The organism is Azotobacter beijerinckii (assembly GCF_900110885.1).
Taxonomy (GTDB): Bacteria; Pseudomonadota; Gammaproteobacteria; order Pseudomonadales; family Pseudomonadaceae; genus Azotobacter; species Azotobacter beijerinckii.
Genome location: NZ_FOFJ01000015.1, coordinates 1 through 54,136, shown reverse-complemented (window position 1 = coordinate 54,136; position 54,136 = coordinate 1). Strand labels below are relative to the sequence as shown.

Sequence of the window (54,136 nt, the reverse complement as noted above, 5' to 3'; positions counted from 1 at the left end):
CACTCCCGTCGCAGAAAACATAATAATATCTAAATAAATCATTTACTTAATACAAATGCCTTCTCGCTGATTCCAATATTACGGGTTGACTTCAACGCCACACACCGAAGTGATAGTATGTCTTACCTCATAATGAGGAATGGCTCCGAGTCCGTTTTCCAACCCGTGAATGAAGGCCCCAAGATGATAAAAAGAATAATGCTGTTGGTCGCTACCTTCTGTTCGGTGGCACTTGTAATCCCCGCCAGTGCCGCCGACGAAATCGCCGCCATCGACGCGGCAGCGGAGCAGTTGCGCGTGGTGATGGTCGACCCGGACAAAGAGCGGCTGGAGGCGCTGATCGCTCCGCAGCTGAGCTATGGCCACTCCAGCGGCAAGGTCGATACCAAGGAAAGCCTGATCGATAACCTGATGACCGGCGCTTCCAACTTCTCGTCCATCGCCATCAGCGACCAGAGCGTGCAGGTGGTGGGCGACGACATCGCCATCGTTCGCCATACGTTCGTGGCCGACACGCACGGCAAGGGCAAGGACCCGGCCAGGGTCAACCTGAAAGTCCTGCAGATCTGGAAGAAAAAGGGCAGCGAATGGCAATTGCTGGCCCGTCAGGCAGTGGCCGCCAGCGCTTAACACGTCAATGGGGGCCCCCCTGGAAAGCCGATCCGGGGGTTCTCCTTGGGCCTGCCATCGCCCAGGCCTTCACGCTCGCGCAGCGGAACGCCCGCATGTCGGCCTGGCTGGCCCCGCCCCAGGGCCGACGCGGGTCCTACGCCGGCTTTTGAGTCTCCACAACCGCGTCGATGCTCCCATCTTCGAGTATGTACCAGTCCTCTCCGAGCATCTCGGCCGGGTGCATCGTCCGGTCGGCGCCATTTCCGCAGGCCAGGGAAGTCGCCGGACAGTACCGGTCGCATCCCCAGCAGATTCGCTCGGGATGCTTGGGGTTCAAGGGAAATTTCTTGGCCATTCTCGCCGCCTGGTGGTGTGAGTCGAAAGTTTGCAAGCTGCTTCGATGGGCAATCTAACGTTTTTCCCCAAGAATTTCGCGACGAGCTGGCGAGTCGCCCCGCTATCGGGCGGTAACCGGCAGGGCAGGACGAAGCGTGCCCGCGGATGAAAAGCGCCGGTACCTGGGGTATACCTGCAGATTCCCGCAGAACCCGAGGAGCCCGCCCATGCAGGTCGAAGACGCCATCCGTTCGCGCAAGTCGGTACGCCGTTTCCGTCCCGATCCCGTTCCCCGCGCCCAGGTCGAGCGCATCCTGGCGCTGGCGGCGCAGGCGCCGAGCGGCGCCAACACCCAGCCGTGGAGGGTCCGCGCGGTGGCCGGCCCGGTCCGGGACGCGCTGTGCCGGGCGGTGGTCGCAGCGGCCGAGCACGAGCCGCAGCGACACCACGCCGAGTACGGCTACTACCCCGAGCAGTGGTTCGAACCCTATCTGGAGCGCCGGCGGACCATGGGTTTCGGCCTCTACGACACGCTTGGCATCGCGCGTGGCGACCGGGCGGCGCGGGAGCGGCAGGCGCTGCGCAACTTCCAGTTCTTCGATGCGCCGGTCGGCCTGCTGATCGCCCTGGACCGGCGGATGAACACCGGCAGCTTCCTCGACCTGGGCATGTTCATCCAGAACCTGATGCTCGCGGCCCGCGGCGAAGGGCTGCACAGCTGTCCCCAGGGGGTCTTCGCCGACTACCACCAGGTGGTGCGCGAGCAGGGGCTGCTCGATGCCGGGGAGATCCTGGTGTGCGCCGTGGCCCTCGGCTTCGAGGCGCCCGAGGCGCCGGAAAACGGCCTGGTCACCGAGCGGGTGCCGGTGGCGGAGTTCGCCGCCTTCCACGGCTTCGAGGAGCCGGCCGGCGGCTGAGGGCCGCCGGCACGGTACGTCCCGAAGGCGCCCCGGGCGGGCGCCTCCCGGCTCACTCGCGGTAGTCGTCCACCGGTACGCAGGCGCAGAACAGGTTGCGGTCGCCGTAGACGTTGTCCACCCGGTTCACCGTCGGCCAGTACTTGTGGGCGCGGGTGTGGGCGCTCGGCGTCACCGCCTCGTCGCGAGCGTAGGCGCGCTGCCAGTCGCCGAGCACGTCGGCCAGGGTGTGCGGGGCGTGCTTGAGCGGGTTGTCCTCGGCCGGCCATTCGCCGGCCTGGACCTTGGCGATCTCCGCACGGATGCTCAGCATGGCCTCGACGAAGCGATCCAGCTCGTGCAGGGACTCGCTTTCGGTGGGCTCGATCATCAGCGTGCCGGGCACCGGGAAGGACATGGTCGGGGCGTGGAAGCCGTAGTCCATCAGGCGCTTGGCGACGTCCTCCTCGCTGATCCCGGTTTCCGCCTTGAGCGGGCGCAGGTCGAGGATGCACTCGTGGGCGACCCGGCCGTTGCGGCCGCTGTAGAGCACCGGGAAGGCGCCGCCCAGGCGGTGGGCCAGGTAGTTGGCGTTGAGGATCGCCACCTCGGTGGCATCCTTGAGCTGCGGCCCCATCATGGCGATGTACATCCAACTGATCGGCAGGATGCTCGCGCTGCCCCAGGGCGCCGCGCTGACCGCGCCGTTGCCCGGGTTGGGGCCGTCCAGCGGCACCACCGAGTGGTTGGCGACGAAGGGCGCGAGGTGCGCCTTGACGCCGATCGGCCCCATGCCCGGGCCGCCGCCGCCGTGGGGAATGCAGAAGGTCTTGTGCAGGTTCATGTGCGAGACGTCGGCGCCGATGTCCGCCGGACGCGCCAGGCCGACCTGGGCGTTGAGGTTGGCGCCGTCCATGTAGACCTGGCCGCCGTGAGCGTGGATCACCTCGCAGATCTCCCGCACGCCTTCCTCGTAGACGCCGTGGGTCGAGGGATAGGTGAGCATCAGGCAGGACAGCGCGTCGCCGGCCGCCTCGGCCTTGCGCTGGAGGTCGGCAAGATCGACGTTGCCGGACTTGTCGCAGTCGACGATGCGCACCTGCATGCCGACCATCTGCGCCGAGGCCGGGTTGGTGCCGTGGGCCGAGGACGGGATCAGGCAGACGTTGCGCCGGCCCTCACCGCGGCTCAGGTGGTAGCTGCGGATCGCCAGCAGGCCGGCGTACTCGCCCTGGGCGCCGGAGTTGGGCTGCATGCAGATGGCGTCGAAGCCGGTGATCGCGCACAGCCAGGCTTCCAGCTCGTCGATCATCCGGCGGTAGCCCTCGGCCTGCTCGCGCGGCACGAAGGGGTGCAGGTTGGCGAACTCCGGCCAGGTGATGGGCATCATCTGGCTGGTGGCGTTGAGCTTCATGGTGCAGGAGCCGAGCGGGATCATCGCCTGGTTGAGCGCCAGGTCCTTGTTCTCCAGCTGCTTGAGGTAGCGCAGCATCTCGGTTTCGCTGTGGTGGCTGTTGAACACCGGGTGCTGCAGGTAGGCCGAGCTGCGCTGCAGGGCGGCGGGGATGCCCGAGACGGCGGCCTCGTCCAGCGCGGCGAGGTCGAGGCCGTGGTCGGCACCGAGAAAGATCGCCAGCAGCCGCTCGACGGTTTCCGCGCTGCAGGTCTCGTCCAGGCTGACACCGAGCCGGCCGCGACCGAGGATGCGCAGGTTGATCCGCGCCTCCTGGGCGCTCTCGATGATCGCCGTCTGGGCGCCACCGACCTCCAGGGTCAGGGTGTCGAAGAAGTGCTCGTTGAGGCGCTGGATGCCCTTCTGCGCCAGGCCTTCGGCAAGGATCGCGGTCAGCCGGTGGACGCGCCGGGCGATGCGCTTGAGGCCTTCGGGCCCGTGGTAGACGGCGTAGAAGCCGGCGATGTTGGCCAGCAGCACCTGCGAGGTGCAGATGTTCGAGTTGGCCTTCTCGCGGCGGATGTGCTGCTCGCGGGTCTGCAGGGCCATGCGCAGCGCGGTGTTGCCGCGGGCGTCCTTGGACACGCCGATGATCCGTCCGGGCATGGCGCGCTTGTACTCGTCGCGGGTGGCGAAGTAGGCCGCGTGCGGGCCACCGTAGCCCATCGGCACGCCGAAGCGCTGCGCCGAGCCGAGCACCACGTCGGCGCCCAGTTCCCCCGGCGGGGTCAGCACCAGCAGGGCGAGCAGGTCGGCGGCGACGCAGGCGAGCGCCTGCTGGGCGTGCAGCTGCTCGATCGGCTGGCGCAGGTCGCGGATCTCGCCGTGGGTGTCGGGGTACTGCAGGAGGGCGCCGAACACCTCGTGGGCGGCGAGGTTCTCCACGGCATCCACCACCACCTCGAAACCGAAGCCCTCGGCGCGGGTGCGCACCACCGAGAGGGTCTGCGGGTGGCAGTTCTCGTCGACGAAGAAGCGGTTGCTCTTGCTCTTCGCCACGCGGCGGGCCATGGCCATGGCCTCGGCGGCGGCGGTGCCCTCGTCGAGCAGCGAGGCGCTGGCCAGGTCGAGACCGGTGAGGTCGATGGTCAGCTGCTGGAAGTTCAGCAGCGCCTCCAGGCGGCCCTGGGCGATTTCCGGCTGGTAGGGGGTGTAGGCGGTGTACCAGCCGGGATTTTCCAGCACGTTGCGCAGGACCACCGGCGGCGTGACGGTGCCGTGGTAGCCCATGCCGATCAGGCTGGTCCACAGTTCGTTGCGTTCGGCATGGCCCTTGAGCCTGGCCAGGGCGGCCTGCTCGTCCAGCGCCGCCGGCAGCTCCAGGGCGCGGTTCAGGCGGATCGCCGGCGGTACCGTCTGCTCGATCAACTGGTCGCGGCTGGCGAGGCCGAGGCTGGCGAGCATGGTCCGTTGTTCGGCCTCGTCAGGGCCGAGGTGGCGCCGCAGGAAGGCGTCGGGTTGCTGGAGGTGGGCGAGACTGGGGGTCTGGGACATGGCGGTTCTCGGGTAAAAAGACGAAGCCCCGACCAGGGCGAGGCTTCAGGCGTAGAAAGGTTTCCGGCGCCAAGCGCCGGGAGCCCCGACGATCAGGCGTCGGCGGCGCAGGCGGCGGCGTAGCCGGCCGCGTCGAGCAGTTTGTCCAGATCGCCGGCGTTGCTGGGCTTGAGCTTGAAGAACCAGCTGCCGTAGGGATCGCTATTGACCAGCTCGGGGCTGTCGGTCAGTTCTTCGTTGACCGCGATCACCTCGCCGGCGATCGGCGCATAGATGTCCGAGGCGGCCTTCACCGATTCCACCACCCCGGCTTCCTGCTCGGCGGCCAGTTGCTTGCCGATCTCCGGCAGCTCGACGAACACCACGTCGCCCAGGGCGATCTGGGCGTGGTCGGAAATGCCCACGGTGACGGTGCCGTCCGCTTCCAGTCGGGCCCATTCGTGGCTGGCGGCGTAGCGCAGATCGGCGGGAATGTTGCTCATGTCGTGTCCTCGAGTTGGGGGCGAAAGGGCTCGCCCGAAAAATCTAGATCAAAGCCTTGCCGTGGCGGACGAAGTTCGGCCGGACGACGCGGACAGGAAGCCAGCGGCCGCGGATTTCCACCTCGGCGCGCTCGCCGGTGGCCGCCGGCACCCGGGCCAGGGCGATGGACTTGCCGAGCGTCGGCGAGAAGCTGCCGCTGGTGATTTGGCCCTCGCCGATCCCCTCCACCCGCACCACCTGGTGGGCGCGCAGCACGCCGCGCTCCTCCAGCAACAATCCCACCAGTTTAGGCTGGCCACCGGCGCAGCGCTGCGCCTCCACCGCGGCGCGGCCGATGAAGTCGCGCCCGACGGGGTCCCAGGCGATGGTCCAGCCCATGTTCGCGGCCAGCGGCGAGACGCTCTCGTCCATGTCCTGGCCGTAGAGGTTCAGCCCCGCCTCCAGGCGCAGGGTGTCGCGGGCGCCGAGGCCGATGGGCGCGATGCCGGCGCCGACCAGTTCGCTGAAGAAGTCCGGGGCCTGCGCGGCGGGCAGCATGATCTCCAGGCCATCCTCGCCGGTGTAGCCGGTGCGGGCGACGAACCAGTCGCCCTCGGCCATCCCCTCGAACGGCCGGAGTTCGTGGATCAGCGCGGCGCGCGCGCTGGAGACCAGCTCGCCGGTGCGCGCCCGCGCGTGCGGCCCCTGGATAGCGAGCATCGCCAGGTCGCCGCGCTCGCGCAGCTCGACCGCGCAGCCGGCGGCCTGCTCCTGCATCCACGCCAGGTCGCGGGCGCGGGTGCCGGCGTTGAGCACCAGGCGGTAGCCGAAGCCAGTGAGGTAGACGATGAGGTCGTCGATCACCCCGCCGCGCTCGTTGAGCATCGCGCTGTAGAGGGCTTTGCCGGGGGTCTCCAGGTGCGCCACGTCGTTGGCCAGTAGGCGCTGCAGCCAGGCCAGGGCCTGCGGGCCGTGGACGTCCACCACGGTCATGTGGGAAACGTCGAAGACCCCGCAGTCGCGGCGAACCTGGTGATGCTCCTCGACTTGCGAGCCGTAATGCAGAGGCATGTCCCAGCCGCCGAAATCGACGATCTTGGCCCCCAGGGCAAGGTGCTGCCCATGGAGCGGTGTGCGCTGTCCCATCAGTGTTGCTCTCCTTCGGTGCCTGGCGCGATGCGGGTAGGGCGTGAACGCAAAAGGCCTGCGAAGCAGGCCTTTCAACGGTTACAGGGCCTGGAGCGGGCCACGGATGGCGCGCATTGTAGCCGCAAGGGCGAACCAGGTCACGGTGGCGGAAGGTGGGGGGGTCGGACGGCCTGCCCTTCAGCCGGGCTGGCGCGCCGAACGACGGATCAGGCCGATCACCGGCAGCAGCCCGACCAGCACCAGGGTCAGCGCCGGCAGCGCGGCACGGGCCCACTCCCCCTCGCTGGTCATCTCGAAGATGCGCACCGCCAGGGTGTCCCAGCCGAACGGACGCATCAGCAGGGTCGCCGGCATTTCCTTGAGCACGTCGACGAACACCAGCAGGGCGGCGCTCAGGGTGCCGGGCAGCAGCAGCGGCAGGTAGAGCCGCGAGAACAGCTGCGGCCCGCCGACCCCCAGGCTGCGCGCGGCCTCCGGCAGCGACGGGCGGATCCGCGCCAGGCTGCTTTCCAGGGGGCCGAAGGCCACCGCCAGAAAGCGTACCAGGTAGGCCAGCAGCAGGGCCGTCAGGCTGCCCAGCAGCAGCGGCTTGCCGGCCCCGCCGAGCCAGGCGGACAGCGGAATCACCAGCTCCCGGTCGAGATAGCTGAAGGCGAACATGAGGGACACCGCCAGCACCGAGCCCGGCAGGGCATAGCCGAGGTTGGCCAGGCCGACCGCCGCGCCCATCGTCCGGTCCGGCACCAGGCGCCGGGCGAAGGCCAGCAGCATGGCGCAAGCAACGGTGAGCAACGCGGCGCAACCGCCCAGCCAGAGGGTATGCAGGATCAGCCCGGTGTAGCGCTCGTCGAGGTCGAAACGGCCGCGCTGCCAGAACCACGCCAGCAGCTGCGCGAGCGGCACGACGAAGGCGCAGAGAAACACCAGTCCGCACCAGACGCTGGCCGCCGCCGCCTTGGCGCCGCGCAGCCGGTACAGCGCCCGGCCGCGCGGGCGCTCGGTGCTCGGCCGCGGCACGCCGCGGGCGCGACGCTCGCCGTAGACCACCAGCATCACCGCCAAGAGCAGCAGGCTGGCCAGCTGGGTGGCGGACGACAGGCTGTAGAAGCCGTACCAGGTCTTGTAGATGGCGGTGGTGAAGGTGTCGTAGTTGAACACCGAGACGGCGCCGAAGTCGGCCAGGGTCTCCATCGTCGCCAGCGCCAGGCCGGCGCCGATCGCCGGCCGCGCCATCGGCAGCGCGACGCGCCAGAAGGCCTGCCAGGGCGACTGGCCGAGGGCCCGCGCGGCCTCCATCAGACCCTTGCCCTGGGCCAGGAAGGCGCTGCGTGCGAGCAGGTAGACGTAGGGGTAGAAGACCAGCACCAGGACCAGGATCACCCCGCCGGTGGAGCGCACCCGCGGCAGGCGCAGGCCGCTGCCGAACCATTCGCGCAAGAGGCTCTGCACCGGCCCGGCGAAGTCCAGCAGGCCGACGAAGACGAAGGCCAGCACATAGGCGGGAATCGCGAAGGGCAGCATCAGCGCCCAGTCCAGCCAGCGCCGGCCGGGAAACTCGCAGAGGCTGGTCAGCCAGGCCAGGCTCACCCCGAGCAGGGTGACGCCAGTGCCGACGCCGAGCAGCAGGGTCAGGGTGTTGCCGAGCAGGCGCGGCATCTGGGTATCCCACAGATGCTTCCAGATTTCGCCGTCCACGCTGTGCCAGGAGAGCGCCAGCACGCCGAGGGGCAGCAGCACCAGAGCGGCGATGGCGAAGACGACGGGATACCAGCGGCGCTGGAGGGAATGGGACACGACGGCTCCCCGCAACACGGAAAATAAGACGGGCCGCCGGCGGAGCGCTCCGCCTGCGGCCCGGAGTCGGCAGCCTCGGAGCGCTCCGGTCAGTTCCAGCCGGCGCGGTCCATCAGGCGGATCGCCTCGGCCTGGCGCTTGCCGGCGACCTCGACCGGCACGCTGTCGGCCTTGAAGCTGCCCCATGCGGCGACTTCCGCGGACGGTGCCACCTGCGGGTTGGCGGGGTATTCCTGGTTGAGGTCGGCCAGCAGGCGCTGGGCCTTCTCGCCGGTCATCCATTCCAGGAGCCTCTGCGCGGCCTGCGAATGCGGGGCGTACTTGGTCACCCCGGCGCCGGAGAGGTTGACGTGCACGCCGCGATCGGCCTGGTTCGGCCAGAAGGGCTTCACCTTCAAACCCGGGTTCTGCTTGTGCAGGCGGCCGTAGTAGTAGGTGTTGGCGATGCCCACGTCGCACTGGCCGGCGTCGATGGCCTGTAGCAGGGCGGTGTCGTCGGCGAACACGTCGGTGGCCAGGTTGTTCACCCAGCCCTTGACGATCTGCTCGGCCTGCTTCTCGCCGTGGACCTCGATCAGGGTGGCGGTCAGCGACTGGTTGTAGACCTTCTTGCTGGTGCGCAGGCACAGCCGGCCTTCCCAGTGCTCGTCGGCCAGGGCCTCGTAGGTGGAGAGTTCTTCCGGCTTGACCCGCTCGGTGGAGTAGAAGATGGTCCGCGCGCGCAGCGACAGGCCGTTCCAGGCGCCGCCGGCGGAGCGGTATTGCGGCGGGATGTTGGCCTTGATCGTCGCGGAGTCCAGCGGGCGCAGCACGCCCTCCTGCTCGGCCTGCCAGAGGTTGCCGGCGTCCACGGTGATCAGCAGGTCGGCCGGGGTGTTCTTCCCTTCGGCCTTGAGGCGGGCCAGCAGCGGGGCTTCCTTGTCGGTGATGAACTTCACCTTGACCCCGGTTTCGGCGGTATAGGCATCGAAGACCGGCTTGATCAGCTCGTCGATCCGCGCCGAATAGACCACGACCTCGTCATCGGCGGCCGGTGCGGCGCCGGAGAACGCGCCCAGGACCAGAACGGCGAGAATGCGCTTGCTTGCCTGCATGGAACCCACCTCGTTCGGATTTGTCCTCGCGAATAGTAGTAACTAGCATTTAGCTTCACAACTCGCCAGATGTCGCGCGGTATGTCGCGGACAGGGTGGGCTCGGGTCTCAGGTCCGCGCCAGTTCGGGTAGGTCGCCGCTCAGCCCGAGGGCTTGGCGGACGAACAGCGCCTTGCCCGCGGGCAACTCGTCCATCCACTTCAGGCCGGCGTTGCGCAGCCAGCGCAGCGGCAGCGGATCGGCCTGGAACAGCCGCTCGAAGCCCTCCATCGCCGCCATCATCGCCAGATTGTGGGGCATCCGCCGGCGCTCGAAACGGCTCAGCACGCGCAGCTCGGCCAGCCGCTCGCCGCGCGCGTGGGCATGCCGCAGCACCTCGGCCAGGGTGGCGGCATCGAGAAAGCCGAGGTTGACGCCCTGTCCCGCCAGCGGATGGATGACGTGGGCGGCATCGCCGATCAGCGCCAGGCCGGGCTCGACGTAGCGCCGGGCATGGCGCTGGCGCAGCGGGATGCACAGCCGCGGGTCGACCTCCAGCACCGCGCCGAGCCGCCACTCGAAGGCCGCGCCCAAGGCCTTGGCGAAGTCCGCGTCGTCCAGCTTCATCAGCCGCTCGGCCTGCTCCGGGGTGGTCGACCAGACGATCGAGCACCAGTGGCGGTCGCCGTCCCGCTCCAGCGGCAGGAAGGCCAGCGGGCCGTCGTCGGTGAAGCGCTGCCAGGCGGTGCGGCGGTGCGCTTCGGCGCAGCGCACGCTGGTGACAATGGCGTGGTGCAGGTAGTCCCACTCGCGGGTGGCGCAGCCGGCCAAGTGGCGGATCGTCGAGTTGGCGCCGTCGGCGGCGACCAGCAGCGGCGCGCGCAGCTGGCGGCCGTCGCCGAGGCTGACCAGCCAGCCGTCGCCGGAGCGGCGCAGGCCGTCCAGGCGCACCGCCGGCAGCAGCCCGATCCCGCTGCCGGCCAGGCGTTCGAGCAGGGCGTCCTGCACCACGCGGTTCTCGACGATATGACCGAGCACCTCGGCATGCACGCTGGCCGCGGCAAAGTGGATCTGCCCGGTACCGGAGCCGTCCCACACGCGCATCTCGCCGTAGGGGCCGGCGCGCCGGGCGCGGATGCCCTCCCAGGCGCCGAGGCGCTCGAGAATCCGCTGGCTGGCGGCGGACAGCGCGCTGACCCGCGGCTCGAAGGGGGCGTCAGGGCGCCAGGGCGCCACCTCGAGCGGCCCGCGGTCGAGCAGGAGGATGTCCAGGCCGCTGTCCTGCAGGGCCAGCGCCAGGGCGCTGCCGACCATTCCGGCGCCGACGATGATCAGATCCGCGTGCATGCTTTCCTCAATTGGCAAGGGGCGTCCAACCCGGCCCGCCGTTCTTCGATGATCCCGGCCGGCCTCAGGCCTGCGCACGGGTGCCGAGCCCCATGGCCTGGCGGGCGAACCAGCGCTTGGCCGGCGGCAGCAGGTCGAGGCCGAGCAGGCCGAGACTGCGCCCGTCGGCGAGCAGCGGCGTGGCCGTGGCGAACAACCGGGTGACCCGGTCGGAGAAGCCCACGGTCAGTTGCTGGTCGAGCCGCTGGCGGGCCTGGTAACGCAGCAGGGTGGCGAAGTCGCCGGGCTCGGCCGGACTCTCCAGCAGCTCCTCGGCCAGGCACAGGGTGTCGCGCAGGGACAGGTTGTAGCCCTGGCCGGCGATCGGGTGCAGGCTGTGGGCGGCATTGCCGAGCAGGACCAGATGGGGCCGCACCTGCTCCTCGGCCTCGACCAGCGTCAGCGCGTAGGGATGGCGGGCGCCCAGTTGGCGGAAGGCGCCGAGCCGGTAGCCGAACTGCCGCTGCAGCTCGTCGAGGAACGACCGCTCGTCGAGCGCCAGGAGCCTCCCGGCATCGCCCGCCGGGCGGGTCCAGACCAGCGCGCAGCGGTTCTCCGCCAGCGGCAGCAGGGCCAGCGGGCCGTCCTGGGTGAAACGCTCGAAGGCCCGGCCGCGGTGCGGCTCGCTGGGCGTGAGGTTGGCGATCAGGGCGGTCTGCCCGTAGGGCTGGCGGTGGACATGGATGCCGAGCTGCTCGCGCAGGTCGGAGCGGCCGCCGTCGGCGAGCACCGCCAGGGCACAGTCGAGGTGGCTGTCGTCGTCCAGCTGCAGCCGGTAGCCGTCGGCCAGCGGGGTCATCCGCTGCACCTCGGCCGGGCAGCGCCAGACGACCACCTCGGGGTCCAGCGCCTGCCACAGGCACTCGCCGAGCCAGGCGTTCTCCACCACGTAGCCGAGCGCCGGCACACCCTCCTCCTCCGCCTGCAGACACGCGCTGCCGAAGCGGCCCCGCTCGGAGACCTGGATCTGCAGGATCGGTTCGGCCCGGCGGGCGATCGCCGGCCACAAACCGAGGCGCTCGTAGATCCGCCGGGTGCCGAAGGACAGCGCCGAGGAGCGCGCGTCGTAGCTCGGCTGATAGCCCTCGCCGGGGGCGTGGGGCTCGATCAGCACGATCCGCCAGCCGCGCGCCTTGGCGCCCTCCTGCAGGGCCAGGGCCAGGCTGGCGCCGACCAGGCCGCCGCCGACGATCGCCAGTTCCACCCGCGCCATGCTCAGGCCACCCGCCCGCGCGCAGCGACCATCAGCGCCTCGATCTCGGCGACGCTCTTGGGCACGCCGCCGGTGAGGATCTCGTAGCCGCCTTCGGTGACCACCACGTCGTCCTCGATGCGCACGCCGATACCGCGCCAGCGGCTGTCGACCTTGTCGTTGTCCGGAGCGATGTAGATGCCCGGCTCGACGGTCATCGCCATGCCCGGCTCAAGCAGCCGCCACTGGCCGTCGACCTTGTAGTCGCCGACGTCGTGCACGTCCATGCCCAGCCAGTGGCCGGCACGGTGCATGTAGAAGGGCTTGTAGGCTTCCTGCTTGATCAGCTCGTCGACGTTGCCCCGCAGCAGGCCCAGCTCCACCAGCCCGGCAACGATCACCCGCACCGTGGCCTCGTGGGCCTCGTTCCAGTACCGGCCGGGGGCGATGTGGTTGAAGGCCTCCAGGTTGGCGGCCAGCACCAGCTCGTAGATGGCCTTCTGCTCGGGCGAGAAGCGGCCGTTGGCCGGGAAGGTACGGGTGATGTCGCTGGCGTAGCAGTCGATCTCGCAGCCGGCGTCGATCAGCACCAGGTCGCCGTCGCGCAGCGGCCGGTCGTTCTCCCGGTAGTGCAGGATGCAGGCGTTGCGCCCGCCGGCGACGATCGAGCCGTAGGCCGGCATCTTCGCCCCGCCCTTGCGAAACTCGTAGTCCAGCTCGGCCTCCAGGTGGTATTCGCACAGCCCCGGACGGCTGGCCTGCATGGCGCGCACGTGGGCGCGGGCGGAGATGGCCGCGGCCTCGCGCATCACCGCCACTTCGGCAGCGCTCTTGTACAGGCGCATCTCGTGCAGCAGGTGGTCGAGGGCGACGAACTCGCTCGGCGGCTGCGCGCCCTGGCGGGCCTTGGAACGGATGGTCTTGATCCACTCCATCAGCCGGTGGTCGAACGCCTCGTTGCTGCCGATCGCGTAGTAGACGCGGCCGCGCCCCTCGATCAGGCCCGGCAGGATGTCGTCGATGTCGGCGATGGGGAAGGCGTCGTCCGCGCCGTAGTCGCGCACCGCCCCCTCCTGGCCGGCGCGCAGGCCGTCCCAGAGTTCGCGCTCGGGGTCGCGCTCGCGGCAGAAGAGCACATATTCGCCATGTTCGCGGCCGGGAATCAGGGCGATCACCGCCTCCGGCTCGGGGAAGCCCGAGAGGTACTGGAAGTCGCTGTCCTGGCGGTACTGGTGCTCCACATCGCGATTGCGGATATACACCGGCGCCGCCGGCAGGATGGCGATGCTGTTGGGCTCCATCTGCGCCATCAGCGCCTTGCGCCGGCAGGCGTACTCCGACTTCGGGATGCAGGTCATGTACAACTCCTCAGTTGACTGGCAAAGGGCCTCGGCGCTTCTAGTGCACGGACGGCTTGGGCGCCGGCGCGACCGGCCGGGCGCATTCGGCGAACAGCAGGAGCGGCGCGACCCGGAGGTATTCCATGACCTCCATGTAATCGCCCTCGCCCTCCTCGGATTCCTCCAGCGAGTCCTGCACCTGGGCGATGGCGGCGAGATCCTGCAGCACCTCCACGGCCTCCGCGCTCAGCGGAGTGTCGCGGGCGGTCAGGCCGAAACCGCCGAGAAAGCCCTGGCACCAATGCCCCAAGGCGACGGCACGCTCGGCCAGCGGCGCCTCGTCGGAGGGCAGCAGCAGGACCACCGCGACCTCGCCGCCGGCCAGCTCGCCCTTGACCATCTCCTGCAGGCCGACCAGCGCCTGGCGCACGTTGTCCGGGATCTGGCTGCCGAGCAGGTCGGCGGCATCGGTCAGCCAGGCGTCGACCTCGAAACCGGCGCCGGCGCAGCTGCGACCGAGCAGCAGGCCGTGCAGCTCCGCCGGAGAGACATCCCGACCGGTCGTGGCCAGCAGGGCGGAGAAAGCCGCATAGGGGGATTTATCGGTGGACATATCGGACTCGGTTTCCCCGTTCGCCCGGCCTGGCCGCGCCTTGCGAAAGCGGCGGCGGCTATAGGCGCCACGGGGAGCAAATGACTAGAATGTGATCGCGTATCCTAGCACCGGCGGATGCGCCAAGACCATCGAAGCGCGCTGCCGCGGCCTCGAGTTCCGCTCATTCGCAGAAGAACGAAGGTGCTATGGAAGAAGACGACCTGCAAGCCCTCGCCCGCCAGCTGGAACTGCTGATCCAACGTCTCGAGCAGATCAAGGCCCACAACCGGTTCCTCCTGGCGAATGAAAAGGCCTGGCGAGAAGAACGCGCCCACCTCATCGAAAAGAACGAAATCGCCAGGCGCAAGGTCGAATCGATGATTTCACGTCTGAAAGCCCTGGAGCAGGACTCATGAGCCAGCCGCACACCATCTCCGTCCATATCCTCGACAAGGACTACTGCATCGCCTGCCCACCGGAAGAGCGGGCCAACCTGGAAAGCGCCGCCCGCTATCTCGATGGTAAAATGCGGGAAATACGCTCCAGCGGCAAGGTTATCGGCGCCGATCGCGTGGCGGTGATGGCCGCGCTCAACATCACCCACGACCTGCTGCACAAGCAGGAACGCCTGGACCTGCAGGCCAGCTCGACCCGCGAACAGGTCCGCACCCTGCTCGAGCGGGTCGACCGCGCCCTGACCAACAATCCGGATGAGCTGACGACCTGATCCCCTTTCGCTTCGGGTATACTGGCGACCACTCCCTGGTGTGTACGCCAGTCGGCCACGTCCCTCTCCCGATACGCAAAACTTCGGAGGCTGTACGTGTGACCCGTGTGCATGTCCGCCTGACGGAAAGCCTTAAAGTCATCGTCAGTCGCCACCTTGAACTTTCGGGTTCAAGGGGCAAGCCGGCAGCGGCACTTCGGGGAGCCCGCTTTCTGCGCTTGCCGCACCGCAGCGAATCCTTCAGGATCGCTGCCCATCCATTCCCGACACCCGCCCATTCGGCATGATCGAAACCGCCGGCCTTTCTCGCGCCCAACTGCGCCGCCTGCTTCGCCAACGGCGTCGCGCACTCGCCCCCCACCGCCAGCGCCAGGCCGCTCGCCGGCTCTATCGCCAGCTGGCACAGCATCCGCTGTTCCGCCGCTGCCGCCATGTCGCGCTGTACCTGCCCAACGACGGCGAGATCGATCCCGGACTACTGCTCGAAGCCGCGCAGCGGCGCGGCAAGGCGACCTACCTGCCGGTGCTCAACGCCTGGCCGGCGACCCGCATGGTATTCCAGCGCGTCCGTCCCGGGGAGGCACTGCGCCTGAACCGCTTCCGCATCCGCGAACCCCGCCCGAACCGGGCCCGGCAACGCAAGGTCTGGACACTGGATCTGCTGCTGATGCCACTGGTCGGCTTCGACCCCGAGGGCGGGCGGCTGGGCATGGGCGGCGGGTTCTACGACCGCAGCCTGGCCTATCGGAGCCGCCACGAATACTGCCGCAAACCCGTGCTGCTGGGCCTGGCCCACGAATGTCAGAAGGTCGATCGACTGGCGCTGGCCAGCTGGGACGTGCCGCTGGAGGCTACGGTGACGGACCGGGCCTGGTATGCGGCCGACAAGCGGAGGATGACGAGACGGGAGCAGGAGCACCGCAGTCCCTGCGGTGCCTGCGAATAACTCAAAGACTCCGGAACAGGCTCGGCGACGAAGCGCCCTGCTGTTGTTCCCAGTGACTTTGCGCGTAGCCTGTGGTGACCACTCCCAATCCGAAGAGAATGACAAGAACCCACAGCAGATCTGGCTTGCGCTTCATCGATTGCCTCCCCCTTCAAGGCACTTCACGATGACGAACGGCGATTGGCAGCGACCGCGAACGGCCACCCTCCCCCAAGAAGCGGCGGCATTCTCCGCCAACTCGATCAGTCAATCAAACCCCTGCCCGTCAATGAAATCGACGCTTCTTCCGACGTTCCGATGACCGGCATTTCGAGATACGTCCCATGCCGTACTGGCTGATGAAATCCGAACCCGACGTGTTGTCCGCGGCTACCCTACAGCGCCTCCACCAGGCGCGTTGGGATGGAGTGCGCAATTATCAGGCGCGCAACTCCCTGCGCAGCATGCAGGCCGACGAGCTGTTTTTCTTCTATCACTCCAGCTGCTCGCGACCGGGAATCGCCGGAATCGGCCGGATCGTCCGGACGGCCTACCCGGACCCCAGCGCCCTCGACCCGCGCAGCCCCTACTTCGATGCCCGGGCCAGCACAGTGAAGAACCCGTGGAGCGCGGTCGATGTGGAATTCGTCGAAGCCTTCGCCGGGATCATCGACCTGGTGTGCCTGCGCAGCGCCCCGGGACTGGCGAAACTGCCGCTGCTGCAGAAGGGCAGCCGGCTCTCGGTGATGCCGGTGGACGCCGGCGAGTGAGTCGCCATGCTCGCACTGCGCTGAGCGGGCGCGGCCGAAGGCGTCAGGTCCGGGGAGCATAGGCGAAGACGTCGGCGCGCATCTGCCGGGCCTCCATGCCGCCCTCGACCAGCGCGTCCAAGGTAGCGTAGACCATCCCCGGCGAACCGCTGGCGTAGACCTGCAGCGCCCGAAGATCGGCGAAGTCTTCGCGCACCGCCTCGTGCAGCAGGCCGCAGCGCCCCTCCCAGCCGCACAGGTCGCTGACCACCCGATGCAGGTGCAGGTTGGGCAGGTGCTGCCACTCCTCCCCGTAAGGCAGCCGGTAGAAGTCCTCCGGCCGCCGCGCCCCCCAGTAGAGGTGGATCGGCTTGGCGAAGCCGTTCGCCCGGCAATGCTCCACCAGGCTCTGCATCTGCGCCATGCCGGTACCGGCGGCGATCAGCACCAGCGGCCCGTCCGGCAGCTCGCCCAGATGCGCCTCGCCGAACGGCAGGCGCACGCGGGCGAAGCCCTGGCGGCGGATGAATGCCAACAGCTCCTTGGCCGACGCCTCGCGCGCCAGAACGTGCAGCTCCAGTTCGCGCCCCATGTCGGGCGCCGAAGCCAGGGAAAAGGAAGAGAAGCTGCCGTCCTCGCGCTGCAACTGCAGGTACTGCCCAGCATGGTAGCGCGGCGGCTTGCCCGCCGGGGCGCGCAGACGCACGCGGAGCACGTCGCCGCCGAGCGCTTCACAGTCGATCAACTGGCAGCTCAACTCGCGCACAGGCAGCTCGCCCGGCGCCAGCACGCCGTCCCAGTGCAGCACACAGTCCGCCAGCGGCTCGGCCTGACAGGCCAGCAACTCGCCGTGATCGAGTACCTCGTCGCCCTGGCGCACCCGCCCCTCGACCAGGCGTGCCGCGCAGGCATGGCAGTTGCCATTGCGACAGCCTTGCGGACACTCGTAGCCGAGACGGAGTGCGGCATCGAGGATGGATTCGCCGATGCCTACTTCGAGTTCGGCGCCGGAGGGTTGCAGGGTCACTTTCATAATGCTCCGCCCCCTGGAGGGGTAAATCATGGGAGCGACCTTTGCCGCGAAAGGACACGCGGCAAAGGTCGCTCAGCGCCGGCCAGCGACCATCAGTCGATGCCCAGCAACGGCCAGAGTTCGTCGACGCGCTGCTTCACTGCCGGGTCCTGGCGGATCGCCCGTCCCCACTCGCGGCTGGTTTCGCCCGGCCACTTGTGGGTGGCGTCCAGCCCCATCTTCGAGCCCAGACCGGAAACTGGCGAGGCGAAATCGAGATAGTCGATCGGCGTATTGTCGATCAGCACGGTGTCGCGCTTGGGGTCCATGCGCGTAGTGATGGCCCAGATCACGTCGTTCCAGTCGCGGGCATTGATGTCGTCGTCGGTGACGATGACGAACTTGGTATACATGAACTGGCGCAGGAATGACCAGACCCCCAGCATCACCCGCTTGGCATGGCCGGGATACTGCTTCTTGATGGTCACCACCGCCATACGGTAGGAACAGCCCTCCGGCGGCAGGTAGAAGTCGACGATCTCCGGAAACTGCTTCTGCAGGATCGGCACGAACACCTCGTTCAACGCCACGCCGAGCACTGCCGGCTCGTCCGGCGGCCGGCCGGTGTAGGTGCTGTGGTAGATGGCGTCGCGACGCTTGGTGATGCGCTCGATGGTGAACACCGGGAAGCGGTCGACCTCGTTGTAGTAACCGGTGTGGTCGCCGTAGGGCCCCTCGTCGGCCATCTCGCCGGGATGGATGTGGCCCTCGAGGACGATCTCGGCGCTGGCCGGCACCTGCAGGTCGCTGCCGACGGCCTTGACCAGTTCGGTGCGCCGGCCACGCAGCAGGCCGGCGAAGGCGTATTCGGAAAGGGTGTCCGGCACCGGGGTGACCGCACCGAGAATGGTCGCCGGGTCCGCCCCCAGCGCCACCGCCACCGGGTAGGGGCGATCCGGATGCTTCTGGCACCACTCGCGATAGTCCAGTGCGCCACCACGGTGGCTGAGCCAGCGCATGATCACCTTGTTGCGGCCGATCACCTGCTGGCGGTAGATACCGAGGTTCTGCCGCTCCTTGTTCGGCCCGCGGGTGATGGTCAGGCCCCAGGTGATCAGCGGTGCAGCGTCACCCGGCCAGCAGTGCTGCACGGGCAGCTTGCCGAGATCGACCTCCTCGCCCTCGAGGATCACCTCCTGGCAGGGCGCGTCCTTCAGCACCCTGGGCGCCATGCTGACCACCTTCCGAAACAGCGGCAGCTTGCTCCAAGCATCCTTGAGCCCCTTGGGCGGTTCCGGCTCCTTGAGGAAGGCCAGCAGCCTGCCGATCTCGCGCAGTTCGGAGACCTCCTCGGCGCCCATGCCCAACGCCACGCGCTGCGGCGTGCCGAACAGGTTGCCGAGCACCGGCATGTCGAAGCCCACCGGTTTCTCGAACAGCAACGCAGGGCCACCGCGGCGCAGGGTACGGTCGCAGATTTCGGTCATTTCCAGCACGGGCGAGACCGGCGTCTGGATACGCTTGAGCTCGCCGCGCGCCTCCAGGACGCGCAGGAACTCGCGGAGATCGGAATATTTCATGGGAACTGCAGGCCTCTCGCTGCAAGCCCCAAGCCAGAGCGTCACGGCGCCAACCTGCACCCCTTGCGGCCCGAGGCTTGCGGCTTGTCGCCGCGGATTATTTCCGCTTCATCGACTGGAAGAATTCCTCGTTGGTCTTGGTGTCCTTCAGACGGTCGAGGAGGAATTCGATGGCGGCGATCTCGTCCATGGGATGCAGGATCTTGCGCAGGATCCACATGCGCTGCAGCTCTTCCTCACCGGTCAGGAGCTCTTCGCGGCGAGTGCCGGAACGGTTGATGTTGATCGCCGGGAACACGCGTTTCTCGGCGACGCGCCGGTCCAGCTGCAGCTCCAGGTTGCCGGTGCCCTTGAACTCCTCGTAGATCACCTCGTCCATCTTCGAACCGGTTTCCACCAGTGCGGTGGCGAGGATGGTCAGGCTGCCGCCCTCCTCGATGTTGCGCGCGGCGCCGAAGAAGCGCTTGGGCTTTTCCAGGGCGTGGGCGTCGACACCGCCGGTGAGCACCTTGCCGGAGCTGGGGATGACCGTGTTGTAGGCACGCGCCAGGCGGGTGATGGAGTCGAGCAGGATGACCACATCCTTCTTGTGCTCGACCAGGCGCTTGGCCTTCTCGATGACCATCTCGGCGACCTGCACGTGACGGGTCGGCGGCTCGTCGAAGGTGGAGGCGACCACTTCGCCGCGCACGGTGCGCTGCATCTCGGTCACTTCTTCCGGACGCTCGTCGATCAGCAGGACGATCAGATGCACGTCCGGGTTGTTGCGCGTGATGTTGCTGGCGATGTTCTGCAGCATGATCGTCTTGCCAGCCTTCGGCGGTGCGACGATCAGACCGCGCTGGCCCTTGCCGATCGGCGCGCAGAGATCGATCACGCGGCCGGTAAGGTCTTCGGTGGAGCCGTTGCCGGCTTCCATGGTCAGACGGGCATTGGGGAACAGCGGGGTGAGGTTTTCGAAGAGAATCTTGTTCTTCGCGTTTTCCGGCCGGTCGAAGTTGATCGAGTCGACCTTGAGCAGCGCGAAGTAGCGCTCGCCCTCCTTCGGCGGACGGATCTTGCCGACGATGGTGTCGCCGGTGCGCAGGTTGAAGCGGCGGATCTGGCTCGGCGAGACGTAGATGTCGTCCGGACCGGCCAGGTAGGAGGAGTCCGCCGAGCGCAGGAATCCGAAGCCGTCCTGAAGGATCTCCAGCACGCCATCACCGGAGATTTCCTCGCCGCTTTTCGCATGCTTCTTCAGCAGGGAGAAGATCACATCCTGCTTGCGCGAACGGGCCATGTTCTCCAGGCCCATCTGTTCGGCCATTTCCAGCAGTTCGGTAATAGGCTTTTGCTTGAGTTCGGTCAGATTCATAGAGGCGATAAGAGGGCAGGAAAGCGTTGAGCTTGGGAAAGCCGCGCCGCAGGGAAGGCGATCGGATCGCTGTACTTATTCTAAGGGATGCGTCGGCGACGACTGACGGAGGACAGCGGTAAACTCGCTGCGAGAACCGAATCTAACACCCCGAAAAAGGTGAGTCCAGCCTCGCACGACAAAAACCGCCCCTCCGAACCGGGCAAAAAGGCCGCTTTCGACCTTCATCTATCCGTATGCAGGTTGCCGGGCTCGAGACCACGGGCCCCACCCGCCCCTGGCATGCACGCTTTCGGCCGGCCCGGAAGCGGGAGACGCGCCTGGAAGGCAGACTCAGATATTGCTGTCGAGAAAGGCCGCCAGTTGCGACTTGGAGAGAGCGCCGACCTTGGTCGCCTCGACGTTGCCGCCCTTGAACAGCATCAGGGTCGGAATGCCACGCACGCCGTATTTCGCCGGAGTTCCCTGGTTCTCGTCGATGTTCAGCTTGCAGACCTTCAGCCTGCCCTCGTAGTCCTTGGCGATTTCGCTGAGCACCGGGGCGATCATCTTGCAGGGTCCGCACCATTCGGCCCAGTAGTCGACGAGCACCGGACCCTCGGCCTGGAGCACATCCTGCTCGAAGCTGGCGTCGCTGACGTTGGTGATGAGTTCGCTCATGGAAAATCTCCGTGGTCGGAAGCACAAATTTCCGGACATGATAGCCCGCATTGGCCGGCACAGGAAAGCGAGCACGCCGCCCTGCCCGCCCCCATCCATCAGCGGGCGGAAAACGCCGACCGGGCGCAAGTCGCCGGCCCGTCGCCCCGAACCCTCCCGGGAGACATTCGGGCGCATCGTCCCCACCGACACCCAGCTCTATAATAGATTGTTTATCGTTCAACCCGCTTTGGACCCTTCATTCGGAAACTGGTACAACTGCTCTCCCGTGGCCGGACGGCGCGGTTCTGCCATCGAGACACTTGACATGCCCAAAACCCAAGCCGAGAGCTTCCCCCTGATTGCCGCCATCGACCTTGGCTCCAACAGTTTCCACATGGTGCTGGCCAAACCCGAGCGGACCGAAATCCGCCCCCTCGAGCGCCTGGGCGAGAAAGTCCAGCTGGGTGCAGGACTCGACGACCAGCACCAACTCAGCGAAGAGGCCATGCAACGCGGACTCGACTGCCTGCGCCGCTTCGCCCAACTGATCAACGGCCTGCCCAAGGGAGCGGTGCGCATCGTCGCCACCAACGCCCTGCGCGAAGCGCGCAACCGCAACGAGTTCATCCGCCGCGCCAACGAGATACTCGGCCACCCGGTGGAGGTGATCTCCGGCCGCGAAGAGGCGCGCCTGATCTACCTCGGCGTCTCCCACACCCTCCCCACCGCGGCCGGCAAGCGCCTGGTCGTGGATATCGGCGGCGGCAGCACGGAATTCATCATCGGCGAGAATTTCGAACCGCTGCTGCGCGAAAGCCTGCAGATGGGCAGCGTCAGCTACACCCGCAACCATTTCGCCGACGGCAAGATCACCCCGGCCCGCCACGCCCAGGCCTATACCGCGGCGCGCCTGGAGCTGATGTCCATCGAGAATGCCCTGCAGCGCCAGGGCTGGCGGGAGGCGGTGGGCTCCTCGGGAACCATCCGCGCGGTCGGCCAGGCGATCCAGAGCGGCGGCTACAGCAACGGCGAAGTGACCGCCGAAGGCATCGCCTGGCTGAAACGCAAGCTGTTCAAGCTCGGCGACGTCGACAAGCTGGACATGGACGGCATCAAACCGGATCGCCGAGCCATCTTCCCCGCCGGCCTGGCGGTCCTGGAGGCGGTGTTCGACGCCCTGCAGCTGCAGACGATGACCTACTCGGATGGCGCCCTGCGCGAAGGCGTGCTCTACGACCTGCTCGGCCGCCACCACCACGAGGACGTCCGCGAGCGTACCCTCGGCTCGCTGATGGCGCGTTATCACGTCGACGTGGAACAGGCCACGCGGGTCGAGGCCAAGGCGCTCTCGGCACTCGACCAGGTCGCTGCGGCCTGGGGGCTGGAGGACGAGAGCCATCGCGAACTGCTGGGCTGGGCGGCACGAGTGCACGAGATCGGCCTGGACATCGCCCATTACCACTACCACAAGCACGGCGCCTACCTGATCGAGCACTCCGATCTGGCCGGCTTCTCCCGCAAGGACCAGCAGATGCTCGCCCTGCTGGTCCGCGGCCATCGGCGTAACCTGCCGCGCGACAAGTTCAACGAATTCGGCAGCGACGATGGCAACAAGCTGGTGCGGCTGTGCATCCTGCTGCGCGTCGCGATCCTCTTCCACCACATCCGCGGCACCCAGGAGATGCCCAAGGTGCAGTTCCGCGCCGACGAGCGCGAACTGGAGTTGACCTTCCCTGAGGGCTGGCTGAACGCCAACCCGCTGACCCAAGCCGACTTCGAACAGGAAGCCGAGTGGCTGGCGCGGGTCGGCTACAGCATCCGGGTGCGCTGAAGCCCTGACGGCGGCGAGGCCGCCATCGGCGGTCTCGCCTTGCCCTCAACGCGTACCGAGCAAGGGGCTGCTCAGTTTCTCCAGCAGCATCGCCTGGGCATTGCGCGGATTCTGGTTGCCGCTCGGGCTGTTGCGCAGGTAGCTGCCGTCGGGCTGCAACTGCCAGCTCTGGGTGTTGTCGCCGAGGTAGGCCTCCAGCTCCTTCTTCACCCGCAGCATCAGCTTCTTGCCCTCCACCGGGAAGCAGGTTTCGATCCGCCGGTCGAGATTGCGCTCCATCCAGTCGGCACTGGACAGGTAGAGCTTCTCCTCGCCGTCGTTGAGGAAGTAGAACACCCGCGTGTGCTCGAGAAAGCGGCCGATGATCGAGCGCACCTGGATGTTGTGCGAGACCCCCAGGATCCCCGGACGCAGGCAGCACATGCCGCGCACGATCAGATCGACCCGCACCCCGGTCTGGCTGGCCTTGTACAGCGCACGGATCATCTTCGCGTCGGTCAGCGCGTTGACCTTAACGATGATGTGCGCCGGCTTGCCCTCACTGGCATGCTGGGTCTCGCGGGCGATCATGTCGAGCAGGGCCTTCTTCAGGGTGAAGGGCGCATGCAGCAGCTTCTTCATGCGCAGGGTCTTGCCCATGCCGATCAGTTGATTGAACAGCTTGGAGACATCCTCGCAGAGCGCCAGGTCGGCGGTCAGCAGGCTGTAGTCGGTGTACAGGCGGGCGTTGGCGGTGTGGTAGTTGCCGGTGCCGAGGTGCGCGTAGCGGCGCAGCTCGCCGTTCTCGCGGCGCAGAACCAGCATCATCTTGGCGTGGGTCTTGAATCCGACCACGCCGTAGATGACCACCGCACCGGCCTGCTGCAGGCGGCTGGCCAGTTGCAGGTTGGACTCCTCGTCGAAGCGCGCGCGCAGCTCGACCACCGCGGTGACCTCCTTGCCGTTGCGCGCCGCCTCCACCAGGGCATCGACGATCTCCGAATTGGCCCCGGAGCGGTACAGCGTCTGCTTGATCGCCAGCACGTGGGGGTCCTTGGCTGCCTGGCGCAGCAGGTCGACCACCGGCGTGAAGGACTCGAAGGGATGCAGCAGCAGCATGTCCTGCTTGCCGATCATGCTGAACATGTTCTCGCTGTTCTGCAGCGCCTTGGGAATCACCGGGGTGAAGGGCGCGTGCTGCAGCTCCGGGTGGCTGTCCAGCCCGGTGATGCTGAACAGGCGAGTCAGGTTGACCGGCCCGTCGACCCGGTACATCTCCGCCTCGGATAGGCCGAACTGCTTGAGCAGGTAGCCGGTCAGGTGCTGCGGGCAGGTGTCCACCACCTCCAACCGCACCGCGTCGCCGAAGCGTCGGGAATACAGCTCGCCGCGCAGCGCGCGGGCCAGGTCCTCGACATCCTCGTCCACCGACAGGTCGGCGTTGCGGGTCAGACGAAACTGGTAACAGCCCTTGACCTTCATGCCCTGGAACAGGTCGTCGGCATGGGCGTGGATCATCGAGGAAAGGAAGACGAAGTTGTCGCCGGAACCGCCCACCTCCGCCGGAATGCGGATCACCCGCGGCAGCAGACGCGGCGCCGGCAGGATGGCCAGGCCGGAGTCGCGACCGAAGGCATCCAGCCCCTCCAGCTCGACGATGAAGTTCAGGCTCTTGTTCACCAGCAGCGGGAAGGGGTGCGTCGGATCGAGGCCGATCGGCGTGATGATCGGCGCGATTTCCTCGCGGAAATAGCGGCGCACCCAGGTCTTGACCTTGGGCGTCCAGCTCCGGCGGCGGATGAAGTTGATCTGGTGGCGGGCCAGTTCGGGCAGCAGCACCTCGTTGAGGATGGCGTACTGGCGAGCCACCAGCTCGTGCACCTGATCGCTGATCCAGGGCAGCGCCTGGTGCGGCTGCAGGCCGTCGGCGCCGGCCAGTTCGCGGGCGAAGGCGACCTGCTTCTTCAGGCCGGCGACGCGGATCTGGAAGAACTCGTCGAGGTTGCTGGAGAAGATCAGCAGGAACTTCAGCCGTTCGAGCAACGGATAGGATTCGTCCAGCGCCTGCTCCAGCACGCGGGCATTGAACTGCAGCTGGGACAGCTCGCGATGGATGTACAAGCCGGTGTCGTCCAGGCTCGGCACCGCTATGGCCGGCGCCTCCTGTGGCAGCTCGTTCCGGACGGGCTCCGCTTCCTGTTCGGGCTCCGCCTCCTGGAGTTCGGCGAGCGACTCGTCCGCCGGGTCGGCTTCGAGCAAGGCGTTGTCGTTGAGACCTTCGGTGTTCATCTGCGCTACCCGGAGAAGTTAATGGCCTTGTTTTAGCAGTTCTGCCGCACGCCTGGCGAAATAGGTGAGGATGCCATCGGCCCCGGCACGCTTGAACGCGACCAAGGACTCAAGGATCACCGCCTCGCCCAGCCAGCCGTTCTGGATCGCCGCCATGTGCATGGCGTACTCGCCGCTGACCTGATAGACAAAGGTCGGTACGCGGAATTCGTCCTTCACCCGGCGGAGCACATCCAGATAGGGCATGCCCGGCTTGACCATCACCATGTCGGCGCCTTCGGCCAGGTCGAGAGCTACCTCGTGCAAGGCCTCGTCACCGTTGGCCGGGTCCATCTGGTAGGTGTTCTTGCTGCCCTTGCCGAGGTTGGCAGCCGAGCCTACCGCATCGCGGAACGGGCCGTAGTAGGCGCTGGCGTACTTCGCCGAATAGGCCATGATCCGCACGTTGCCATGTCCGGCTAGCTCCAGCGCCTCGCGGATCGCCTGGATGCGCCCGTCCATCATGTCCGAGGGCGCCACCACCTGGGCACCGGCCGCAGCATGAGACAGCGCCTGCCGGACCAGTGCATCGACGGTCACGTCGTTCTGCACATAACCGCTCTCGTCGAGGATGCCGTCCTGGCCATGGGTGGTGAAGGGGTCGAGCGCCACGTCGGTGATGATGCCGAGTTCGGGGAAGCGCTCGCGCAGGGCACTCGTAGCGCGCTGGGCGATGCCCTCGGGATTCCACGCCTCGGCGGCGTCGAGGGACTTCTTCTCCGCCGGGGTCACCGGGAACAGCGCCAGCGCCGGAATCCCCAGCCCCACCAGCACCTCGGCCTCCTTGAGTAGCAGGTCGATCGACAGGCGCTCGACGCCGGGCATCGACGGGATCGGCTCGCGGCGATTCTCGCCGTCGAGCACGAACACCGGCAGGATCAGATCATTGGTGGTGAGCACGTTCTCGCGCACCAGACGGCGGGAAAACTCGTCACGGCGATTGCGGCGCAGGCGGGTGGCGGGAAACAGACGGTTGGCGGGGGTAAAGCTCACGGCGGACTCCAAGACCCGGGCAGGCGGGCGCAGTGTGACAGTTATAAGCCATCCAAATGACCGAAATATGACGTCCGGAGCGAGCGCCGACGGCGCGCCGCCCCAGCTCCCCATTGTCGCCAGCCTCACCGCCGAGGGCCAGCACTTTGCCCGGAGATACCCCGGAATGCCCGCCGTAGAGCATTCCGAAAAAGGCTTGAAGCCGTTCGGCCATACTGCTGTCATGTCGCTCCACACAGCGAACGGCTAGGATTGGCCGATGGCTCTTCGTCCGCCTCGGACTGGAGCGCTCCGCCCCCAGACCCGCCGGGAAGCCGCCGCTCGCGCAGGCCCCGGCCCATACCCAGGAGGTCCCATGCACAAGAACGTTGCCGTCATCCTCTCCGGCTGCGGCGTCTACGACGGTTCCGAAATCTACGAGAGCGTGCTCACCCTGCTGCGCCTCGACCAGCGCGGCGTCCATGTCCAGTGCTTCGCACCGAACATCCCGCAACTGCAGGTGATCGACCACTATCGCGGCGAGGAAATGCAGGAAAGCCGCAACGTGCTGGTGGAAGCGGCGCGCCTGGCCCGCGGCAACATCAAGGACGTCCGCGAAGGCCGGGTCGAGGACTTCGACGCACTGATCCTCCCCGGCGGCTTCGGCGCCGCGAAGAATCTCTCCGACTTCGCGGTGAGCGGCGCCCACTGCGCCGTGCAGCCCGACGTACTGGCCTTCGCCCAAGCCTTCGCCCAGGCCGGCAAGCCGGTGGGACTGATCTGCATCGCGCCGGCGCTGGCGGCGAAGATCTACGGCCCCGGCGTGCTCTGCACCATCGGCAACGATCCGGACACCGCCGCTGCCCTGACCCGGATGGGCGCCCAGCACGAAGTCTGCGCGGTGGACGAGATCGTCGTCGACACCCAGCGCAAGCTGGTCACCACCCCCGCCTACATGCTCGCCAAGTCGATCGGCGAAACCGCCAGCGGGATCAACAAGCTGGTCGATCGCGTCCTCGAACTGGCCTGAACGACTCAGCGGCTCAGACGCACCAGCAGGCGGTCCAGAGCGCAGGCGAAAGCCTGCCGCTCGCGCTCGCCGTAGGGTGGCTGACCGCCGCCCGCCTGGCCCTGGTCGCGCAGGTCGCTGAGCAGGTTACGCAGCGCCAGGCGCTCGCCCATGTTGCGCTCGTCGAACTCGCGCCCGCGCGAGTCCAGCGCGGCAACGCCCTTCTTGAACAGGCGGTCGGCCAGCGGGATGTCGCTGCAGATCACCAGCTCGCCCGGTGCGGCGTGCTCCACCAGGTAATCGTCGGCCGCGTCCGGACCGCTCGGCACCACGACCAGTCGCACGCAGGCGAAGGACGGCCTGACCTGGCTCTGGCCGGCCACCAGCAGCACCTCGAAATGGCGCTTCAAGGCGAACTTGATCACCAGATCCTTGGCCGCCCGCGGACAGGCGTCGGCATCGATCCACACACGCACGTCTCGGCTCCTGCGCATTAAAGAAAGCGCCAGTATGCCGCAAACGGTCGCTACCGCCGCGCACAACCAGGGCGGCCGGATAATCGGCGCCCAGAAATCCTGCGCGGGCCATGCCCTGGGGATCGGCCTGGGCGATCAGACGGCGCGGCGCACCAGTGCCAGCAGCCCGGCGGCGGCGACGAACAGGGCGGCGAAGGTGCGGTTGAGCAGACGCAGCTGGCGCGGCGAGCGCAGCAGCGGCAGGACCTTCGCCGCCAATCCGGTGTAGCCGGCCATGACCAGCAGATCGACGCCGATCATGGTCGCCGCCATCAGCAGGTACTGCGCCAGGAGCGGCCGGGCGGGATCGAGGAACTGCGGCAGCACGGCGAGGATGAAGACGATCGCCTTGGGGTTGCCGGCGTTGACCAGAAAGCCGCGCAGCACCAGGGCAAGCGGCCGCTCCAGGGGACGCGGGGCGCCCTCGGCGGCGGGCTCGTCGAGCGGCGCGCGCCACTGCTTCCAGCCCAGATACGCCAGATAGGCGACACCGAACCACTTGATCAGGCCGAAGGCCAGCTCCGAGGTCGCCAGCAGCGCGCCGAGCCCGGCAGCGACGATGGCGATCTGCACGGCCAGCGCCAGCTGCAGGCCGACGGCGTTCCAGTAGCCGCGGCGAAAGCCGTGGCTCAGCCCGCTGGACATCGAGGCGATAGCGCCGGCACCGGGCGACAGGCTGATCACCCAGCAGGCGGCGAAGTAGGCGAGCCAGGTTTCCGGGGCCATGGGCGGGTTCTCCGACAGGGAAAGATGGAGACGCCGCCGGCCCGTGACGGGCCGGCGGTACTGCGGTCGATCAAGCGGGGCAGCGAAACGCCACCGCCCCTCTTGCGACAAGCGGCCGGAGTCAGTCCGGCAGGTCCTTGTGCAGCTTCACCGGCTCGCTGAGCTTGCGCTTGAGGGCGGTACGCATGCGGATGTTGAGCGACTCGACCGCCAGGGAGAAGGCCATGGCGAAGTAGACGTAGCCTTTCGGCACATGCACGCCGAAAGCCTCGGCCACCAGCAGGGTGCCGACCACGATGAGGAACGACAGCGCGAGCATCTTCAGCGACGGGTGCTTCTCGATGAACTCGCTGATGGTGCCGGCGGCCAGCATCATCACCAGCACGGCGACGACGATCGCGGCGATCATCACCGGCACGTTCTGCACCAGACCGACCGCGGTGATCACCGAGTCCAGGGAGAAGATGATGTCGATCACCGCGATCTGCAGGATCACCCCGACGAAACCGGCCTTGGCGCCGCCCTCATGGCCCTCCTCCGCCTCGCCTTCGAGGCTGTGCCAGATTTCCATGGTGCTCTTGAAGAGCAGGAAAAGGCCGCCGAAAAACAGGATCAGGTCGCGCCCGGACACGCCCTGACCGAGCACCGTGAACAGGTCGCTGGTCAGGCGCATCACCCAGGCGATCGACAGCAGCAGCAGGATCCGCGTGCCCATGGCCAGCGCCAGGCCGAAGAAGCGTGCCTTGGGCTGCTGCTCTTTCGGCAGGCGACCGACCAGGATCGAGATGAAGATGATGTTGTCGATGCCGAGGACGATTTCCAGGGCGGTCAGGGTGAAGAAGGCGACCCAGACTTCCGGGTTGGTGAGCCACTCCATGTGAGGCTACCTCTCGCTGTGGGGATGATCGTGGAACGTCTCGTCCATACGCGACACGCGCTCAGGCGCCGGCCTCCAGCTGGGCCTGCAGGGTCTCGAGGGTTTCCAGGGCCTCCAGCCAGGCCTCCTCCAGTTCGCCCTCGCGACTCTTGAGCGCGGCTTGCTCGGCCAGCAGCTCGCGCAGCTCGTCCTTGCGCGCGGCCTCATAGAGTGTGCCATCGCCGAGCCGGGTTTCCAGCGCGGCGAGCTTTTCCTGCACCCGGCCCAGCTCCTGCTCCAGCTTGTCCGCCTGGCGCCGGTGTGGCGTCAGTTGCTGGCGCAGGGCGGCGGCGGCCTGGCGCTGGGCGCGCTTGTCGGTCCGCTCGGCCGCCGGCGCGTCCTCGCCGGCCGGCGCCTGGCGGGCGCGATAGTCCACCAGCCAGCGGGCGTAATCCTCGAGATCGCCGTCGAAACCCTGCACGCGGCCGTCGGCGACCAGCAGGAATTCGTCGGTGGTACTCTTCAGCAGATGGCGGTCGTGGGAGACCACCAGCACCGCGCCCTCGAAATCCTGCAGGGCCAGGGTCAGGGCCAGGCGCATCTCCAGGTCGAGGTGGTTGGTCGGCTCGTCGAGCAGCAAGAGATTGGGCTTGCCCCAGGCGATCAGCGCCAGGGCCAGACGGGCCTTCTCGCCGCCGGAAAAATTGCCCACCGGCTCGTCGCAGCGATTACCGCGAAAGTCGAAGCCGCCGAGAAAATCCCGCAGGGTCTGCTCGCGCTCGCCCGGGGCGATGCGCTGCAGATGCAGCAGCGGGCTGGCCTGGGCGTCCAGCGCATCCAGCTGGTGCTGGGCGAAGTAGCCGACCACCAGGTTCTCGCCGCGGGCGAGGCGCCCCCCGAGCGGCTGAAGCTCGCCGGCGAGGGTCTTGATCAGGGTCGACTTGCCGGCGCCGTTGGGGCCGAGCAGGCCGATCCGTGCGCCGGGCACCAGCTGCAGCTTGACCTTCTCCAGCACGACCTTGTCGCCGTAGCCGAGACGACCTTCGGCGAGGTCGAGCAGCGGACTGGAAACCTTGTCGGCCTCGCGGAAGCGGAAATCGAACGGCGAGTCCACATGCGCCGGGGCCAGCTCCTCCAGCCGCTCCAGCGCCTTGATGCGGCTCTGCGCCTGGCGCGCCTTGGTCGCCTGGGCCTTGAAGCGGCGGATGAAGCTCTCCATGTGGGCGCGCTGCGCCTGCTGCTTCTCGTAGGCCTGCTGCTGCTGCGCCAGACGTTCGGCGCGGGTGCGCTCGAAGGCCGAGTAGCCGCCGCGGTAGAGGGTCAGCTGGCGCTGCTCCAGGTGCGCGATGTGATCGACCACAGCATCGAGGAAGTCGCGGTCGTGGGAGATCAGCAGCAAGGTGCCGGGGTAGCCCTTCAGCCAGTCTTCCAGCCAGAGGATCGCGTCGAGGTCGAGGTGGTTGGTCGGCTCGTCCAGCAGCAGCAGGTCGGAGGGGCACATCAAGGCCTGCGCCAGGTTCAGGCGCATCCGCCAACCGCCGGAGAAGTCGCCGACCCGACGCTCCATCTGCTCGGCGAGAAACCCCAGTCCGGCCAGCAGCTTGCGCGCCCGAGCATCGGCGGTATAGCCGTCCGCGTTGTCCAGCTCGGTATGCAGGCGGGCGATGGCCACACCGTCGTGGGCCGCCTCCGCCGCGGCCAGCTCGCGCTGGATGCGCCGCAGGCTGCCGTCGCCGTCGAGCACGTAGTCCACCGCCCGGCGCTCGAGGTCGTCGACCTCCTGACGCATGTGGGCGATGCGCCAGTCCGGCGGCAGCCGGCAATCGCCGGCATCGGGCGAAAGCTCGCCGCGCAGCAGGGCGAACAGGGTGGATTTGCCGGCGCCGTTGGCACCGATGAGGCCGACCTTCTGGCCGGCGTGCAGGGTCAGCTCGGCGCCTTCGAGCAGGCGCTGCGGACCGCGTTGCAGGGTAAGATGCTGGATTCGGATCATGATGGCGGCGGAGTTTATCAGCTTCGCCGCGCGCCGCGGAGGGACACGGCATGCCGCTCGATCTACGGGCCTTCGCCCTGCAGCTGTACCGGCGCCCCGGCGTCGAGTCCGCCTGCCTGCGCCTGCAGGCGCAGGGCGCCGATGTCTGCCTGCTACTCTGCGGCGTCTGGCTGGAGGCGTGCGGCATAAGCTGCACGAGCAGACGGTGCGCTGCGCTGCGACAACTGGCGCAGCCCTGGCAGGCAGAGGTGGTCGCACCGTTGCGACGGCTGCGCCAGGACTGGCGAACGGCTGCCCGCGACGACACAGCGCTGAACGTGCTGCGGGAACGACTGAAGGCGCTGGAACTGGATGCCGAGTGGGAATTGCTGCGGCGCCTGGAAGCGGCCTGCCGCGACTGGCCGGCGGAGCCCGGTGCCGGAGACGCCTGGCTGGAGGGACTGCTGGAAACGACGGAGAACAGCTGCGACGCGCTCGAAACCCTGCGCGCCGCGACGCACGCGGAGCGGATTAGGAGGCGCTTGGCTCGCCCGCTGCGGGGGCGGACGGTGCGCTCGCCCCGACGGACTCGGCCTTGCCGGAGGCCGGCGCCGCGGAGCGGCTCCGGCGTGCCGCCGGCTTGCGGACAGCCGCCGGCTTGGCGGGCTGTTCGGCTGCTACCGACGGACGCGGCGCGCGCTTGGCCGGTGCCTCGCCGGCAGCCGCGGCAGCGGCAGCGGCCGGCCTGGCAGCGCGGGTCACCGCCGGCTTGCGAGCCGCCGCTTTCGGCGCAGGCTGGCTTTTCGGCTTGCCGGCCGAAACCGCAACCCTGGGAGCCGCCAGTGCCTGGGCGGCGGCCTCCCTCACCCGGGCGATCTCCTGTGCCAGCTCCAGAGCCTGCAGGGTGTCATGACGCAGCCGGGCGATGTAGTCGCGGGCCTCCGCCTGGCGCGCCTTGAGTTCGTCGAGCAGCAGCTCCAGTTCGTCGACCGTCTTCCGGCCCTTGGCCTGCGCCTTGGCCTTGCCGGCCAGTGCCGCATCCTGCAGTCTGGCGCGCGCCTCGTGCAGCTTTTCCTGGACCTTGCTGCGCTGCTTCTCCAGCTTGGCCAATGCCCTCTCGGCATCCTGCAGCGCCTCGGCACAGGCCTCTTCCAGATGGACGAGCAGATTCTGCGAAAGCTGCTGCAGCAGATGCAGCGGGGTTGTGACGGGAGGCTTCTTGGCCGGCATGGCATGCTCCTAGCGAAGGGAATCCGTTCATACTAACCGCCCACCCGGCAGCCGCCAATGAGGCGGCGCAGACGGGCGGTCTCCGTGGGAAACCGCACCCTCCGGCGACTGGCCATCGCGGCCCGCCGCCCGACGGAGGAATCAGGCGCTGGCGGCGATCTGCCGGTGCGCGTTATGCAGCACCTCGATCAGGCAGTCCTCCAGCTCGAAGCGTTCGCGCAGCAGGCTGCCAAGCGCCTCGATCTCGCGGCTCAGGGAGCCGTCCTGGCAATCGCCGTTGTCGCAGCGGTCGTTGAAGGCCAGTGCCGCCTGGGTGATCGCCTCGAGACGGGGATAGATCTGCCGGGCCAGGTCGAGCCCGCGCCGGTCGCCGAAAGCCTCGGCCTCGTCCATCAGCTGCTCGTACACCTCGAAATGGCCGGCGGAGACGTAATCGACCAGCAGCTCGCAGAAGACCTGCAGGGCCTCGGCATTGGCCACGGGGGCCGACTGCTTGTGATTGATGGACCCGAAGGCATCGACCAGCTCGCGGCGCTCGGCCAGCCAGCGATCGATCAGGAGATGGACGCCGCCCCAGCGTTCCTGGGCGTCTTGATGGAGTTCAGGCATTGTCTGGCTTCCCTACGTTGTTTTGTTTTCTAGCTCTGCGGGCTCGCTATCGGTGCGTCCGGCTTGGGAAGGTGTGTCGAACCGCAGGATCGACCACATGGCGGCAGAGTATGCCCGTCGCGCCGTGCCAGCAAGCCATGCGCCGACGAAAGTTCATACGCTTGTTCGAGGCGCCGGGCCGGCGCCCCGGGAGAGGGAGAGATCAGACGCGGCGCAGCAGCTGGAACAGAGCGAACAGGATCATCGCGACGAACGCCAGCAGACTCCACTCCGGCAGGCTCATGCCGAACAGCGTCCAGCCGACCTCGGCGCAGTCGGCTGTGCCGTGCAGGACCTGGCGGACGATTTCCTGGAACGGCAGCGCCTCCATCATGTATTCAAGGCTCGGCAGGCAGGACGGCAGCTGATCCGGCGGAATGTTCTGCAGCCAGACCTGCCGCCCGGCGGTGGCCGCACCGCCCGCCGCGGCGAGCAGGGCGAGGCCGGCATATACCCGCCGGCCGATCGGCGCCGGGCCGTGCAGCGCGGCTACCAGGCAGACCAGGCCGAAAAGGATGACGAAGATGCGCTGCACGATGCACAGCGGGCAAGGTTCCAGGCCGACCCCGTGCTCCAGGTAGAGCGCGCCGCCGAGCAGTGCGAGGCAACCGAGAAAGGCGAGAAGGAAGGGGGAACGTGGGCTGGCCAGGTTCATGGCTGCTCCGAGTCGAAGACAAGGGCGCTACGGTAGAGGAAAGCGCCCCGGGCTTTCAAGACGCGAAAGCTCTAGGGCGCTCGATTCGTGCGGGACATGACACTCGCCCGCACGACGACCCGCATCAGGGCGTAGCCGGCTCGGGTAGTGCAGGAAGCCGGTCGAGCTGCAGTCCTTCCTGGAACAGCCGGTTGCTGTGCTCGGTCTCGCCCAGCAGGGCCAACAGGCGCGCCAGCTCGGCACAGGTCTCGGCGCTGCGGCTGAGGGCCAGGCTGGCCTCCAGGTATTCCCGCGCCTTGCCGGACTGCTCGTTGACCAGGCACAGGCGCCCCAGGGTCAGCAGCAGCAGCGGATCGTTCGGCTGCTTCTCCAAGAGACTCTGGGCCAGATGCAGCTGCCGCGCCGGATCGCTGCTGCGCACCTGGCCGTAGAGATAGGCCAGGCGGTCCTCGTAGTGCTGCTTGAGCGCCGCGCGCAAGACTGCCTCGGCCTCGTCCTCGGCGCCCAGCTCGCGCAGACGCGTGGCATAGGCGTAGAGCAGGTCGGCATCGTGTTGCAGCGACGAAGGCATCTGGCTCCAGCAGCCGGTCACCAGACTGCGGGCGGTTTCGCCGTCCTTCAGCTCGCCCTTGCCGGCCCGCTCCAGGGCAGCGGCCCAGGCCAAGTGCTCCAGCTCGTCCAGCTTGTCGGCCGGCAGCACCTTGCGCTTGCGCAGCGTGGGCAGCAGCAGGCACAGCGCCGACCAGTCCTGCAGCTGGACGTAGAGCTTCTGCAACAGGCGCAGGACATAGGGATGCTGGGGATGATCCTCGTTCAGTTGCTGCAGGCCGGCCAGCGCCTGCCGGTATTCGCTGCGGTCGATCAGCAGACGGGCTTGGGTCAGGCCGATGGCGACCTCCGCCTTCGGGTCGCGCTCGCGGGCCTCGCGCAGCAGCTCGTCGCTCTGGGCATATTCGCCCAGCTCGTTGGCTGCCCGAGCGGCGCCCAGGTAGTGCACCAGCGGCTGCTGGTCGCCGGTCGCGGCCCGGGTCAGCTGGTGCAGCGCCTGCTGCCAGTTGCCCTCGGCCAGATCGCGCTGCCCGCGCAGAGCGGCCTGGCGGGCACGCCGGTTGCGGTTGCGCTGCGACCAGGGCAACACCAGGCCGGCAGAAGCGGCGACCAGGCCGACGATCCAGCGCAGGACGAAGAAGGCGACGACCAGCACCAGCAGCAGGCCGAGGAAGACCCAGAGGCTGGACTCGAAACGGTAGCCCTTGTAGGCGAACAGCACGTAGCCCGGATGTTCGGCGATGGCCATGCCGAGCAGGGCGGCGCCGGCGATGACCGCCAGCAGAAGCAAATAAAGGCGGCTCATTGACGGGCGCCCTCCTTCTTGGTGGAGGCGGCGGCCGCTTCGGCCTCGTCACGCTGCGCCTGGCGGCGCTGCAGATAGTTCTGTAGGACGCTCACGGTCGACGACAGATCGGGCATCTGCAGCGCTACCGGCTGCCTGGACAGCTCGGTCAGCCGCTTGCCGAGGGCGGCGCTCTGCGGATGCTCGGGATTGAACTGCCCGGCCAGCACGTCCTGGGCCTGCTGCAGCGCCTGCCGATAGACCTCGGGGGAGGCGTTCAGCACTGCCCACTGAGCCTGCTCCAGGGCCAGAGCCAGGGTCAGACGGACCTGCGCCAGGTTCTGGCCGCTCAGCAACGGGCGGATGTCCTGACCGGCGTGCAGGTCGACACGCACGAAGCGGGAGATCTTTTCCCACCACTGCTGCCAGCGGTCGGCGACGACCGGCGCCTGCTCCTGCTCGTAGATCGGCGCCAGCGGCTTCAACTGGGCGGCCTGCTCGCGCAGCGCGCCGAGGCTCAGGAAGAGTCCGATGCGGTCGGGCGGTGTCAGGCTGCGCAGGGTTTCGAGGCTGCGCGCCAGCACTTGGCGCACCGGAAAGGAGGCCGGGTCGTCCTGCTCGCGGAGGATGCCGTCGGCCGCTTCGAGCAGGCGCTGGGCGCTGTTGATGTCCTGCATGGCCGACAAGCGCAGGTTGGCCAGGCGCAGCAAGTATTCGGCCTCGGCTAGCCGCCAGTCCTCGCGGCTGGCACCGGTCAGCTTGTCCAGTCGCTGGACGAGCTTCTCCTGCCCGCTCTCGAGCATGGCCATGGTCCGCCAGCGCTCTTCCAGCTCGGTGCGCGCCGGAAACTGCGACAAGCGGCCGGTGATGCTCCGCTCGCTTTGCTTCAGAGCATCCATCTGGCCGCTCAAGGCCTCATCGAAGCGGCTGCTCTGCGCCAGTTCGCCGGCCTGCATTTCGCGCAGTTGCCAGAGACCCCAGCCGCCGAGACCCGCGCCGCCGGCGCCGATCAGCAGGGCCAGGACGGCCACCGCGCCGGAAACTCCGCCGCCGCTCTTGGCGGGCATGACGGGCGCGGCGAGCGGTTGTTCATTGTTATTCGTGGGATTGTTCGGGGGGGCTGCTTCGCTCACGGATACATCCTTCGGGTCAAAAGGTCGGCGCTGGGCGGCCCTGGAGCGCGGCCAGCAAGGCGGTGGCACTGGCGCCATGGCAGTCCACGACAGTCTGCGATCCTGCCGCACGGGCCAATTCGGCGACCCGCGGGCTCGGCACGAACAAGGGTATCCGAAGCAGTACCGACCAGTCAGCCGCCGCCAGCTGGCGCAGATGCTCGAATCCCTGCCCGCTGCTGATCTGCAGGCCGTTCAGGCGCTCCGTGCGGACCCGCTCGAGCAGAATGCCGGGCGGATAATCCGGCAGGGCGCGCCGGTAGAGTTCGACATGATCGACGGCCAGCCCCTGACAGCGCAACGAGTCGGCGATCAGTTCGCGGCCGCCCTCCCCGCGCAGGATCAGTACCCGCGGCCGGGGCACGCTCAGCGCCGCGGCCAGTTCGGGCAGCGCCAGCAGGGCCTCGCTGTCCTCGCCGGCGGTCGGCCAGGCGACCGTCAGACCGTAGTCGGCGAGAAGCTCGCCGGTCGCCGCGCCGACGCCGAACCAGCACTGGTTCGCCGGCGGCTGCGGCCAGTAGCGGTCGAGCAGCGCCAGGCCCAGACGAGCAGCCGGCTTGCTGACTACGATCACCGCGCTGTAGCGATCCAGGTCGAGAAACAGGCTGCGCAGCTCCGGGGTTTCCGCCAGCGGCTCGATGGCCAGCAGCGGCAGGCTGCTGCTGTGGACGCCTTCCTCGGCCAGCCGGCCGGCCAGGGCGGCGCACTCCTCGGCCGGACGGGTGAGCAGCAGACGCCACCCGCCGGCGTCCGGCCGCGCCGTCATGGCCGAACGTCCTCGCCGTAGACCGCCTCGAGAATCCTCTGCGCACCCTGTGCCAGCAGCGCCTCGGCCACCTGTACGCCGAGCGCCTCGGCCTCGCTGCTGGCGGCGCGGGATTCGGCACGCAGCAGCAGGCTGCCATCCGGCTGGCCGACCAGACCGCGCAGCCACAACTGGTCGCCCTCCAGCTCGGCATAGCAGGCGATGGGCACCTGGCAGCCGCCGTTGAGACGTCGGTTCAGCGCGCGTTCGGCGCCGACCCGCAGGGCGGTCGGCTCGTGGTTGAGCGGCGCGAGCAGCGCCTGGATCTCGCGGTCGGCACTGCGGCACTCGATGCCCACTGCGCCCTGGCCGCCGGCCGGCAGGCTGTCGGCGACGGCGATGCGGGAACGGATGCGCGCCTCGAAGCCGAGGCGGATCAGCCCGGCGGCGGCGAGGATGATCGCGTCGTACTCGCCGGCGTCCAGCTTGGCCAGACGGGTATTCACGTTGCCGCGCAGGAACTGGATCTTCAAGTCCGGCCGGCGGGCCAGCAGTTGGGCCTGGCGGCGCAGGCTGGAGGTGCCGACCACGCTGCCCGCCGGCAGGGCGTCGAGGCTTTCGAAGGCGTTGGAGACGAAGGCGTCGCGTGGGTCCTCGCGCTCGCAGATGCAGTACAGGCCGAGTCCCTCGGGGAACTCCATCGGCACGTCCTTCATCGAATGCACGGCGATGTCGGCCGCATTCTCCAGCAAGGCGGTCTCCAGCTCCTTGACGAACAGCCCCTTGCCGCCGATCTTCGCCAGCGGCGCGTCGAGCAGCTTGTCACCGCGACTGACCATCGGCACCAGGCTCACCGAAAGGCCTGGATGGGCCTGTTCCAGGCGCGCCTTGACGTGTTCGGCCTGCCACAGGGCCAGGGCACTCTTGCGGGTGGCGATACGGATCTCGCGGGACATGGGCATTCCAGAACGACGGACTGCCGGGATGATAGCAGGATCAGGTTGAAAGCTGGCCAGCCCCCGCCATGCCCGTGACAGGCACCTCGTCAATTCGTGGGAGGTGGCGGCAAGCCTCTCGGCCGGGCAGGTCTCAGGGAACGGTTTAGTGGGTGTGCATCAGCTTGCGCACCCCGGCGACGTGCCGACGGCTCACGGTCAGCGCGTCGTCGCCAAGGCCGCGCAGGTAGAGCTGGAAATGCCCGAGCGGCGTGCGCTGCAGGCGCTCGATGCGGTCGCGGGCGACCAGCGCGTTGCGATGGATGCGTACGAAGCGCTCGCCGAACTCGTCCTCCAGGGCCTTCAGCGGCTCGTCCAGCAGCACCTCGCCGCCCTCGTGGCGCAGGGTCACGTACTTGTGGTCGGCGATGAAGAAGATCGCCTGGTCCACCGGCACCAGTTCGATGCCCCGGCGGGTGCGCGCACTGATATGGGTGCGCGGCACGGCACCCTCCGCCGCGGCCGGGCGGGTCAGCGCGGCCAGTTGGGCGCGACTGGGACGCTGGGCCTTCTGCAGGGCCTCGCGCAGCTGTTCGAGCTGCACCGGCTTGACCAGAAAGCCCACCCCGGTACCCTCCAGGGCCGCCACGGCGAATTCGCCGGCAGCGGCGCAGAAGATCAGCGCCGGCGGCGCCTCCCGCTCGCACAGCCGGGCGGCCACCTGCAGGCCGTCCAGCCCGGGCATGCGGATATCCAGCAGGACGACATCCGGCATCAAACTGTCGATCAGGGCCAGCGCCTCCTCGCCGTTGCCGGCCGGAGGCTCGAGCACGCGATAGCCATCGAGCTCACTCACCAGACGGCAGAGCTGCTCCCTGGCCAGAGGTTCGTCGTCGACGATCAGAACATTCATGTTGCTTCGGCTTCCCGCGTCAGTCCGGACAAGAATAGCGTAGACAGCCGGAGTGACAGCCGTCACGGTCCGTGCCGGGAGAATTGTGCAGCAGGCGCGGCCGACAGGGGCTGCGGGGTTTTTCCGCATACCCTGCTATCATCCGCCAGGGCCTGTTAACACTACTCTCCGCGGCCGCGACGGAGCCTGTTTTTGCGCGGGGTTAGGCGCGAGGAGTGACGTTTGGTCATTCCAAACGAACGACAAGCAACGACACACCGCGCAAAAACAGGCCCGTCCCTGCGGGTTGCGCGGCAAATGGCGCCATGCGTCGTTGCGGGACTTGGCAAGGGAGAGTGCCACTCCCTGCGCCCCGCGCCTCGCCTGGCGCCATTTGGCGCGGCAACGCGGCTCGCGGAGAGTAATGTTAACAGGCCCCAATCCATCCACCCTGACGGCCGCCTCCGCGGCCGTCCGCATTTGCGCACCAGCCGAGAGAACGCCATGAGCGCCGAGAAAACCAACCAGTCCTGGGGCGGCCGTTTCAGCGAGCCGGTCGACGCCTTCGTCGCCCGCTTCACCGCCTCCGTCGACTTCGACAAGCGCCTGTACCGCCACGACATCATGGGCTCGATCACCCACGCCACCATGCTGGAGCAGGCCGGCGTGCTAAGCGCCGCCGAGCGCGACGCGATCATCGAGGGCCTGACGCAGATCCAGGGCGAGATCGAGGCCGGCCAGTTCGACTGGCGCGTCGACCTGGAAGACGTGCACATGAACATCGAGGCGCGCCTGACCGACCGCATCGGCATCACCGGCAAGAAGCTGCACACCGGGCGGAGCCGCAACGACCAGGTAGCCACCGACATCCGCCTGTGGCTGCGCGACGAGATCGACACGATCCTCGGCGAAATCACCCGCCTGCAGCAGGGCCTGCTGGCGCAGGCCGAGCAGCACGCCGAAGTGATCATGCCCGGCTTCACCCACCTGCAGACCGCCCAGCCGGTGAGCTTCGGCCACCACCTGCTGGCCTGGTTCGAGATGCTGTCGCGCGACCACGAGCGCCTGGTCGACTGCCGCAAGCGGGTCAACCGCATGCCGCTCGGCTCGGCGGCACTGGCCGGCACCACCTACCCGATCCAGCGCGAGATCACCTGCCGGCTGCTCGGCTTCGAGGCCATCGGCGGCAACTCGCTGGACGGCGTGTCGGACCGCGACTTCGCCATCGAATTCTGCGCCGCCGCCTCCTTGGCGATGATGCACCTGTCGCGCTTCTCCGAAGAGCTGGTGCTGTGGACTTCCGCGCAGTTCAACTTCATCGAGCTGCCCGACCGCTTCTGCACCGGCTCGTCGATCATGCCGCAGAAGAAGAACCCGGACGTCCCCGAGCTGGTGCGCGGCAAGAGCGGCCGGGTGTTCGGCGCGCTGATGGGCCTGCTGACCCTGATGAAGGGCCAGCCGCTGGCCTACAACAAGGACAACCAGGAAGACAAGGAGCCGCTGTTCGACGCCGCCGACACCCTGCGCGACAGCCTGCGCGCCTTCGCCGACATGGTCCCGGCGCTCAAGCCACGCATCGAAGTGATGCGCGAGGCCGCCCGCCGCGGTTTCTCCACCGCCACCGACCTGGCCGACTACCTGGTGCGCAAGGGCCTGCCGTTCCGCGACTGCCACGAGATCGTCGGCCATGCGGTGAAGTACGGCGTCTCGACCGGCAAGGACCTGGCCGAGATGAGCCTCGACGAGCTTCGCCAGTTTAGCGACCAGATCACTGACGACGTGTTCGCCGTGCTGACCCTGGAAGGCTCGGTCAACGCCCGCGACCACATCGGCGGCACCGCGCCAAACCAAGTGCGCGCCGCCGTCGCCCGCGGCAAAGAACTGCTCGCCGCGCGCTGAGGCCGGCCTTGCGCGGGCGCGCCACGCCGCCCGCGCTACAGCCAGTTCTTGAACTTGAACCAGGCGTAGGACAGCGCCGCCGAGCCGACCATCAGGCCCAACGCCAGCGGGTAGCCGAAGTACCACTCCAGCTCCGGCATGTGGCGAAAGTTCATCCCGTAGACGGTGCCGACCAGGGTCGGCGGCAGGAACAGCACCGCAGCGATGGAGAACACCTTGATGATGCTGTTCTGCTCGATGCTGATCAGCCCGAGGGTGGCCTCGAGCAGGAAGCTGCTCTCCCCGGACATCTTCGCCTGGTACTCGCCGAGGGAGCGCACGTCCCGTTCGGCGGTCTGCAGCCAGCCCCGCGCCGCCTCGTCCAGCCAGCCGTTGCCGGCCTGGCGGACGTAGCTGATCTGCCGGTCGATGCTCAACAGGCTCTCGCTCAGCTTGGCCTGCAGGGCATTGTGCCGGCCGAGCAGCTTGACCACCTTCTGCAGGTCGGTCTTCTCCGGGTGGCGCTCGACGGACTCGCTGAAGATCGCCCGCGACAAGCTGTTCAGCTGCTTCTGCAGCATCTCCAGCACGTCGGCGATGCGGTCGACGACGCTGTCGATCAGCGCTGCGAAGACCATCTCGCTGCAGCCGTGCATTTCGGGACGGTGCAGGCTCTTGCTAGCGAAGGTGCGAAACGCCGACAGCTCGACGTAGCGCACCGTCACCAGCCACTTTCGGCTCAGCACGAAAGACACCTCGGCAATGTCGGGCTGGTGCTCGCTGATACCACTGACCAGGCTGGCGGTCATGTAGAGGGTACCGGTGCTCTCGTAGAAGCGCGAAGAGTCCTCGATCTCCGCCATTTCCTCGCGGGTCGGGATGTCCACCCCGAGCATCCGCTCGAGAAACAGCTCCTCTTCGCGGCTGGGCTGCAGCAGGTCGATCCACAGCACCCCCTCCGGCAGCGTCGCGAGGTCGTGTGCCGGTTGCCGGCGCAGGCCGCCGGCATCGAGCAGGTAGTAGGTGATCATGCAACTTCGTTCCTGGTTTTCCGGGCCCGTGGCGTGCTGCCGACCGACAGGCAGTATGATTGCGCGGCAGGTACGTTACCTCGGGAAGCCCCACGCCGACGACAGCCGCTGTCGGCTCCGCCAATTGACGGGCGGGCGATCGCCCGCCGCAGGAAACCCCATGAGCCAGCCAGACGATGCACCGATGGACGACGAGGCCTTCGCCGAGCAGACCCTGATCGAAGCCATCGAGAACCAGATCGAGGCGAACGATCCGCCGGCCGCCCAAGCCACGCTGAACAAACTGACCCTGGTCGGCTACGAACGGGAGGAGATTCTCCACCTGATGGCCCTGGTGCTGGCCCACGAGATCGCCGCCATGCTGCGCGAGGATCGACCGTTCGACGGCGCCGGGTACGAGCAGGCCCTGCGCGCACTGCCGGAACTGCCCGAGGCGGCCGACTAGACAGCGCAACGGCCGCTACACTGGAGGAAAACCGCCGTCGCCGACGGCCCACCTCCGGAGTATCCCATGGCCTATACCCAAGCGCTGGTTGCCGAACTGGAAATCCTCGCCCTGTTCAACCTGGACAACAGCCAGGAGGAAGGCATCAAGGTCCATCACGATGCGGCCCCGGAGGCCGTGGCCGCCGCCCGCCGGCTGTACGACAAGGGCCTGATCAGCCGGCCCGACGGCGGCTACCTGACCAGCCTGGGTCTGGATGCCGCCGAACAGGCGCAGAACCTGCTGACCATCCTCGCCGGCCCGCACCCCTGACGACGGCCGCGAGCCCGAGTCAGAGGCCGGGGAACTCCAGTTCCTCGCCGACCTGCTCGAGGGTCACGCGGGCGAGCAGCTCGCCCAGCGGCTCGTCGCTGGCATCGCAGACCCAGCGGCCGGTGGCTTCGTCGTAGTCGAAGTGGAAACCGCCGGAGCGCGCCGCCAGCCACAGTTGGCGCAGGGACTCCTGGCGACTGAGGATGATCTGGCTGCCGCTCTCGAAACGGACGGACAGGACGCCCGCGGAGTTCTCCAGATCGACGTCCAGGTCGCTGTCTTCGAAAATGTCCTCGACGGCCTGCTGCAGGTCGTCGATCAGTCCGTGGAAACGGGCTTCGGTAAGGCTCATGCTGGCTCCTTCTCAGAACAATGGCGTTCGAGGCTGGCAACGATAGCCGATTCGCGCGCCGGCAGGGGTCGCAGAGCCCTGCAAGGCCCGCCAGGCGGGAGGATCGGCACATAGGCAAGCCGCCGGGGGGCCGGTATACTCCGGCGCAATCGATGCGTTCACAAGGATTTCCGTCATGAAGCGCCTGCTGCTTCAGCTACTCGCGCTGGCCGTGCTCGCCGCACCCCTCGCCGGCTGCGGCCAGAAGGGTCCGCTCTATCTTCCTGACGACAAGAAAGCCGGCCACCGCAAAGACCGTTTCGAATTCTAAGAACCTGCCCGCTGCCGCAGCGCTCGGACAGGCTTCTTCCCAGGAGGCCCCATGGAACCCTTCAACTACCGCGACGGCACGCTGTTCGCGGAAGGCGTGGCGCTGTCCGCCATCGCCGCACGCTTCGGCACCCCCACCTACGTCTACTCCCGCGCCCACATCGAGGCCCAGTACCGCGCCTACGCCGACGCCCTAGCGGGCAGGCCGCACCTGGTCTGCTTCGCGGTCAAGGCCAACTCCAACCTTGCCGTGCTGAACCTGCTCGCGCGCCTCGGCGCCGGCTTCGACATCGTCTCCCGCGGCGAACTGGAGCGCGTGCTGGCCGCCGGCGGCGATCCGGCCAAGGTGGTGTTCTCCGGGGTCGGCAAGAGCCGCGAGGACATGCGCCGTGCCCTTGAGGTCGGCGTGCACTGCTTCAACGTCGAATCCGAGGTGGAGCTGGAGCGCCTGCAGGAGGTCGCCGCCGAACTGGGCGTGAAGGCCCCGGTATCGCTGCGGGTCAACCCGGACGTGGACGCCCAGACCCATCCGTACATATCCACCGGCCTCAAGGAAAACAAGTTCGGCATCGACATCGAGCAGGCCGAGGAGGTCTATGCCAACGCCGCCGCGCTGCCCAACCTGGAAGTGCTCGGCGTCGATTGCCACATCGGCTCGCAGCTGACCACCCTCTCGCCCTTCCTCGACGCCCTGGACCGCCTGCTGCTGCTGGTCGACCGCCTGGCCGCGCGCGGCATCGCCATCCGCCATCTGGATCTCGGCGGCGGTCTCGGCGTGCAGTACCGCGACGAGCAGCCGCCGCGGCCCGGCGACTACATCGCCGCGGTGCGCGAACGCCTCGAAGGCCGCACCCTGACCCTGGTATTCGAGCCGGGCCGCTCGATCGTCGCCAACGCCGGCGTGCTGCTGACCCGCGTGGAATACCTCAAGCACACCGAGTACAAGGACTTCGCGGTGATCGACGCGGCGATGAACGACCTGATCCGCCCGGCTCTCTACCAGGCCTGGATGGACGTGGTGCCGGTGACTCCCCACGGCGGCGAGGTCTGCAGCTACGACCTGGTCGGACCGATCTGCGAAACCGGCGACTTCCTCGCCAAGGACCGCGAGCTGGCCCTGGTCGAGGGCGATCTGCTGGCGGTGCGCTCGGCCGGCGCCTACGGCTTCGTCATGAGCTCCAACTACAACACCCGCGGCCGCGCCGCCGAGGTGCTGGTGGACGGCGAACAGACCTTCGAGGTGCGCCGCCGCGAAACCATCGAGGAACTCTACGCCGGCGAAAGCCTGCTGCCCAACTGACACGGAGGCAGGCATGCTGCTGCGTTTCACCAAGATGCACGGCCTCGGCAACGACTTCATGGTCCTCGACCTGGTCAGCCAGCACGCGCACATCCAGCCCAAGCACGCCAAACAGTGGGGGGACCGCCATACCGGCATCGGCTTCGACCAATTGCTGATCGTCGAACCACCGAGCAATCCGGACGTGGACTTCCGCTACCGCATCTTCAACGCCGACGGTTCGGAGGTGGAGCAGTGCGGCAACGGCGCACGCTGCTTCGCCCGTTTCGTGCTCGACAAGCGCCTGACGGTGAAGAAGCGCATCCGCGTGGAGACCAAAAGCGGCATCATCGAACTGGACGTCCGCCCGGACGGCCAGGTCTGCGTCGACATGGGGCCGCCGCGCCTGGAGCCGAAGGGGATTCCCTTCCAGGCCGAAGCCGCCGCCCTCGCCTATTCGGTCGAGGTCGACGGCCGGACGGTCGAACTCGCCGCACTATCCATGGGCAATCCCCATGCGGTGCTGCGGGTGGACGACGTCGAAAGCGCACCGGTGCACGCGTTGGGGCCTAAACTGGAAAATCACCCACGCTTTCCGCAACGGGTCAACGTGGGTTTTCTCCAAGTCGTCGACCGCCAGCACGCCCGGCTGCGCGTCTGGGAGCGCGGCGCCGGCGAGACCCAGGCCTGCGGCACCGGCGCCTGCGCGGCGGCGGTAGCGGCGATCCGCCAGGGCTGGATGGATTCGCCGGTGCTGATCGACCTGCCGGGCGGCCGGCTGTCCATCGCCTGGGCGGGGCCTGGCCAGTCGGTGATGATGACCGGCCCGGCGGTACGCGTGTACGAAGGCCAGGTTCGTTTATGAGGGTGTAGCCAATGAGTGAGCAGTCCCAAGAGTCCGTCGATACCGCAGCGGTTGAAGACTTCCTGCGCCGGAATCCGCAGTTCTTCCAAGGCCGCGAAGAACTGCTGGCGGAGCTGAGCATTCCCCATCCGAGCGGTGTCGCGGTGTCGCTGGTGGAGCGCCAGCTCGGCCTGCTGCGCGAGCGCAACAACGAGCTGCGCGGGCGCCTGGGACAGCTGATGGACGTGGCCCGCGACAACGACCGCCTGTTCGACAAGACCCGCCGCCTAGTGCTCGACCTGCTCGATGCGAGCACTCTGGAGGAGGCGGTCGGGCTGGTCGAGGACGGCCTGCGCCACGAGTTCCAGATCCCCTTCGTCGGGCTGATCCTGTTCGGCGAACATGCCAGCCCGGCGGGCCGCTGGGTCGACACCGAGGAGGCCCTGCAAACCATCGGCGGCCTGCTGGCCTGCGGCAAACCCCTCTGCGGCGTGCTGCGCAGCCATGAGCTGGGCTTCCTGTTCGGCGAGGAGCGCCGCCCGCAGATCGGCTCGGCCGCGGTGGCCGCCCTCGACCACCAGGGCCTGCACGGCGTGCTGGCGGTCGGCAGCCCCGACCCCCAGCACTACCGGAGCAGCCTCGGCACCCTCTTCCTCGGCTACATCGCCGACGTTCTCGCCCGCCTGCTGCCGCGCCTGGCCAGCACGCCGCTGCGTTCGGTCCGATAGGCCGCCCATGCAGGCCGACCTCGACGCCTTCCTCGACCACCTGCGCAGCGAGCGCCAGGTGTCGGCCCATACCCTCGACGGCTATCGCCGCGATCTCGGCAAGGTCCTCGCCCACTGCGAACGGGAGGGACTGGCCGCCTGGCATGCCCTGGACGCCGCCCGCCTGCGCCGATTGGTCGCCAAGCTGCACCTGCAGGGCCAGTCCGGGCGCAGCCTGGCCCGGCTGCTCTCGGCGGTGCGCGGCTTCTATCGCTACCTGCTGCGCGAAGGGCGCTGCAACCACGACCCGGCCGCCGGCCTGAGCCCGCCCAAGGGCGAGCGCCGGCTACCGCGTACCCTGGATGCCGACCGCGCCCAGCAGTTGCTCGACGGCGCCGTCGAGGACGACTTCCTCGCCCGCCGTGACCAGGCCATCCTCGAACTTTTCTACTCTTCCGGCCTGCGCCTCTCGGAACTGGTCGGCCTCGACCTGGAGCGCCTCGACCTGGCCGCCGGCCTGGTACGGGTGCACGGCAAGGGCAACAAGGTCCGCGAACTGCCGATCGGCAGCCAGGCGCGCCAGGCGCTGGAGGCCTGGCTGCCGTTGCGGGCGCTGGCGCGGCCGGCCGACGACGCGTTGTTCGTCGGTCGCCAGGGCCGCCGCCTGAGCCCGCGCGCCGTGCAGCTGCGGGTGCGCCAGGCCGGGGTGCGCGAACTGGGCCAGCACCTGCACCCGCACATGCTGCGCCACAGTTTCGCCAGCCATCTGCTGGAGTCCTCCCAGGACCTGCGCGCGGTGCAGGAACTGCTCGGCCACGCCGACATCGCCACCACGCAGATCTACACCCATCTCGACTTCCAGCACCTGGCGGCGGTCTACGACCAGGCCCACCCACGGGCGCGCCGCCGCAAGGACGAGACCTCATGAGCATCCGCCTGATCACCTTCGACCTCGACGACACCCTGTGGAACGTCGCCCCGGTCATCGAGGGCGCCGAAGCCGAACTGCGCGACTGGCTGGGCCGCCATGCACCGCTGCTCGGCGCGGTGCCGATCGAGCACCTGTGGCCGATTCGCGCCCGCCTGGTCGAGAGCGAGCCGGCGCTCAAGCACCGCATCAGCGAGCTGCGCCGGCGCGTGCTGCTCCACGCCCTGGAGGAAGCCGGTTACCCCGCCGCCGAAGCCCGCGAACTGGCCGAGCAGGCCTTCGCGACCTTCCTCGCCGCCCGCCATCGCATCGAGTTCTTCCCCGAGACCCAGCCGACCCTGGAAATCCTCGCCGACCGCTACGTCCTCGGCGTGCTCACCAACGGCAATGCCGACGTGCGCCGCCTGGGCCTGGCCGACTACTTCCGCTTCGCCCTCTGCGCCGAGGAGCTGGGCATCGGCAAGCCCGATCCGCAGCCGTTCCGCGAAGCTCTGCGGCGCGGCGGGGTGTCCGCCGAACAGGCGGTGCACATCGGCGACCATCCCGACGATGACATCCAAGGCGCCCAGCGCGCCGGCCTGCGGGCGATCTGGTACAACCCCGCCGGCAAGCCCTGGAGCCACGACGGCGCGCCGGATGCGCAGATCGCCAGCCTGGCCGAGCTGCCGGCGCTGCTCGGTCGCTGGCAAGCCGGCTGACGGCGTTGGCGCTGCTCGCCGGGAGCCTTCACTTTCCACCGCCAAGGTATTCGGCTTCCCGATAGCCCGTCTCTGGCGCACCGGCATGCAGCTGCACAGGACAATCCACTTGCCGCACCGCGTGCTCGGCGACCCGCAGCGCCGGGACTGCAAGGCACAAAAAAGGCGGCCCGGGATTTTCCCGAGCCGCCCTTGCGCCACCAACCGGCCGGAAAGGCTCAGATGGGGCGGCTGCCGTACTTGCTGTCAGGCTTCTTCGGCGGGTCGGCGACCACGTTCGGCTCGACTTCCTGTACCTTGCCGCCGCGCGCCAGGAACTCCTCCATGGCCCGCGCCAGCGCATCGCGATCCTTCTGTTTGGCCTCAACGCTGGGCATCTCGTCGACGTCCACGGGGCTCTTGGACTTCTTCCCGGAAGCCACCACCCTATCGCTGCCGTCATCCTCCTCTGCTCCCGCCTCGTCGGCGGCGTTCAGCTCCTCGCCTTCATCCTCCTCACCCGCTTCCAGCTCTTCCTGTTCTAGTTCTTCATCGCTCATATTCGACCTCACGACTTGCGTACAGCAGGTTGGTTATAGTCCCGCCAGCGGTCGCCTTCGACCCTGGCCCGCGGACCACTGCATTCGCTGGGCGATCTCAGCGCTGAGAGCCCCGCCGAAAAAATCAGCGCGCCTGGCCCTGCAGCGTGGCCAGGACCCGGCGCACCCCGCCATGCTCGCGGTGCTCGCCGAGATAGATACCCTGCCAGGTTCCCAGCGCCAAGCGTCCCGCCGTCACCGGCAGGAGCAGCTGGCAGCCCAGCAGACTGGCTTTGAAGTGCGCCGGCAGATCGTCCGGCCCTTCGTAGTCATGCTCGTAGCCACCCTCACCCTGGGGCACCAGACGGTTGAAGAAGCGCTCGAAATCGCGCCGCACCGCTGCGTCGGCATTCTCGTTGACGGTCAACGAGGCCGAGGTGTGCTGCAACCAGAGGTGCAGCAACCCCATCCGGCAGGAAACCAGCTCTGGCAACCCGGCAAGCAGCTCATCGGTCACCAGGTGGAAGCCGCGCGGTCGCGCACGCAGGGTGATGCTCGTCTGTTGCCACATCTGCCAGAGCTCCAGGGTTTTGCCGCGGGAATTCTAGCGCGGCGCAGAAAAAAACAAAGGGCGCCGAAGGCGCCCTTTTTACGGCTTGCGGCCATTGCCGGAGGCATGGCCGCCGGGAGCGGCAGCCGGATCGCTCCGGCCGCCCTCCCGAAACTCAGAGATTGTAGCCGCGCTCGTTGTGCAGGGAGAGGTCGAGACCGATAGTTTCTTCCTCGTCGCTGACGCGCAGGCCCATCACCCGATCGATCACCTTGAGAATCGCGAAGGTGACGATGCCGGTGTAGACCACGGTGAAGAACACGCCCTTGATCTGGATCCACAGCTGGGCGGCAACACTGTCCACCTCGCCGAAGCCGCCCAAGGCCGGCGCCGCGAACAGGCCGGTCAGTACCGCCCCGACGATACCGCCGACGCCATGCACACCGAAGGCGTCGAGGGAGTCGTCATAGCCGAAGCGGCGCTTCACGGCGGTGGCGCAGTAGAAGCAGATCGCGCCGGAAGCCAGGCCGATCACCAGGGCGCCCATCGGGCCGGCAGTGCCGGCGGCCGGAGTGATGGCCACCAGGCCGGCGACCACGCCGGAAGCGATGCCCAGGGCGCTCGGCTTGCCATGGGTCAGCCACTCGGCGGCCATCCAGGCCAGCGCGGCGGCGGCGGTGGCGATCTGGGTCACCAGCATGGCCATGCCGGCGGTGCCGTTGGCGGCGATCGCCGAACCGGCATTGAAGCCGAACCAGCCGACCCACAGCATGGCAGCGCCGATCAGGGTGTAGCCGAGGTTGTGCGGGGTCATGGCGACGCCCGGGTAGCCCTTGCGCTTGCCCAGCACCAGGCAGGACACCAGACCGGCGACACCGGCGTTGATGTGCACCACGGTACCGCCGGCGAAGTCGAGCACGCCCCAGTCAAACATCAGCGCACCGTTGCCGCTCCAGACCATGTGGGCGATGGGCGCGTAGACCAGCAGGAACCATACCGACATGAACACCAGCATCGACGAGAACTTCATGCGCTCGGCGAAGGCGCCGGCGATCAGCGCCGGGGTGATGATTGCGAAGGTCATCTGGAAGGTGATGAAGACGCTTTCGGGGAAGGTGCCGACCAGGCTGTCGGTGCTCAGCCCGCTGAGGAAGGCCTTGTCCAGACCGCCGATGAAGGAGCTGAAATTGAGCACGCCCTCTTCCATGCCGGTGGTGTCGAAGGCCAGGCTGTAGCCGAACAGAACCCAGAGCACGCTGATCAGGCCGGTGATGGCGAAGCACTGCATCATCACCGAGAGCAGGTTCTTCGAGCGCACCATGCCACCGTAGAACAGGGCCAAGCCGGGAACGGTCATGAACAGCACCAGCGCGGTAGCGGTGAGCATCCAGGCGGTATCGCCGGAATCCAGCACGGCCTCCTGGGCACTGGCCAGCGCTGGCAAGAAAAGAGAGGAAAGGGCAGCGAGCCCTGCGCTTTTCCGCAGAGTCATTGGTTATCTCCTGGGGCGGGGGGATCGTGGGCTCAGATCGCGTCGGTGCCGGTTTCGCCGGTACGGATACGGATGGCCTGTTCCAGATTGACGACGAAAATCTTGCCGTCACCGATCTTGCCGGTGTTGGCAGCCTTGGTGATGGCCTCGATGACGTGATCGAGCTGACCGTCTTCGATAGCCACGTCGATCTTCACCTTGGGCAGAAAGTCGACGACGTATTCCGCTCCCCGGTACAGTTCGGTATGGCCCTTCTGGCGGCCGAAGCCCTTGACCTCGGTGACGGTAATGCCCTGCACCCCAATCTCCGACAGCGACTCGCGTACATCGTCCAGCTTGAACGGCTTGATGATGGCAGTGACTAGCTTCATGAAACGTATCTCCGTGTAGTGGACTTGCCCCAGGAAAAAACGATCCCGATTCAAGTCTAAGCGCAGTGTCTGGCTTTGTAACGCGTGGCCGCCTCGGGCCGGCCCGCTCGACGGCACCCGGCGTCCGACGAACGACGAGCGCCATGTCACTTCGCAAAGGCAAAAATCATACCGCCATCGACAAACGGCAAAAACCCCTATAAGCGAGTGGTTATACACCTTTCGTCAGATCGGACCGGGTAAAGCTCGCACATGCTTGGTGCGCAGCTCGTTGCGAGAGCGCACAAAAACCGTGCAAAGCACCGCTCGGCCGTCTTGCCGATGCCCTCGTGCTAAACTGCCGGCCGATTGATTCCGGAACCGCATCATGCTCCCGCCCAAAGCCCTGTTCGACACCCTCAGCACCCACGCCGCCCGTCTGTTCAACGGCGAGGCGCCGCTCCCGCCCCGCGAACTCGAGGCCCAGTTCAAGGCCCTGCTGCAGAGCGCCTTCAGCAGGCTCGACCTGGTCAGCCGGGAAGAATTCGACAGCCAGATGGCGGTCCTCGCCCGCACTCGCGCCCGCCTGGAAGCACTGGAGGCCAAGGTCGCCGAACTCGAGGCACGTCTGGGCGAACAGCCCCCCGCCCCACCCGCCGCCTGAGCGCGGGGAATGCGATCAAGGAGCGATCCATGTCCCTGGCCATCGTCCACAGCCGCGCCCAGGTGGGCGTCGAGGCGCCCGCCGTCACCGTCGAGGCGCATCTGGCCAACGGCCTGCCGGCGCTGACCCTGGTCGGCCTGCCGGAAACCGCGGTCCGCGAAAGCAAGGACCGCGTGCGCAGCGCCATCCTCACCTCCGGCTTCGACTTCCCGGCACGGCGCATCACCCTCAACCTCGCCCCCGCCGACCTGCCCAAGGACGGCGGGCGCTTCGACCTGGCCATCGCCCTCGGTATTCTCGCCGCCAGCGAGCAACTGCCCACCGCGGCCCTCGACACCCTGGAATGCCTCGGCGAGCTGGCCCTCTCCGGCAGCCTGCGGCCGGTCCGGGGCGTACTGCCCGCCGCGCTGGCCGCCCGCGCCGCCGGACGCACCCTGGTGGTGCCGCGGGCCAACGCCGAAGAGGCCAGCCTGGCCTCGGGACTGACCGTGCTGGCCATCGACCACCTGCTGGAGCTGGCCGCCCACCTCAACGGCCAGACCCCGCTGGCGCCTTACCAGGCCCAGGGCCTGCTGCGCCAGACGCAGCCCTACCCCGACCTCGCCGACGTGCAGGGCCAGGCCGCAGCCAAGCGCGCCTTGCTGGTGGCCGCCGCCGGCAGCCACAACCTGTTGCTCAGCGGCCCGCCGGGAACCGGCAAGACCCTGCTGGCCAGCCGCCTGCCGGGGCTGCTGCCGCCGCTGGACGAGGGCGAGGCGCTGGAGGTGGCGGCGATCCATTCGGTGGCCGGCTGCGCACCGCTCGCGGCCTGGCCGCAGCGGCCGTTCCGCCAGCCGCACCACAGCGCCTCGGGACCGGCGCTGGTCGGCGGCGGCAGCCGGCCGCGCCCCGGCGAGATCACCCTGGCGCACCAGGGCGTGCTGTTTCTCGACGAATTGCCGGAGTTCGACCGCAAGGTGCTGGAAGTGCTGCGCGAGCCCCTGGAGAGCGGCGAGATCGTCATCGCCCGGGCCAACGACAAGGTGCGCTTCCCGGCGCGCTTCCAGCTGGTCGCGGCGATGAATCCCTGCCCCTGCGGCTACCTGGGCGACCCCGCCGGCCGCTGCCGCTGCACCCCGGAGCAGATCCAGCGCTACCGCGCCAGGCTCTCCGGCCCGCTGCTCGACCGCATCGACCTGCACATCGGCGTCGCCCGCGAGGCCACCGCGTTGGGCGCGCCGCACCTGGACGGCCCGGATACCGCCGGCGCCGCAGCCCAAGTAGCGGCGGCACGCAACCGTCAGCTCGTGCGCCAGGGCTGCCCCAATGCGTTCCTCGACCTGCCCGGTTTGCACCAGCACTGTGCACTGGACGGCGAAGATCGCCAGTGGCTGGAGCGCGCCTGCGAGCGCCTCGGCCTGTCGCTGCGCGCCGCCCACCGTATCCTCAAGGTGGCGCGGACCCTCGCCGATCTCGAGGCAACGCCGGACATCGCCCGTACCCATCTAGCCGAAGCCCTGCAGTACCGGGCCAGCAGCGCCTGAGCGGGAAAATTCCGGCATCCCCGCCTCGTAGGAGCCAGCTTGCTGGCAATGCTCTGGGCCGATCGCCAGCAAGCTGGCTCGAGGGAAAAGGTGGGGTGGGGAAAGAGCCTCTCAGCTGCGCCCACCCAGCGTGCCCACCAGGCCGCGCAGGGTCTCCTGCAGGTCGGCGGGCATCAGCACCACCTTGGCGTTGTCGCTCTGGGCGAGCTTTTCCAGCGAAGCGATGTACTTCTCGCCGAGCAGGTACATCATCGGCCCAGGCTCCGTGCCGACCGCATTGGTCACCCGGCGGATCGCCTCGGAGGAGGCCTCGGCCAGTAGCACCTGAGCACTGGCGTCGCGCCGCGCCGACTCCAGGCGCGCCTCGGCCTCGAGGATCGCCGCCTGCTTCTCGCCCTCGGCCTTGGTCACCGCGGCCTTGCGCTCGCGCTCGGCGGCGGCCTGCAGCTCCATCGCCCGCTGCATCGACTCGGACGGCTTGATGTCCTGGATCTCCACAGACTTCACCGTCAGCCCCCAGTCCACCGCCTCGTCGGCGATGCTCTCGCGCAGCCGCGCCTTGATCTTGTCCCGCGAGGACAGTGCCTCGTCCAGTTCCATCTCGCCGACGATGGAGCGCAGGGTGGTCATGATCAGGTTGCGGATCGCCTCGGAAAAGTCGGTGACCCCATAGACCGCCTTGACCGGGTCGGTAACCTTCACGAAGGCGATGGCATTGGCGAGGATCACCGCATTGTCGCGGGTGATCACCTCCTGCTGCTGCACGTCGAGGATGATGTCCTTGGTCACCAGCTTGTAGGCGACGTTGTCGAGGAAGGGAATGATCAGGTTCAGCCCCGGCCGCAGGGTGACGTGGTAGCGCCCCAGCCGCTCGACGACCCACTCCTCGCCCTGGGCCACCAGCCGCACGCCCTTGGCGATGGTGATGAGAACAAACGCGAGCACCGCGATCGCCACTGCCAGTCCTGCACTCATGGGTTGCTCCTTGTTCCTTTCTGAAAAAGATCAGGCCTTGGCTACCTTGACGTAGCTGCCCTCGACCGACACCACCCGCACCCGCTCTCCCGCGGGAATCGCCGTCTCGGCCATGCAGGCCCACTCCTCGGCGCCGAGGATCGGCTTCTGGAAGCGCACCCGCCCCCGCTCGAAGGGCGCGACGGCGCTGACCAGCAGGCCCACCTCGCCGATCGTCTCGCCAGCCGCCGTGCCGATCCGCGTCGTCTGCCGGCCGGGCCTGAACATACCGAACCACAGTGCGGTCATCGCCAGCGAACTGAGGGTCCAGACCAGCAGCTGCGCGGTCAGCGACAGATCGCCGGCCAGCAGCAGCGCCCCCGCCACCAGCAGGGCGCCGAGGCCGAACCAGATCACGAAGAACGCCGGTATGGCCAGCTCCAGCAGGATCAGCACGATCCCGCCGACGACCCAGTGCCACCATTCCATCGCCATTCACTCCTCCGTACTCATCGCCGTCATCGGTCGACCGATATTAACTAGAGCATTTTCTCTAAAAAATGGTTTGTCCGTCGCCTGGGAGTTGCCTCGGGTGGAAGTCTCTGATTGGCTATCCCAACCTTGATTCGGGATTCGGAAGACTCGCATGGCAAGAGCCTACAGTGTGGATCTGCGCAGCCGCGTGATCGAAGCGGCCCTGAGCGATGGCTCGATTCGCCAGGCTGCCCGG

56 protein-coding genes, 1 other RNA gene and 1 pseudogene are annotated in these 54,136 nt (G+C 67.9%); 21 read left to right on the top strand and 37 right to left on the bottom strand.

Annotated features, from left to right (window positions below; all coding sequences use genetic code 11):
• The first annotated feature begins 183 nt into the window (after positions 1 to 183).
• Positions 184 to 630 (top strand): nuclear transport factor 2 family protein, encoded by a 447-nt coding sequence (locus tag BMY22_RS10000; RefSeq protein WP_090621644.1) that lies wholly within the window; start codon positions 184 to 186, stop codon positions 628 to 630.
• Between the two features lie 136 nt (positions 631 to 766).
• Here the strand turns inward: BMY22_RS10000 and BMY22_RS09995 are convergent, their stop codons facing one another.
• The gene (locus BMY22_RS09995) at positions 767 to 967 is read right to left on the bottom strand and encodes a DUF3079 domain-containing protein (RefSeq protein ID WP_090621643.1); all 201 of its coding nucleotides are present in this window, start codon (positions 965 to 967) and stop codon (positions 767 to 769) included.
• A gap of 208 nt (positions 968 to 1,175) precedes the next feature.
• Here BMY22_RS09995 and BMY22_RS09990 point away from each other — a divergent pair, with 208 nt between their 5' ends.
• Complete coding sequence (locus tag BMY22_RS09990; RefSeq protein ID WP_090621641.1) at positions 1,176 to 1,865, top strand: nitroreductase; 690 nt, start codon at positions 1,176 to 1,178, stop codon at positions 1,863 to 1,865.
• A gap of 52 nt (positions 1,866 to 1,917) precedes the next feature.
• Here the strand turns inward: BMY22_RS09990 and gcvP are convergent, their stop codons facing one another.
• The 9 genes from gcvP to BMY22_RS09945 all read right to left on the bottom strand — a co-directional run bounded on the left by gcvP (position 1,918) and on the right by BMY22_RS09945 (position 13,800).
• Positions 1,918 to 4,791, bottom strand: a complete 2,874-nt coding sequence (gcvP, locus tag BMY22_RS09985; protein ID WP_090621640.1) for an aminomethyl-transferring glycine dehydrogenase — start codon at positions 4,789 to 4,791, stop codon at positions 1,918 to 1,920.
• A gap of 92 nt (positions 4,792 to 4,883) precedes the next feature.
• Positions 4,884 to 5,273: a glycine cleavage system protein GcvH gene (gene gcvH / locus BMY22_RS09980; RefSeq protein ID WP_090621638.1), complete on the bottom strand. Its 390-nt coding sequence runs from the start codon at positions 5,271 to 5,273 to the stop codon at positions 4,884 to 4,886.
• Between the two features lie 43 nt (positions 5,274 to 5,316).
• Complete coding sequence (gene gcvT, locus BMY22_RS09975) at positions 5,317 to 6,399, bottom strand: glycine cleavage system aminomethyltransferase GcvT (protein ID WP_090621637.1); 1,083 nt, start codon at positions 6,397 to 6,399, stop codon at positions 5,317 to 5,319.
• 180 nt (positions 6,400 to 6,579) lie between these two features.
• Positions 6,580 to 8,196 (bottom strand): ABC transporter permease, encoded by a 1,617-nt coding sequence (locus tag BMY22_RS09970; protein ID WP_090621635.1) that lies wholly within the window; start codon positions 8,194 to 8,196, stop codon positions 6,580 to 6,582.
• An 89-nt stretch (positions 8,197 to 8,285) separates the two neighbouring features.
• Positions 8,286 to 9,290, bottom strand: coding sequence for an extracellular solute-binding protein (locus BMY22_RS09965; protein ID WP_090621634.1), 1,005 nt, complete (start codon positions 9,288 to 9,290; stop codon positions 8,286 to 8,288).
• Positions 9,291 to 9,398: 108 nt separating this feature from the next.
• Positions 9,399 to 10,616 carry a 2-octaprenyl-3-methyl-6-methoxy-1,4-benzoquinol hydroxylase gene (locus BMY22_RS09960; protein WP_090621632.1) on the bottom strand — a complete coding sequence of 406 codons (1,218 nt, stop codon included), beginning with the start codon at positions 10,614 to 10,616 and terminating at the stop codon, positions 9,399 to 9,401.
• A gap of 64 nt (positions 10,617 to 10,680) precedes the next feature.
• Positions 10,681 to 11,868, bottom strand: a complete 1,188-nt coding sequence (gene ubiH / locus BMY22_RS09955; RefSeq protein WP_090621630.1) for a 2-octaprenyl-6-methoxyphenyl hydroxylase — start codon at positions 11,866 to 11,868, stop codon at positions 10,681 to 10,683.
• A 2-nt stretch (positions 11,869 to 11,870) separates the two neighbouring features.
• On the bottom strand, positions 11,871 to 13,205 hold the full coding sequence (gene pepP, locus BMY22_RS09950) for a Xaa-Pro aminopeptidase (RefSeq protein WP_090621629.1): 1,335 nt from the start codon (positions 13,203 to 13,205) through the stop codon (positions 11,871 to 11,873).
• Positions 13,206 to 13,245: 40 nt separating this feature from the next.
• Positions 13,246 to 13,800, bottom strand: a complete 555-nt coding sequence (locus tag BMY22_RS09945; protein WP_090621627.1) for a YecA/YgfB family protein — start codon at positions 13,798 to 13,800, stop codon at positions 13,246 to 13,248.
• A 188-nt stretch (positions 13,801 to 13,988) separates the two neighbouring features.
• Between BMY22_RS09945 and BMY22_RS09940 the strand changes: the two genes are divergently transcribed.
• From BMY22_RS09940 to BMY22_RS09925, 4 genes are all read left to right on the top strand, one after another.
• The gene (locus BMY22_RS09940) at positions 13,989 to 14,198 is read left to right on the top strand and encodes a TIGR02449 family protein (RefSeq protein ID WP_090621625.1); all 210 of its coding nucleotides are present in this window, start codon (positions 13,989 to 13,991) and stop codon (positions 14,196 to 14,198) included.
• Positions 14,195 to 14,509, top strand: coding sequence for a cell division protein ZapA (locus BMY22_RS09935; RefSeq protein ID WP_090621624.1), 315 nt, complete (start codon positions 14,195 to 14,197; stop codon positions 14,507 to 14,509). Before BMY22_RS09940 ends, BMY22_RS09935 begins: the two co-directional genes overlap by 4 nt.
• Positions 14,510 to 14,538: 29 nt before the next feature.
• Positions 14,539 to 14,716, top strand: a non-coding RNA gene (gene ssrS, locus BMY22_RS09930) — 6S RNA.
• A gap of 76 nt (positions 14,717 to 14,792) precedes the next feature.
• Positions 14,793 to 15,455 carry a 5-formyltetrahydrofolate cyclo-ligase gene (locus BMY22_RS09925; protein ID WP_090621622.1) on the top strand — a complete coding sequence of 221 codons (663 nt, stop codon included), beginning with the start codon at positions 14,793 to 14,795 and terminating at the stop codon, positions 15,453 to 15,455.
• Position 15,456: 1 nt separating this feature from the next.
• Here BMY22_RS09925 and BMY22_RS25205 read toward each other — a convergent pair whose 3' ends face one another.
• Positions 15,457 to 15,591 carry a hypothetical protein gene (locus tag BMY22_RS25205; protein WP_279626354.1) on the bottom strand — a complete coding sequence of 45 codons (135 nt, stop codon included), beginning with the start codon at positions 15,589 to 15,591 and terminating at the stop codon, positions 15,457 to 15,459.
• Positions 15,592 to 15,778: 187 nt separating this feature from the next.
• Here BMY22_RS25205 and BMY22_RS09920 point away from each other — a divergent pair, with 187 nt between their 5' ends.
• On the top strand, positions 15,779 to 16,204 hold the full coding sequence (locus tag BMY22_RS09920; protein ID WP_090621621.1) for an EVE domain-containing protein: 426 nt from the start codon (positions 15,779 to 15,781) through the stop codon (positions 16,202 to 16,204).
• A 43-nt stretch (positions 16,205 to 16,247) separates the two neighbouring features.
• Here BMY22_RS09920 and BMY22_RS09915 read toward each other — a convergent pair whose 3' ends face one another.
• The 4 genes from BMY22_RS09915 to trxA all read right to left on the bottom strand — a co-directional run bounded on the left by BMY22_RS09915 (position 16,248) and on the right by trxA (position 20,792).
• On the bottom strand, positions 16,248 to 17,216 hold the full coding sequence (locus tag BMY22_RS09915) for a CDP-6-deoxy-delta-3,4-glucoseen reductase (protein ID WP_090621619.1): 969 nt from the start codon (positions 17,214 to 17,216) through the stop codon (positions 16,248 to 16,250).
• 92 nt (positions 17,217 to 17,308) lie between these two features.
• Entirely contained in the window at positions 17,309 to 18,775 is a 1,467-nt protein-coding gene (ubiD, locus tag BMY22_RS09910; protein ID WP_090621618.1) for a 4-hydroxy-3-polyprenylbenzoate decarboxylase, read from the bottom strand.
• A gap of 97 nt (positions 18,776 to 18,872) precedes the next feature.
• Positions 18,873 to 20,132 (bottom strand): transcription termination factor Rho, encoded by a 1,260-nt coding sequence (rho, locus tag BMY22_RS09905; protein ID WP_090621617.1) that lies wholly within the window; start codon positions 20,130 to 20,132, stop codon positions 18,873 to 18,875.
• 333 nt (positions 20,133 to 20,465) lie between these two features.
• A complete protein-coding gene (gene trxA, locus BMY22_RS09900; protein WP_090621616.1) occupies positions 20,466 to 20,792 on the bottom strand; it encodes a thioredoxin TrxA in 327 nt (108 codons plus the stop codon).
• A 307-nt stretch (positions 20,793 to 21,099) separates the two neighbouring features.
• Here trxA and ppx point away from each other — a divergent pair, with 307 nt between their 5' ends.
• Entirely contained in the window at positions 21,100 to 22,605 is a 1,506-nt protein-coding gene (gene ppx, locus BMY22_RS09895; RefSeq protein ID WP_090621614.1) for an exopolyphosphatase, read from the top strand.
• Positions 22,606 to 22,650: 45 nt separating this feature from the next.
• Here ppx and ppk1 read toward each other — a convergent pair whose 3' ends face one another.
• A complete protein-coding gene (gene ppk1 / locus BMY22_RS09890) occupies positions 22,651 to 24,873 on the bottom strand; it encodes a polyphosphate kinase 1 (RefSeq protein ID WP_090621613.1) in 2,223 nt (740 codons plus the stop codon).
• 18 nt (positions 24,874 to 24,891) lie between these two features.
• Positions 24,892 to 25,905 (bottom strand): porphobilinogen synthase, encoded by a 1,014-nt coding sequence (hemB, locus tag BMY22_RS09885; RefSeq protein ID WP_090621611.1) that lies wholly within the window; start codon positions 25,903 to 25,905, stop codon positions 24,892 to 24,894.
• A 355-nt stretch (positions 25,906 to 26,260) separates the two neighbouring features.
• Between hemB and elbB the strand changes: the two genes are divergently transcribed.
• Complete coding sequence (gene elbB / locus BMY22_RS09875; protein ID WP_090621608.1) at positions 26,261 to 26,914, top strand: isoprenoid biosynthesis glyoxalase ElbB; 654 nt, start codon at positions 26,261 to 26,263, stop codon at positions 26,912 to 26,914.
• Between the two features lie 5 nt (positions 26,915 to 26,919).
• Here the strand turns inward: elbB and BMY22_RS09870 are convergent, their stop codons facing one another.
• The 4 genes from BMY22_RS09870 to BMY22_RS09855 all read right to left on the bottom strand — a co-directional run bounded on the left by BMY22_RS09870 (position 26,920) and on the right by BMY22_RS09855 (position 30,983).
• A complete protein-coding gene (locus BMY22_RS09870; RefSeq protein WP_090621607.1) occupies positions 26,920 to 27,369 on the bottom strand; it encodes a YaiI/YqxD family protein in 450 nt (149 codons plus the stop codon).
• Positions 27,370 to 27,504: 135 nt separating this feature from the next.
• Positions 27,505 to 28,134 (bottom strand): LysE family transporter, encoded by a 630-nt coding sequence (locus tag BMY22_RS09865; protein WP_090621604.1) that lies wholly within the window; start codon positions 28,132 to 28,134, stop codon positions 27,505 to 27,507.
• Between the two features lie 121 nt (positions 28,135 to 28,255).
• On the bottom strand, positions 28,256 to 29,011 hold the full coding sequence (locus BMY22_RS09860) for a TerC family protein (RefSeq protein ID WP_090621603.1): 756 nt from the start codon (positions 29,009 to 29,011) through the stop codon (positions 28,256 to 28,258).
• A gap of 61 nt (positions 29,012 to 29,072) precedes the next feature.
• Positions 29,073 to 30,983 carry an ATP-binding cassette domain-containing protein gene (locus tag BMY22_RS09855; protein ID WP_090621601.1) on the bottom strand — a complete coding sequence of 637 codons (1,911 nt, stop codon included), beginning with the start codon at positions 30,981 to 30,983 and terminating at the stop codon, positions 29,073 to 29,075.
• A gap of 50 nt (positions 30,984 to 31,033) precedes the next feature.
• Between BMY22_RS09855 and BMY22_RS09850 the strand changes: the two are divergent.
• Positions 31,034 to 31,477: pseudogene (locus tag BMY22_RS09850) on the top strand (TIGR02444 family protein); the annotation flags it as partial.
• 16 nt (positions 31,478 to 31,493) lie between these two features.
• Here the strand turns inward: BMY22_RS09850 and BMY22_RS09845 are convergent.
• From BMY22_RS09845 to BMY22_RS09810, 8 genes are all read right to left on the bottom strand, one after another.
• A complete protein-coding gene (locus BMY22_RS09845) occupies positions 31,494 to 32,192 on the bottom strand; it encodes an AlgP family protein (protein ID WP_090621600.1) in 699 nt (232 codons plus the stop codon).
• Between the two features lie 141 nt (positions 32,193 to 32,333).
• Positions 32,334 to 32,801, bottom strand: coding sequence for a sigma D regulator (rsd, locus tag BMY22_RS09840; protein WP_090621598.1), 468 nt, complete (start codon positions 32,799 to 32,801; stop codon positions 32,334 to 32,336).
• 202 nt (positions 32,802 to 33,003) lie between these two features.
• The gene (locus tag BMY22_RS09835; protein WP_090621597.1) at positions 33,004 to 33,495 is read right to left on the bottom strand and encodes a disulfide bond formation protein B; all 492 of its coding nucleotides are present in this window, start codon (positions 33,493 to 33,495) and stop codon (positions 33,004 to 33,006) included.
• Between the two features lie 124 nt (positions 33,496 to 33,619).
• The gene (locus BMY22_RS09830; protein ID WP_090621595.1) at positions 33,620 to 34,849 is read right to left on the bottom strand and encodes a heme biosynthesis protein HemY; all 1,230 of its coding nucleotides are present in this window, start codon (positions 34,847 to 34,849) and stop codon (positions 33,620 to 33,622) included.
• Positions 34,846 to 35,859, bottom strand: coding sequence for a uroporphyrinogen-III C-methyltransferase (locus BMY22_RS09825; protein WP_090621707.1), 1,014 nt, complete (start codon positions 35,857 to 35,859; stop codon positions 34,846 to 34,848). The genes BMY22_RS09830 and BMY22_RS09825 overlap by 4 nt, the downstream gene beginning before the upstream one ends.
• Positions 35,860 to 35,977: 118 nt before the next feature.
• On the bottom strand, positions 35,978 to 36,766 hold the full coding sequence (locus tag BMY22_RS09820) for a uroporphyrinogen-III synthase (RefSeq protein WP_090621593.1): 789 nt from the start codon (positions 36,764 to 36,766) through the stop codon (positions 35,978 to 35,980).
• Positions 36,763 to 37,701 (bottom strand): hydroxymethylbilane synthase, encoded by a 939-nt coding sequence (hemC, locus tag BMY22_RS09815; protein ID WP_090621591.1) that lies wholly within the window; start codon positions 37,699 to 37,701, stop codon positions 36,763 to 36,765. Before hemC ends, BMY22_RS09820 begins: the two co-directional genes overlap by 4 nt.
• Positions 37,702 to 37,846: 145 nt before the next feature.
• Positions 37,847 to 38,593 carry a LytR/AlgR family response regulator transcription factor gene (locus BMY22_RS09810; protein WP_090621589.1) on the bottom strand — a complete coding sequence of 249 codons (747 nt, stop codon included), beginning with the start codon at positions 38,591 to 38,593 and terminating at the stop codon, positions 37,847 to 37,849.
• Between the two features lie 483 nt (positions 38,594 to 39,076).
• On the opposite strand from BMY22_RS09810, the gene argH reads away from it, so the two are divergent.
• On the top strand, positions 39,077 to 40,471 hold the full coding sequence (gene argH / locus BMY22_RS09805) for an argininosuccinate lyase (protein ID WP_090621588.1): 1,395 nt from the start codon (positions 39,077 to 39,079) through the stop codon (positions 40,469 to 40,471).
• A gap of 35 nt (positions 40,472 to 40,506) precedes the next feature.
• On the opposite strand, the gene BMY22_RS09800 is transcribed toward argH, so the two are convergent.
• Entirely contained in the window at positions 40,507 to 41,481 is a 975-nt protein-coding gene (locus tag BMY22_RS09800; protein ID WP_090621586.1) for a magnesium transporter CorA family protein, read from the bottom strand.
• A gap of 160 nt (positions 41,482 to 41,641) precedes the next feature.
• On the opposite strand from BMY22_RS09800, the gene BMY22_RS09795 reads away from it, so the two are divergent.
• On the top strand, positions 41,642 to 41,926 hold the full coding sequence (locus BMY22_RS09795) for a hypothetical protein (protein WP_090621585.1): 285 nt from the start codon (positions 41,642 to 41,644) through the stop codon (positions 41,924 to 41,926).
• A 66-nt stretch (positions 41,927 to 41,992) separates the two neighbouring features.
• Positions 41,993 to 42,238, top strand: coding sequence for a TIGR02647 family protein (locus tag BMY22_RS09790; RefSeq protein WP_090621583.1), 246 nt, complete (start codon positions 41,993 to 41,995; stop codon positions 42,236 to 42,238).
• Positions 42,239 to 42,257: 19 nt separating this feature from the next.
• Here the strand turns inward: BMY22_RS09790 and cyaY are convergent, their stop codons facing one another.
• Positions 42,258 to 42,590, bottom strand: coding sequence for an iron donor protein CyaY (cyaY, locus tag BMY22_RS09785; RefSeq protein WP_090621581.1), 333 nt, complete (start codon positions 42,588 to 42,590; stop codon positions 42,258 to 42,260).
• Positions 42,591 to 42,765: 175 nt separating this feature from the next.
• Here cyaY and lptM point away from each other — a divergent pair, with 175 nt between their 5' ends.
• From lptM to BMY22_RS09755, 6 genes are read left to right on the top strand one after another with little or no spacing between them, the layout of a single operon-like run.
• Positions 42,766 to 42,900, top strand: a complete 135-nt coding sequence (lptM, locus tag BMY22_RS09780) for an LPS translocon maturation chaperone LptM (protein ID WP_039806485.1) — start codon at positions 42,766 to 42,768, stop codon at positions 42,898 to 42,900.
• A gap of 51 nt (positions 42,901 to 42,951) precedes the next feature.
• A complete protein-coding gene (gene lysA, locus BMY22_RS09775) occupies positions 42,952 to 44,199 on the top strand; it encodes a diaminopimelate decarboxylase (protein ID WP_090621579.1) in 1,248 nt (415 codons plus the stop codon).
• Between the two features lie 13 nt (positions 44,200 to 44,212).
• Positions 44,213 to 45,043, top strand: coding sequence for a diaminopimelate epimerase (gene dapF, locus BMY22_RS09770; protein WP_090621577.1), 831 nt, complete (start codon positions 44,213 to 44,215; stop codon positions 45,041 to 45,043).
• An 11-nt stretch (positions 45,044 to 45,054) separates the two neighbouring features.
• A complete protein-coding gene (locus BMY22_RS09765; protein WP_090621576.1) occupies positions 45,055 to 45,750 on the top strand; it encodes a DUF484 family protein in 696 nt (231 codons plus the stop codon).
• Between the two features lie 7 nt (positions 45,751 to 45,757).
• The gene (gene xerC, locus BMY22_RS09760) at positions 45,758 to 46,657 is read left to right on the top strand and encodes a tyrosine recombinase XerC (protein ID WP_090621574.1); all 900 of its coding nucleotides are present in this window, start codon (positions 45,758 to 45,760) and stop codon (positions 46,655 to 46,657) included.
• Positions 46,654 to 47,355, top strand: a complete 702-nt coding sequence (locus tag BMY22_RS09755) for an HAD family hydrolase (protein WP_090621573.1) — start codon at positions 46,654 to 46,656, stop codon at positions 47,353 to 47,355. Before xerC ends, BMY22_RS09755 begins: the two co-directional genes overlap by 4 nt.
• Before the next feature lie 218 nt (positions 47,356 to 47,573).
• Here BMY22_RS09755 and sutA read toward each other — a convergent pair whose 3' ends face one another.
• The 4 genes from sutA to glnK all read right to left on the bottom strand — a co-directional run bounded on the left by sutA (position 47,574) and on the right by glnK (position 50,286).
• Complete coding sequence (gene sutA / locus BMY22_RS09750; protein WP_090621571.1) at positions 47,574 to 47,894, bottom strand: transcriptional regulator SutA; 321 nt, start codon at positions 47,892 to 47,894, stop codon at positions 47,574 to 47,576.
• 124 nt (positions 47,895 to 48,018) lie between these two features.
• On the bottom strand, positions 48,019 to 48,444 hold the full coding sequence (locus BMY22_RS09745) for a secondary thiamine-phosphate synthase enzyme YjbQ (RefSeq protein ID WP_090621569.1): 426 nt from the start codon (positions 48,442 to 48,444) through the stop codon (positions 48,019 to 48,021).
• Between the two features lie 154 nt (positions 48,445 to 48,598).
• Complete coding sequence (locus BMY22_RS09740) at positions 48,599 to 49,915, bottom strand: ammonium transporter (protein WP_090621568.1); 1,317 nt, start codon at positions 49,913 to 49,915, stop codon at positions 48,599 to 48,601.
• 32 nt (positions 49,916 to 49,947) lie between these two features.
• Entirely contained in the window at positions 49,948 to 50,286 is a 339-nt protein-coding gene (glnK, locus tag BMY22_RS09735; RefSeq protein ID WP_090621567.1) for a P-II family nitrogen regulator, read from the bottom strand.
• Between the two features lie 367 nt (positions 50,287 to 50,653).
• Between glnK and BMY22_RS09730 the strand changes: the two genes are divergently transcribed.
• On the top strand, positions 50,654 to 50,929 hold the full coding sequence (locus BMY22_RS09730; protein ID WP_090621566.1) for an accessory factor UbiK family protein: 276 nt from the start codon (positions 50,654 to 50,656) through the stop codon (positions 50,927 to 50,929).
• 29 nt (positions 50,930 to 50,958) lie between these two features.
• On the top strand, positions 50,959 to 52,452 hold the full coding sequence (locus BMY22_RS09725) for a YifB family Mg chelatase-like AAA ATPase (protein ID WP_090621564.1): 1,494 nt from the start codon (positions 50,959 to 50,961) through the stop codon (positions 52,450 to 52,452).
• A gap of 111 nt (positions 52,453 to 52,563) precedes the next feature.
• On the opposite strand, the gene BMY22_RS09720 is transcribed toward BMY22_RS09725, so the two are convergent.
• Both BMY22_RS09720 and BMY22_RS09715 read right to left on the bottom strand, forming a co-directional pair.
• Positions 52,564 to 53,427 (bottom strand): SPFH domain-containing protein, encoded by an 864-nt coding sequence (locus tag BMY22_RS09720; RefSeq protein ID WP_090621563.1) that lies wholly within the window; start codon positions 53,425 to 53,427, stop codon positions 52,564 to 52,566.
• Positions 53,428 to 53,457: 30 nt separating this feature from the next.
• Positions 53,458 to 53,901 (bottom strand): NfeD family protein, encoded by a 444-nt coding sequence (locus tag BMY22_RS09715; RefSeq protein WP_090621561.1) that lies wholly within the window; start codon positions 53,899 to 53,901, stop codon positions 53,458 to 53,460.
• Positions 53,902 to 54,136 lie beyond the last annotated feature (235 nt).

Coding starts and splice junctions, on each gene's coding strand:
- BMY22_RS10000 (WP_090621644.1), top strand. CDS start 184: ATGATAAAAAGAATAATGCTGTTGGTCGCTACCTTCTGTTCGGTGGCA.
- BMY22_RS09995 (WP_090621643.1), bottom strand. CDS start 967: ATGGCCAAGAAATTTCCCTTGAACCCCAAGCATCCCGAGCGAATCTGC.
- BMY22_RS09990 (WP_090621641.1), top strand. CDS start 1,176: ATGCAGGTCGAAGACGCCATCCGTTCGCGCAAGTCGGTACGCCGTTTC.
- gcvP (WP_090621640.1), bottom strand. CDS start 4,791: ATGTCCCAGACCCCCAGTCTCGCCCACCTCCAGCAACCCGACGCCTTC.
- gcvH (WP_090621638.1), bottom strand. CDS start 5,273: ATGAGCAACATTCCCGCCGATCTGCGCTACGCCGCCAGCCACGAATGG.
- gcvT (WP_090621637.1), bottom strand. CDS start 6,399: ATGGGACAGCGCACACCGCTCCATGGGCAGCACCTTGCCCTGGGGGCC.
- BMY22_RS09965 (WP_090621634.1), bottom strand. CDS start 9,290: ATGCAGGCAAGCAAGCGCATTCTCGCCGTTCTGGTCCTGGGCGCGTTC.
- BMY22_RS09960 (WP_090621632.1), bottom strand. CDS start 10,616: ATGCACGCGGATCTGATCATCGTCGGCGCCGGAATGGTCGGCAGCGCC.
- ubiH (WP_090621630.1), bottom strand. CDS start 11,868: ATGGCGCGGGTGGAACTGGCGATCGTCGGCGGCGGCCTGGTCGGCGCC.
- pepP (WP_090621629.1), bottom strand. CDS start 13,205: ATGACCTGCATCCCGAAGTCGGAGTACGCCTGCCGGCGCAAGGCGCTG.
- BMY22_RS09945 (WP_090621627.1), bottom strand. CDS start 13,800: ATGTCCACCGATAAATCCCCCTATGCGGCTTTCTCCGCCCTGCTGGCC.
- BMY22_RS09940 (WP_090621625.1), top strand. CDS start 13,989: ATGGAAGAAGACGACCTGCAAGCCCTCGCCCGCCAGCTGGAACTGCTG.
- BMY22_RS09935 (WP_090621624.1), top strand. CDS start 14,195: ATGAGCCAGCCGCACACCATCTCCGTCCATATCCTCGACAAGGACTAC.
- BMY22_RS09925 (WP_090621622.1), top strand. CDS start 14,793: ATGATCGAAACCGCCGGCCTTTCTCGCGCCCAACTGCGCCGCCTGCTT.
- BMY22_RS25205 (WP_279626354.1), bottom strand. CDS start 15,591: ATGAAGCGCAAGCCAGATCTGCTGTGGGTTCTTGTCATTCTCTTCGGA.
- BMY22_RS09920 (WP_090621621.1), top strand. CDS start 15,779: ATGCCGTACTGGCTGATGAAATCCGAACCCGACGTGTTGTCCGCGGCT.
- BMY22_RS09915 (WP_090621619.1), bottom strand. CDS start 17,216: ATGAAAGTGACCCTGCAACCCTCCGGCGCCGAACTCGAAGTAGGCATC.
- ubiD (WP_090621618.1), bottom strand. CDS start 18,775: ATGAAATATTCCGATCTCCGCGAGTTCCTGCGCGTCCTGGAGGCGCGC.
- rho (WP_090621617.1), bottom strand. CDS start 20,132: ATGAATCTGACCGAACTCAAGCAAAAGCCTATTACCGAACTGCTGGAA.
- trxA (WP_090621616.1), bottom strand. CDS start 20,792: ATGAGCGAACTCATCACCAACGTCAGCGACGCCAGCTTCGAGCAGGAT.
- ppx (WP_090621614.1), top strand. CDS start 21,100: ATGCCCAAAACCCAAGCCGAGAGCTTCCCCCTGATTGCCGCCATCGAC.
- ppk1 (WP_090621613.1), bottom strand. CDS start 24,873: ATGAACACCGAAGGTCTCAACGACAACGCCTTGCTCGAAGCCGACCCG.
- elbB (WP_090621608.1), top strand. CDS start 26,261: ATGCACAAGAACGTTGCCGTCATCCTCTCCGGCTGCGGCGTCTACGAC.
- BMY22_RS09865 (WP_090621604.1), bottom strand. CDS start 28,134: ATGGCCCCGGAAACCTGGCTCGCCTACTTCGCCGCCTGCTGGGTGATC.
- BMY22_RS09860 (WP_090621603.1), bottom strand. CDS start 29,011: ATGGAGTGGCTCACCAACCCGGAAGTCTGGGTCGCCTTCTTCACCCTG.
- BMY22_RS09855 (WP_090621601.1), bottom strand. CDS start 30,983: ATGATCCGAATCCAGCATCTTACCCTGCAACGCGGTCCGCAGCGCCTG.
- BMY22_RS09845 (WP_090621600.1), bottom strand. CDS start 32,192: ATGCCGGCCAAGAAGCCTCCCGTCACAACCCCGCTGCATCTGCTGCAG.
- rsd (WP_090621598.1), bottom strand. CDS start 32,801: ATGCCTGAACTCCATCAAGACGCCCAGGAACGCTGGGGCGGCGTCCAT.
- BMY22_RS09835 (WP_090621597.1), bottom strand. CDS start 33,495: ATGAACCTGGCCAGCCCACGTTCCCCCTTCCTTCTCGCCTTTCTCGGT.
- BMY22_RS09830 (WP_090621595.1), bottom strand. CDS start 34,849: ATGAGCCGCCTTTATTTGCTTCTGCTGGCGGTCATCGCCGGCGCCGCC.
- BMY22_RS09820 (WP_090621593.1), bottom strand. CDS start 36,766: ATGACGGCGCGGCCGGACGCCGGCGGGTGGCGTCTGCTGCTCACCCGT.
- hemC (WP_090621591.1), bottom strand. CDS start 37,701: ATGTCCCGCGAGATCCGTATCGCCACCCGCAAGAGTGCCCTGGCCCTG.
- BMY22_RS09810 (WP_090621589.1), bottom strand. CDS start 38,593: ATGAATGTTCTGATCGTCGACGACGAACCTCTGGCCAGGGAGCAGCTC.
- argH (WP_090621588.1), top strand. CDS start 39,077: ATGAGCGCCGAGAAAACCAACCAGTCCTGGGGCGGCCGTTTCAGCGAG.
- BMY22_RS09800 (WP_090621586.1), bottom strand. CDS start 41,481: ATGATCACCTACTACCTGCTCGATGCCGGCGGCCTGCGCCGGCAACCG.
- BMY22_RS09795 (WP_090621585.1), top strand. CDS start 41,642: ATGAGCCAGCCAGACGATGCACCGATGGACGACGAGGCCTTCGCCGAG.
- BMY22_RS09790 (WP_090621583.1), top strand. CDS start 41,993: ATGGCCTATACCCAAGCGCTGGTTGCCGAACTGGAAATCCTCGCCCTG.
- cyaY (WP_090621581.1), bottom strand. CDS start 42,590: ATGAGCCTTACCGAAGCCCGTTTCCACGGACTGATCGACGACCTGCAG.
- lptM (WP_039806485.1), top strand. CDS start 42,766: ATGAAGCGCCTGCTGCTTCAGCTACTCGCGCTGGCCGTGCTCGCCGCA.
- lysA (WP_090621579.1), top strand. CDS start 42,952: ATGGAACCCTTCAACTACCGCGACGGCACGCTGTTCGCGGAAGGCGTG.
- dapF (WP_090621577.1), top strand. CDS start 44,213: ATGCTGCTGCGTTTCACCAAGATGCACGGCCTCGGCAACGACTTCATG.
- BMY22_RS09765 (WP_090621576.1), top strand. CDS start 45,055: ATGAGTGAGCAGTCCCAAGAGTCCGTCGATACCGCAGCGGTTGAAGAC.
- xerC (WP_090621574.1), top strand. CDS start 45,758: ATGCAGGCCGACCTCGACGCCTTCCTCGACCACCTGCGCAGCGAGCGC.
- BMY22_RS09755 (WP_090621573.1), top strand. CDS start 46,654: ATGAGCATCCGCCTGATCACCTTCGACCTCGACGACACCCTGTGGAAC.
- sutA (WP_090621571.1), bottom strand. CDS start 47,894: ATGAGCGATGAAGAACTAGAACAGGAAGAGCTGGAAGCGGGTGAGGAG.
- BMY22_RS09745 (WP_090621569.1), bottom strand. CDS start 48,444: ATGTGGCAACAGACGAGCATCACCCTGCGTGCGCGACCGCGCGGCTTC.
- BMY22_RS09740 (WP_090621568.1), bottom strand. CDS start 49,915: ATGACTCTGCGGAAAAGCGCAGGGCTCGCTGCCCTTTCCTCTCTTTTC.
- glnK (WP_090621567.1), bottom strand. CDS start 50,286: ATGAAGCTAGTCACTGCCATCATCAAGCCGTTCAAGCTGGACGATGTA.
- BMY22_RS09730 (WP_090621566.1), top strand. CDS start 50,654: ATGCTCCCGCCCAAAGCCCTGTTCGACACCCTCAGCACCCACGCCGCC.
- BMY22_RS09725 (WP_090621564.1), top strand. CDS start 50,959: ATGTCCCTGGCCATCGTCCACAGCCGCGCCCAGGTGGGCGTCGAGGCG.
- BMY22_RS09720 (WP_090621563.1), bottom strand. CDS start 53,427: ATGAGTGCAGGACTGGCAGTGGCGATCGCGGTGCTCGCGTTTGTTCTC.
- BMY22_RS09715 (WP_090621561.1), bottom strand. CDS start 53,901: ATGGCGATGGAATGGTGGCACTGGGTCGTCGGCGGGATCGTGCTGATC.